This window comes from Catellatospora sp. NPDC049111 (assembly GCF_040648615.1).
In the GTDB taxonomy this organism is placed as follows: domain Bacteria; phylum Actinomycetota; class Actinomycetes; order Mycobacteriales; family Micromonosporaceae; genus Catellatospora; species Catellatospora aurea.
On the sequence record NZ_JBEZEB010000001.1, the window covers coordinates 395,610 to 453,280 of the forward strand.

At 71.1% G+C, this 57,671-nt stretch carries 47 protein-coding genes (2 of these 47 cut by a window edge); 26 read left to right on the top strand and 21 right to left on the bottom strand.

Annotated elements, in window-relative coordinates; translation table 11 throughout:
- Positions 1–299, bottom strand: the beginning of a protein-coding gene (locus tag AB0B66_RS01790; RefSeq protein ID WP_360521244.1) for a beta-galactosidase. The gene continues 1,753 nt to the left of window position 1, outside the view; only the first 299 of its 2,052 coding nucleotides appear in the window; it begins with the start codon at positions 297–299; its stop codon lies beyond the left edge, outside the window.
- A gap of 112 nt (positions 300–411) precedes the next feature.
- On the opposite strand from AB0B66_RS01790, the gene AB0B66_RS01795 reads away from it, so the two are divergent.
- From AB0B66_RS01795 to AB0B66_RS01805, 3 genes are all read left to right on the top strand, one after another.
- Entirely contained in the window at positions 412–2,772 is a 2,361-nt protein-coding gene (locus tag AB0B66_RS01795) for a TIM-barrel domain-containing protein (protein WP_360521247.1), read from the top strand.
- A 5-nt stretch (positions 2,773–2,777) separates the two neighbouring features.
- Positions 2,778–4,169, top strand: coding sequence for a xylulokinase (gene xylB / locus AB0B66_RS01800; RefSeq protein ID WP_360521250.1), 1,392 nt, complete (start codon positions 2,778–2,780; stop codon positions 4,167–4,169).
- 298 nt (positions 4,170–4,467) lie between these two features.
- On the top strand, positions 4,468–5,232 hold the full coding sequence (locus AB0B66_RS01805) for an alpha/beta hydrolase (protein WP_360521253.1): 765 nt from the start codon (positions 4,468–4,470) through the stop codon (positions 5,230–5,232).
- A 180-nt stretch (positions 5,233–5,412) separates the two neighbouring features.
- Here AB0B66_RS01805 and AB0B66_RS01810 read toward each other — a convergent pair whose 3' ends face one another.
- The 3 genes from AB0B66_RS01810 to AB0B66_RS01820 form a co-directional block, all read right to left on the bottom strand.
- Positions 5,413–6,345 carry a carbohydrate ABC transporter permease gene (locus AB0B66_RS01810; protein WP_360521256.1) on the bottom strand — a complete coding sequence of 311 codons (933 nt, stop codon included), beginning with the start codon at positions 6,343–6,345 and terminating at the stop codon, positions 5,413–5,415.
- 64 nt (positions 6,346–6,409) lie between these two features.
- Positions 6,410–7,540 carry an ABC transporter permease subunit gene (locus AB0B66_RS01815; RefSeq protein WP_360521259.1) on the bottom strand — a complete coding sequence of 377 codons (1,131 nt, stop codon included), beginning with the start codon at positions 7,538–7,540 and terminating at the stop codon, positions 6,410–6,412.
- Between the two features lie 13 nt (positions 7,541–7,553).
- Positions 7,554–9,224, bottom strand: a complete 1,671-nt coding sequence (locus tag AB0B66_RS01820; protein ID WP_360521262.1) for an extracellular solute-binding protein — start codon at positions 9,222–9,224, stop codon at positions 7,554–7,556.
- 229 nt (positions 9,225–9,453) lie between these two features.
- On the opposite strand from AB0B66_RS01820, the gene AB0B66_RS01825 reads away from it, so the two are divergent.
- From AB0B66_RS01825 to AB0B66_RS01865, 9 genes are all read left to right on the top strand, one after another.
- Positions 9,454–10,665 (top strand): ROK family transcriptional regulator, encoded by a 1,212-nt coding sequence (locus AB0B66_RS01825; protein WP_360521265.1) that lies wholly within the window; start codon positions 9,454–9,456, stop codon positions 10,663–10,665.
- A gap of 241 nt (positions 10,666–10,906) precedes the next feature.
- Positions 10,907–11,926 (top strand): sulfotransferase, encoded by a 1,020-nt coding sequence (locus tag AB0B66_RS01830; protein WP_360521268.1) that lies wholly within the window; start codon positions 10,907–10,909, stop codon positions 11,924–11,926.
- Positions 11,927–12,252: 326 nt separating this feature from the next.
- Positions 12,253–15,084 carry a glycoside hydrolase family 3 C-terminal domain-containing protein gene (locus AB0B66_RS01835; protein ID WP_360521271.1) on the top strand — a complete coding sequence of 944 codons (2,832 nt, stop codon included), beginning with the start codon at positions 12,253–12,255 and terminating at the stop codon, positions 15,082–15,084.
- A 55-nt stretch (positions 15,085–15,139) separates the two neighbouring features.
- Positions 15,140–16,186 carry a LacI family DNA-binding transcriptional regulator gene (locus AB0B66_RS01840; protein ID WP_360521274.1) on the top strand — a complete coding sequence of 349 codons (1,047 nt, stop codon included), beginning with the start codon at positions 15,140–15,142 and terminating at the stop codon, positions 16,184–16,186.
- Positions 16,187–16,561: 375 nt separating this feature from the next.
- A complete protein-coding gene (locus tag AB0B66_RS01845; protein ID WP_360521277.1) occupies positions 16,562–19,348 on the top strand; it encodes a glycoside hydrolase family 9 protein in 2,787 nt (928 codons plus the stop codon).
- Positions 19,349–19,518: 170 nt separating this feature from the next.
- Positions 19,519–19,839: a YbaB/EbfC family nucleoid-associated protein gene (locus tag AB0B66_RS01850; protein WP_360521280.1), complete on the top strand. Its 321-nt coding sequence runs from the start codon at positions 19,519–19,521 to the stop codon at positions 19,837–19,839.
- Positions 19,829–20,149: a type VII secretion target gene (locus AB0B66_RS01855; protein ID WP_360521283.1), complete on the top strand. Its 321-nt coding sequence runs from the start codon at positions 19,829–19,831 to the stop codon at positions 20,147–20,149. The genes AB0B66_RS01850 and AB0B66_RS01855 overlap by 11 nt, the downstream gene beginning before the upstream one ends.
- Positions 20,146–21,267 carry a hypothetical protein gene (locus AB0B66_RS01860; protein WP_360521286.1) on the top strand — a complete coding sequence of 374 codons (1,122 nt, stop codon included), beginning with the start codon at positions 20,146–20,148 and terminating at the stop codon, positions 21,265–21,267. Before AB0B66_RS01855 ends, AB0B66_RS01860 begins: the two co-directional genes overlap by 4 nt.
- A 14-nt stretch (positions 21,268–21,281) precedes the next feature.
- Positions 21,282–21,764 (top strand): hypothetical protein, encoded by a 483-nt coding sequence (locus AB0B66_RS01865; RefSeq protein ID WP_360521289.1) that lies wholly within the window; start codon positions 21,282–21,284, stop codon positions 21,762–21,764.
- Between the two features lie 15 nt (positions 21,765–21,779).
- Here the strand turns inward: AB0B66_RS01865 and AB0B66_RS01870 are convergent, their stop codons facing one another.
- From AB0B66_RS01870 to AB0B66_RS01915, 10 genes are all read right to left on the bottom strand, one after another.
- Complete coding sequence (locus tag AB0B66_RS01870) at positions 21,780–22,499, bottom strand: DUF2625 family protein (protein WP_360521292.1); 720 nt, start codon at positions 22,497–22,499, stop codon at positions 21,780–21,782.
- 168 nt (positions 22,500–22,667) lie between these two features.
- Positions 22,668–24,254 (bottom strand): family 16 glycoside hydrolase, encoded by a 1,587-nt coding sequence (locus AB0B66_RS01875; RefSeq protein WP_360521295.1) that lies wholly within the window; start codon positions 24,252–24,254, stop codon positions 22,668–22,670.
- A 172-nt stretch (positions 24,255–24,426) separates the two neighbouring features.
- Complete coding sequence (locus AB0B66_RS01880) at positions 24,427–26,031, bottom strand: family 16 glycoside hydrolase (protein WP_360521298.1); 1,605 nt, start codon at positions 26,029–26,031, stop codon at positions 24,427–24,429.
- A gap of 12 nt (positions 26,032–26,043) precedes the next feature.
- The gene (locus AB0B66_RS01885; RefSeq protein ID WP_360521301.1) at positions 26,044–27,690 is read right to left on the bottom strand and encodes a family 16 glycoside hydrolase; all 1,647 of its coding nucleotides are present in this window, start codon (positions 27,688–27,690) and stop codon (positions 26,044–26,046) included.
- A 157-nt stretch (positions 27,691–27,847) separates the two neighbouring features.
- A complete protein-coding gene (locus tag AB0B66_RS01890; RefSeq protein ID WP_360521304.1) occupies positions 27,848–29,203 on the bottom strand; it encodes a pectate lyase in 1,356 nt (451 codons plus the stop codon).
- Between the two features lie 178 nt (positions 29,204–29,381).
- Entirely contained in the window at positions 29,382–30,497 is a 1,116-nt protein-coding gene (locus tag AB0B66_RS01895; RefSeq protein ID WP_360521307.1) for a Gfo/Idh/MocA family oxidoreductase, read from the bottom strand.
- Between the two features lie 100 nt (positions 30,498–30,597).
- On the bottom strand, positions 30,598–31,962 hold the full coding sequence (locus AB0B66_RS01900) for a mannitol dehydrogenase family protein (RefSeq protein WP_360521310.1): 1,365 nt from the start codon (positions 31,960–31,962) through the stop codon (positions 30,598–30,600).
- A complete protein-coding gene (locus tag AB0B66_RS01905) occupies positions 31,953–33,233 on the bottom strand; it encodes an enolase C-terminal domain-like protein (protein ID WP_360521313.1) in 1,281 nt (426 codons plus the stop codon). The genes AB0B66_RS01900 and AB0B66_RS01905 overlap by 10 nt, the downstream gene beginning before the upstream one ends.
- A complete protein-coding gene (gene uxaC, locus AB0B66_RS01910; RefSeq protein ID WP_360521316.1) occupies positions 33,230–34,687 on the bottom strand; it encodes a glucuronate isomerase in 1,458 nt (485 codons plus the stop codon). The genes AB0B66_RS01905 and uxaC overlap by 4 nt, the downstream gene beginning before the upstream one ends.
- Before the next feature lie 4 nt (positions 34,688–34,691).
- On the bottom strand, positions 34,692–36,005 hold the full coding sequence (locus tag AB0B66_RS01915) for a Gfo/Idh/MocA family oxidoreductase (RefSeq protein ID WP_360521319.1): 1,314 nt from the start codon (positions 36,003–36,005) through the stop codon (positions 34,692–34,694).
- Between the two features lie 247 nt (positions 36,006–36,252).
- Here AB0B66_RS01915 and AB0B66_RS01920 point away from each other — a divergent pair, with 247 nt between their 5' ends.
- The 5 genes from AB0B66_RS01920 to AB0B66_RS01940 all read left to right on the top strand — a co-directional run bounded on the left by AB0B66_RS01920 (position 36,253) and on the right by AB0B66_RS01940 (position 41,214).
- Positions 36,253–37,299, top strand: a complete 1,047-nt coding sequence (locus tag AB0B66_RS01920) for a LacI family DNA-binding transcriptional regulator (protein WP_360521322.1) — start codon at positions 36,253–36,255, stop codon at positions 37,297–37,299.
- Positions 37,300–37,304: 5 nt separating this feature from the next.
- On the top strand, positions 37,305–38,672 hold the full coding sequence (locus tag AB0B66_RS01925) for an ABC transporter substrate-binding protein (RefSeq protein WP_360521325.1): 1,368 nt from the start codon (positions 37,305–37,307) through the stop codon (positions 38,670–38,672).
- A gap of 263 nt (positions 38,673–38,935) precedes the next feature.
- Positions 38,936–39,814 (top strand): sugar ABC transporter permease, encoded by an 879-nt coding sequence (locus AB0B66_RS01930; protein ID WP_360521759.1) that lies wholly within the window; start codon positions 38,936–38,938, stop codon positions 39,812–39,814.
- Positions 39,814–40,647: a carbohydrate ABC transporter permease gene (locus AB0B66_RS01935; protein WP_360521328.1), complete on the top strand. Its 834-nt coding sequence runs from the start codon at positions 39,814–39,816 to the stop codon at positions 40,645–40,647. The genes AB0B66_RS01930 and AB0B66_RS01935 overlap by 1 nt, the downstream gene beginning before the upstream one ends.
- A gap of 3 nt (positions 40,648–40,650) precedes the next feature.
- Positions 40,651–41,214, top strand: a complete 564-nt coding sequence (locus AB0B66_RS01940; protein ID WP_360521331.1) for a hypothetical protein — start codon at positions 40,651–40,653, stop codon at positions 41,212–41,214.
- Between the two features lie 111 nt (positions 41,215–41,325).
- Here the strand turns inward: AB0B66_RS01940 and AB0B66_RS01945 are convergent, their stop codons facing one another.
- The 3 genes from AB0B66_RS01945 to AB0B66_RS01955 all read right to left on the bottom strand — a co-directional run bounded on the left by AB0B66_RS01945 (position 41,326) and on the right by AB0B66_RS01955 (position 45,100).
- Positions 41,326–41,679: a type II toxin-antitoxin system PemK/MazF family toxin gene (locus tag AB0B66_RS01945; RefSeq protein WP_360521334.1), complete on the bottom strand. Its 354-nt coding sequence runs from the start codon at positions 41,677–41,679 to the stop codon at positions 41,326–41,328.
- Positions 41,676–41,900: a hypothetical protein gene (locus AB0B66_RS01950; RefSeq protein WP_360521337.1), complete on the bottom strand. Its 225-nt coding sequence runs from the start codon at positions 41,898–41,900 to the stop codon at positions 41,676–41,678. Before AB0B66_RS01950 ends, AB0B66_RS01945 begins: the two co-directional genes overlap by 4 nt.
- A 284-nt stretch (positions 41,901–42,184) precedes the next feature.
- Entirely contained in the window at positions 42,185–45,100 is a 2,916-nt protein-coding gene (locus tag AB0B66_RS01955) for a glycoside hydrolase family 48 protein (RefSeq protein ID WP_360521762.1), read from the bottom strand.
- Between the two features lie 357 nt (positions 45,101–45,457).
- Between AB0B66_RS01955 and AB0B66_RS01960 the strand changes: the two genes are divergently transcribed.
- From AB0B66_RS01960 to AB0B66_RS01975, 4 genes are all read left to right on the top strand, one after another.
- Entirely contained in the window at positions 45,458–46,291 is an 834-nt protein-coding gene (locus AB0B66_RS01960; protein ID WP_360521340.1) for an aldo/keto reductase, read from the top strand.
- Positions 46,292–46,364: 73 nt separating this feature from the next.
- The gene (locus AB0B66_RS01965) at positions 46,365–47,105 is read left to right on the top strand and encodes a hypothetical protein (protein WP_360521343.1); all 741 of its coding nucleotides are present in this window, start codon (positions 46,365–46,367) and stop codon (positions 47,103–47,105) included.
- Between the two features lie 16 nt (positions 47,106–47,121).
- The gene (locus tag AB0B66_RS01970) at positions 47,122–47,691 is read left to right on the top strand and encodes a hypothetical protein (protein WP_360521346.1); all 570 of its coding nucleotides are present in this window, start codon (positions 47,122–47,124) and stop codon (positions 47,689–47,691) included.
- A complete protein-coding gene (locus AB0B66_RS01975) occupies positions 47,688–48,257 on the top strand; it encodes a hypothetical protein (RefSeq protein WP_360521349.1) in 570 nt (189 codons plus the stop codon). The genes AB0B66_RS01970 and AB0B66_RS01975 overlap by 4 nt, the downstream gene beginning before the upstream one ends.
- On the opposite strand, the gene AB0B66_RS01980 is transcribed toward AB0B66_RS01975, so the two are convergent.
- The gene (locus tag AB0B66_RS01980; RefSeq protein ID WP_360521352.1) at positions 48,141–49,541 is read right to left on the bottom strand and encodes a hypothetical protein; all 1,401 of its coding nucleotides are present in this window, start codon (positions 49,539–49,541) and stop codon (positions 48,141–48,143) included. The genes AB0B66_RS01975 and AB0B66_RS01980 overlap by 117 nt on opposite strands.
- Positions 49,542–49,762: 221 nt before the next feature.
- Here AB0B66_RS01980 and AB0B66_RS01985 point away from each other — a divergent pair, with 221 nt between their 5' ends.
- Positions 49,763–50,656, top strand: coding sequence for a siderophore-interacting protein (locus tag AB0B66_RS01985; RefSeq protein ID WP_360521355.1), 894 nt, complete (start codon positions 49,763–49,765; stop codon positions 50,654–50,656).
- Between the two features lie 169 nt (positions 50,657–50,825).
- Here the strand turns inward: AB0B66_RS01985 and AB0B66_RS01990 are convergent, their stop codons facing one another.
- The 3 genes from AB0B66_RS01990 to AB0B66_RS02000 all read right to left on the bottom strand — a co-directional run bounded on the left by AB0B66_RS01990 (position 50,826) and on the right by AB0B66_RS02000 (position 54,627).
- Positions 50,826–52,259 carry a glycoside hydrolase family 76 protein gene (locus AB0B66_RS01990; RefSeq protein ID WP_360521358.1) on the bottom strand — a complete coding sequence of 478 codons (1,434 nt, stop codon included), beginning with the start codon at positions 52,257–52,259 and terminating at the stop codon, positions 50,826–50,828.
- A gap of 110 nt (positions 52,260–52,369) precedes the next feature.
- Entirely contained in the window at positions 52,370–54,187 is a 1,818-nt protein-coding gene (gene recQ / locus AB0B66_RS01995; protein WP_360521361.1) for a DNA helicase RecQ, read from the bottom strand.
- A 71-nt stretch (positions 54,188–54,258) separates the two neighbouring features.
- Positions 54,259–54,627, bottom strand: a complete 369-nt coding sequence (locus tag AB0B66_RS02000; protein WP_360521364.1) for a DUF1801 domain-containing protein — start codon at positions 54,625–54,627, stop codon at positions 54,259–54,261.
- A gap of 98 nt (positions 54,628–54,725) precedes the next feature.
- Here AB0B66_RS02000 and AB0B66_RS02005 point away from each other — a divergent pair, with 98 nt between their 5' ends.
- From AB0B66_RS02005 to AB0B66_RS02020, 4 genes are all read left to right on the top strand, one after another.
- A complete protein-coding gene (locus AB0B66_RS02005; protein WP_360521367.1) occupies positions 54,726–55,274 on the top strand; it encodes an RNA polymerase sigma factor in 549 nt (182 codons plus the stop codon).
- Positions 55,271–56,317: a hypothetical protein gene (locus AB0B66_RS02010; protein WP_360521370.1), complete on the top strand. Its 1,047-nt coding sequence runs from the start codon at positions 55,271–55,273 to the stop codon at positions 56,315–56,317. The genes AB0B66_RS02005 and AB0B66_RS02010 overlap by 4 nt, the downstream gene beginning before the upstream one ends.
- Before the next feature lie 162 nt (positions 56,318–56,479).
- On the top strand, positions 56,480–57,457 hold the full coding sequence (locus AB0B66_RS02015) for a LysR family transcriptional regulator (protein WP_360521373.1): 978 nt from the start codon (positions 56,480–56,482) through the stop codon (positions 57,455–57,457).
- Between the two features lie 52 nt (positions 57,458–57,509).
- Positions 57,510–57,671, top strand: partial view of a S1 family peptidase gene (locus AB0B66_RS02020; protein ID WP_360521376.1) — the 5' end (the start) only. It continues 1,326 nt past the right edge of the window; 162 of the gene's 1,488 nt are visible here — the first part of the coding sequence; the start codon lies at positions 57,510–57,512; the stop codon falls past the right edge of the window.

A 57,671-nucleotide genomic window follows, 5' to 3' on the forward strand; every position in this document is an offset into this window, starting at 1 on the left:
CCGTCGCGGCGTTTCGCCAGCGCGCCCGGGTGGGCCTGGGTGAACCAGGGCGGCGGGGAGGCGGTCGGGGTGGCCAGCACCGCGCCGATCCCGTGCTCGTGCAGGCCGTCGAGGACCCGGTCGAGCCAGCCGAAGTCGTACACCCCCGGGCTCGGCTCCAGGCGCGACCAGCTGAAGACGCCGACGGTGGCCGCGGTGACGCGGGCCTCGCGCATGAGGGCGAGATCGGTGTCGCGGACGTGCTCCGGCCACTGCTCGGGGTTCCAGTCGGCGCCGAAGAAGAGCGGGTTAGTTGGCACGGCGGCCAAAGTAGAGGGATCACTCACGGGCGTCAACCGTTGACGTTTGTTTGGCTACACGGAAAACTAAAAGAAGCCGTACCTGCAGCAGACGCCGCACTGGGAGCCGATCATGCCGTTCCGCCCACCGCTGGTGGCCCACGAGTACTTCTCCGCCGACCCGCCGGAACTGCCCCGGCGCGCGTACGGGGAGCACGGCCCCGAGTCCGTCGTGTGGGCCGAGCTGACCGGCAAGGACTCCACCGGTGCGACGCTGCACGCGCACACCGACGCGGGCACCACGCTGCAGCTGCACGTCGGTGCGGCCGGCGACGGCATCCTGCGGGTGCGCCTGTCCGAGGAGTCCGGCGCGCGCAGCCGCAGCGCCCGGCTGCTCCCGCTCACCCAGCCCGACCCGGGCGCGGTGGCGACCGTGGTGACCGGCGAGAACACCGTCACCGTCACGGCCGGGCCGCTGACCGCCGAGGTGACACTGAGCCCGTGGCGGCTGTCCTTCCACGACGCCGACGGCCGCCGCCTGCTGGGCGCGGACCCCGGGCTCACCGACATCTCCGGCCGCATGCGCACCCTGCCGCTGGGCTGCTCCCGGGTGGACGGCCGGATCGTGGCCTACCACGAGAGCTTCCTGATGCCCGCCGACGAGGTGCTGTCCGGCACCGGCGAGCGGTTCACCGCGCTGAACCTGCGCGGCCAGCGGCCGGTGATGTGGAACTTCGACGCCTTCGGCAGCGAGTCCGACCGGGCGTACAAGAACGTGCCGTTCTACCAGTCCAGCAAGGGCTACGGCATCGTGGTCGACTCCGGCATGCCGGTGGAGTTCGACTTCGGCGCGTCCACCGGCAGCGTCACCCAGCTGATCGTGCCCGACGACCTGATCGAGTACTACGTGCTCGCCGGGCCCACCCCGGCCGACGTGCTGGCCCGGTACAACGCGCTCACCGGCCGGCCGACCTGCCCGCCGAAGTGGGCGTTCGGCTCCTGGATCTCGTCGGGCTTCTGCCGCGACACCCAGGAGCAGGTGCTGGCCCGCGCGGCGACGATCCGCGCGCACGGCATCCCCTGCGACGTGCTGCACCTGGACACGTACTGGCAGGCCGAGGGCACCTGGTCGCACCTGCTGTGGGACCCGGCGGCGTTCCCCGACCCGGACGCCATGCTGGCCACCCTGCACAAGCAGGGCTTCCGGGTGTGCGTCTGGATGAACTCGTACCTGTCGCACCGCACCGACCGCTTCGCCGAGGCCGCCGAACGGGGCTTCCTGCTGCGCCGGGCCGACGGCGCGGTGTACGTCGCCGACTCCTGGCACGGCTCGTTTCCCGCGGGCGGCATCGTCGACTTCACCAACCCGGAGGCGACGGCCTGGTTCCAGGACCTGCTGCGGCCGTTGGCCCGGCAGGGCGTGGACGTGTTCAAGACCGACTTCGCCGAGGGCGTGCCCGCCGACGCGGTCGCCTTCAACGGCATGACCGGCACCGAGCTGCACAACGTGTACGCGTTGCTGTTCAACGACGCCGTGGCCGAGGTCACCCGCGAGGTGCACGGGCACTCGACGGTGTGGGGGCGCTCGTCGTACCTGGGCGGGCAGCGCCATGCCGCGCAGTGGGGCGGGGACACGATGTGCTCGTACGAGGCCATGGCGTCGTCGATGAACGGCGGGCTCGCGCACGGGCTGTCCGGCGTGCCGTACTGGTCGCACGACAGCGGCGGCTTCTGCGGCACCCCCGGCGACGACCTGTACCTGCGCTGGGCCCAGTTCGGGGCGCTGTCGCCGCTGGTGCGCTTCCACGGCACCACCACCCGCGAACCGTGGCGCTTCCCGGCCGTCGAGGCTGACGTGATCGAGGCGCTGCGGCTGCGCTACCGGCTGCTGCCGTACCTGTACTCGGCCGCGCTGCGCTCGGCGGAGACCGGCGAGCCGATGATGCGGGCGCTCGGCGTGGACACCCCGGCCGACGCGGCGTCGTGGCGGGCCGAGCACGTGTACCGGCTCGGAACGGAGCTGCTGGTCGCACCCATGATCAGCGCCAGCCAGCAGCGGGACGTCTACCTGCCGCCGGGCGAGTGGGTCGACTGGTGGAGCGGCGACGTGATCGTCGGCGGCGTCACATCGCGAGTCGCTCCCCCGCTGACCCAGCTGCCGCTGTGGGCACGCCGTGACGCTCTGCTACCGGTCACCGCGCCTGCCGCGCACCTGGCCGACGGGCCGTGGGCGCAGCTCACGCTGCTCAGCTTCGGCGGCGGCGACGCCGTGTCCGAGATCCGGGACGACGGTTACGTAAGCACTGTCGCGGCACGCCGGGACGGGGATACGCTCTCAGTGACCATCGCCGGGCCGGCCCGGGTCACGGCGATCGCGTTCCCCACCGTCGCCGGCGGCACCCCTCCGGCCACCGTGCTGGTCAACGGCGTGCGGGCCACGCTGGGCCCGGTGGACGGCCTGCTCACGGCGACCTGGCAGGCACCAGGAGACTGAACCCCATGGCACTCGTCGCCGGCATCGACTCCTCCACCCAATCGTGCAAGGTGGTGGTCCGCGACGCCGACACCGGCGCGCTCGTCCGCCAGGGGCGGGCGAGCCACCCCGACGGCACGTCCTGCCCGCCCGACGCCTGGTGGTCCGCCCTGCAGACGGCGATCACCGCGGCAGGCGGGCTGGAGGACGTCGCCGCCGTCTCGGTCGGCGGCCAGCAGCACGGCATGGTCTGCCTCGACGCCGACGGCCAGGTCGTCCGCGACGCGCTGCTGTGGAACGACACCCGGTCCGCGCAGGCCGCGACCGACCTGGTCGCCGAACTCGGCGGGCCGCGCGCCTGGGCCGACGCCGTCGGCAGCGTGCCGGTCGCCTCGTTCACCGTGACGAAGCTGCGCTGGCTGGCCCAGCACGAACCGGACAACGCCGCCCGGACGGCCGCCGTCTGCCTGCCGCACGACTGGCTGACCTGGCGACTGGGCGGCACCGGCGACCTGTCCGCGCTGGCCACCGACCGCAGCGACGCCTCCGGCACCGGCTACTGGTCCCCGAGCACCGGCGAGTACCGCCGCGACCTGCTCAAGCTGGCCCTCGGCCGGGACGTGCTGCTGCCCGCGGTGCTCGGTCCCGACGGCTCGCCGGGCCGGACCCCGGGCGGCGTGCTGCTCGGCCCCGGCGCGGGCGACAACGCCGCCGCCGCGCTCGGCGTGGGCGCGTCGCCGGGCGACGTGATCGTCTCCATCGGCACCTCCGGCACCGTGTTCAGCGTCGCGACGGTCCCCGCCGCCGACGACACCGGCACGGTCGCCGGCTTCGCCGACGCCACCGGCCACTACCTGCCCCTGGTCTGCACCCTCAACGCCGCCCGCGTGCTCGACGCCGCCGCGACCATGCTGGGCGTGGACCACGCGGAGCTGTCCCGGCTGGCCCTGTCCGCCCCCGCGGGCAGCGACGGCCTGGTCCTCGTCCCCTACCTGGAGGGCGAGCGCACCCCGAACAAGCCCGACGCGACCGGCTCCCTGCACGGCCTCACCCTGGGCAGCTCCACCCCCGCCCACCTGGCCCGCGCCGCCGTCGAAGGCATGCTCTGCGCACTGGCCGACGGCCTCGACGCCCTGCGCGGCCAGGGCGCGACCGTGAGCCGGGTGCTCCTGGTCGGCGGCGGCGCGAAGTCCGAGGCGGTGCGCCGCATCGCCCCCTCCGTGTTCGGCTGCCCCGTCGCCGTCCCCCCGCCCGGCGAGTACGTCGCCGACGGAGCCGCCCGCCAGGCCGCCTGGATCGCCACCGGCACGGCCCCCGCCTGGACCCTCGACGGCCTCGAACTCTTCGAAGCCGACGCGCTGCCCGCGGTCCGCGCCCGCTACGCCGAGGCCCGCGACCTCACCCTCCCCCGCCTGTAGTGCAAGGAAGGGCACCTTGACAACGCTCCGCGTTGTACAAGGTGCCCTTCTTAACATCACGCCTGTCGAAGAGCAGGCCAGGGCAGCCGGCCGGGTCACGGCAGGTACGTCGGCGGAGCCGGCCGAGGCCGGGGCGGCGGGGCTCGCCGCGGACCGGTGAAATCGCCGATGCCGCGGTGACGGGCCACGCGCAGACTGATCAAGTAGCCGCCGGCACCGTGCGCCCTGGCATCGTGTGCCCCGGTGGCATGCCGGCCGGGTGCGGCGGCTCCGAGCCCTGACCTGATCGGAGAGCCGCATGCAGACCTTCCCGTCCTTCGACGGCACCATCCTGGCGTACCACACCTGGGGCGAGCCCACCGCCGACCGGCCGGCCGTGGTGCTGCACCACGGGTTCAGCACCTCCGCGACGGCCAACTGGAAGGCCCCTGGCGTCGTCGACGCGCTGGTCGGCGCGGGCCGCCACGTGATCGCGATCGACGCCCGCGGCCACGGCTCGTCCGAGAAGCCCCACGAGCCCGCCCGGTACGGCGAGGACAAGATGGCCCGTGACCTCGCCGCCCTCTTCGACCTGCTCGGCCTGACCCAGGTGGACCTGGTCGGCTACTCCATGGGCGGGGTCGTCGCCCTGCTCACCGCCGCCGCGGACCGCCGCATCCGGCGACTGGTCACCGGCGGCATCGGCGCGGGCGCCGTCGAGCAGGGCGGCGTGGACCGGTCCGCGCTGCCCGGCCGCGCGCTGATCGACGGCCTGCTCACCGACGACCCGAGCACCATCACCGACGAGCGGGTGATGGGCTTCCGCCTGTTCGCCGACGCCTCCGGCGCGGACCGCCAGGCGCTAGCAGCCCCGGCCGAAGCGGGCCACCGCACCCCGATCGCCCTGGACCGGATCACGATCCCCGCCCTGGTCCTCGCCGGCACCGACGACTGGCTGGCCACCCGCCCCGAGGTCCTCGCCGCCGCCCTCCCCGACGCCCGCTGGAAGGTCCTCGCCGGCGACCACCTCACCGTGGTCCGCAACCCCGAATTCGCCTCCGCCATCGTCACCTTCCTCGCCTGACCCTCACCCCGCCCCTTGCTCATGACGATCTTGCGTGAGCTATTTGCAGTTCGCACGATATGCGCGTGTTATGCCCACAGCGTGCGCAAGATCGTCGTGATCTTGGGGCGGAAAGAGATCGCCGCGGCGAAGGGAGAGCCGCGGCGATCGGTCTGGGCGGGGCGAGGGTGGGGTGACTGGTCAGCCTTTGAGGGCGCCGGTGATGACGCCCTTGGTGAAGTGGCGCTGGATGAAGGGGTACACGGCGACCACCGGGATGAGGACCACCACGACCACGGCCATCTTGACGGCGAGGCTGGGTGGGGCGTTGAAGCCGAGCGCGGGCGGGGAGCCGATGCCCGCGGGGCTCTGGCCGGCGATGATGTACGCCTGCAGCACCTGCTGCACCACCCGGTCCTCGGCGTCGTTGAGGTACAGGACCGCGTTGAAGTAGATGTTCCAGTACCCGACCGCGTAGAACAGCCCGACGACCGCCACGACGGCCTTGGACAGCGGCAGCACGATGCGGGTCAGGATGGTCCACTCCCCGGCCCCGTCGATCCGGGCGCTGTCGAGCAGCTCGGCCGGGATGCCCATGAAGAACTGGCGCACCACCATCAGGTTGAACGCGTTGACCGCCGCTGGCAGGATCAGCGCCCAGTGCGAGTCCTTGAGCCCGAGGCTGGTCACCACCACGTAGGTGGGCACGAGGCCCGGCCCGATCAGGAATGTGATCAGGAAGAACAGCAGCAGCGGGCGGTGCCAGAGACTGCCGGGGCGGGACAGGCCGTACGCGGCGAGCACGGTGCAGAGCACGCTGAGCGTGGTGCCGACGACGGTGACGAACATGCTGTTCCAGACCGCCTGCGACACCTCGCCCCGGGTGAAGATCAGCACGTACGCGGAGATGTCGAAGTCGCGTGGCAGGAAGACCATGCCGCCCGCGTCGGCGATCGCCTTCTGCGACGAGAAGCTGGTCACGATCACCGACCACAGCGGGATCAGCACCGCCAGCACCACGGCGGTGAGCAGCACGCCCTTGCCGATCCGCCCCGCGATCGTGGGCGGCTCCTCCCAGGCGGGCCGCTGGGCGCGCCGGCGGCGAGCCCTCATGGCCGGAGTGACAACGCTCATGCCTCTTCCTCGCTGCGCTCGTCGACGGCAGACCCGAGCCCGCTGATTCGCTCGCTACGCTCGCTCATGAGCGGACGAACACCCCCTCCTCGCCGAAGCGGCGGGCCACCCGGTTCGCGACCAGGATCAGGATCAGGCCGATGACGGCCTTGAACAGCCCGGCCGCCGCGCCTACGCCGTAGTCCTGGGTGAGCAGGCCGAGGTGGTACACGTAGGTGTCGAGCACCTCGGCGGCCTGCCGCCCGACCGCGTCGCGCTGCAGGATGAACTGCTCGAACCCGACCGACAGCGCGTTGCCCAGCTGCAGGATGAGCAGCAGCACCACGACCGGGCGCAGGCCGGGCAGGGTGACGTGCCACAGCCGCTGCCACCGGTTGGCCCCGTCGGAGGCGGCCGCCTCGTACAGGCTCTGGTCGATCGCGGTCAGCGCGGCCAGGAAGATGATGGTGCCCCAGCCGACGTCCTTCCACAGCGACTCGGAGCTGACCAGCAGGATGAACGTGTCCGGATTGGTCATGACGTCCCACGGTTCCAGACCGTTGTCCCGCAGCACCTGCGCCAGCAGGCCGGAGCCGCCGAGCATCTGCAGGAAGAACGTGATGACGAGCACCCAGCTGAAGAAGTGCGGCAGGTAGACCACGGTCTGCACGAAGCCGCGCAGGCGCGTCGACACCACGCTGTTGAGCAGGATCGCCAGCGCGATCGGCAGCGGGAAGAAGAACACCAGCTGAAACGTGGTGATCAGCAGCGTGTTGCGCAGCGCGTCCCAGAACTGGGAATCGGCGAACAGCTCCGCGAAGTTGGTGAAACCGATCCAGGGGCTGTTGACGATCGCCTCGATGGCGGTGTCGCCGGACCACTGGTCGTAGTCCTTGAAGGCCACCACGTTGCCGAGTGTCGGCACGTAGTGGAAGACCACCAGCAGCAGTACGGCGGGCAGTGCCATCAGCAGCAGCGGCCAGTCCCGCCGCCAGCGCGCCCCGAACGAGGCCCGCCGCCGGGTGGGCGGCGCGCCGTCCGGGGGTGTGGGAAGTGGCCGGGCCGCCGAAGACCCGGCCACTGGACTGTCGAGGTTCGTCCTGCGGGGCTCGCCAGCTCGCTCCTCGGCCTTCACGGTGCCGGCGGCCTGCCCCGGCGGCCCGTCCGCAAGACGGACCGCCGGCGGCTGCCCACCGGCGTCGGTGGTGCCTTTCACAGCGACTCCCTGTTCATCGACCGGCGTCGCTCAGCGCCTTCGCCAGGTGCGCACGGCCGGCCTCGCCGCCCCCGTCGCGCCACTCCTTGAGCACCGCGTCCAGGTCGGACAGCGGACGCCGCCCGCGGGCGATGTCCTTGACCTTGTCCTCGGTCGGCTGCTTGACCTTCACGTACTCCGCCGGCATCTCCAGCTTCATGCCCAGCCACGGGTCGACCTCGAGGTGCTTGACCGCGGCGTTCTCCCAGTTGATCAGATCGGTCACGTAGTTGGGAACCCGTGCGTCGTACTTGATCGTGGGGGCGGTGCCGGCCAGGAAGCGGAACTGGTCCGCCTTCTCCTTGCCCTGCAGGTCGGTGCCGGCCGGCCAGCCGTCGGCGCCCTTGGTGAAGTGCTTGCCCTCGACGCCGTACTCGATGAGCTCGAATTCCTTGGTGCCCAGCGGCGCGGCGACGAAGTTGAGGATGCGCAGGATCTCCTCGGTCTTCTCCTTGCCCAGGCCCTTCTTGACGAAGGTGTAGAAAACCGGGTCGCCCGAGCCCCAGACCAGCGGCGCACCGCCGTCGGCGGCGAAGAACGGCACCGGCTGCATGTTGAAGCCGGTGGTGACCTTCTGCTGCTCGGCCTGCATGCCGAGCCACGCGCCCACGCCGTCCTGGATCATCGCGATCTTGCCGCCGGAGAACAGCAGCTTGGCGTCCGCGCCCTTGCTGGCCACGACCTCGGGGTGGATCAGGCCGTCCTTGTACAGCTTGGCGAGGAACTCCAGCGCGGCCTTGAACTCGTCGGTCTCGTACTTGAAGACGACCTTGCCGTTCTTGGCGCCCCAGCCGTCCTTCGAGTTCGGCACGCGGAAGATCATCTCGACCATGGCCTGGACGTCGTTGAACGCCCACACGCCCTTGCCGGGGTTGGTCATCTTCTTGCCGAAGTCGTACAGCTCGTCGGCCGTCTTCGGGATCCCGACCCCGGCCGCGTCGACGAGGTCCTTGCGGTAGAACAGCGCCCACGGGTACGGGCCGTCGGTCGGCCACGGCACCGCCATCAGGCGCTCGTTCCACACGGCGTTGCCCCAGGCGACGGTCGGCAGGCTGGCCAGCATCTGGTACGGCGTGACCTTGTCCCCGGCCAGGTGGTCGGTCAGGTCCTCGAACAGCGCCTTGGCCGCCTCCGAGAAGTTGGGGATCTTGCTGATCTCCCAGCCCGGGATGCAGAGCACATCCGGGATGTCGCGGGCGGGCAGGATCGCGTTCAGCTTGTCGGCGTACGTGTTGCCGTCCTGGATGCCCGGCGTGACCACGGCACCGAGCTCCGCGTTGATCGCGTCGAGGTAGGCGTTCTGCCCCGGACCGGCCGGCACCTGCCCCCAGTACGGCGTCATCGTGGTGATGGTGCTGCCCCGGCCGGGCTTCTCGGTGATCGCGTCGACCAGCGAGGAGGGGTACTTGGTGAAGCCGTTGGCGACCGGCGAGACGCCCTTGATGTCCGGCTGCACCAGTTCCAGCGGCTGGTACTTGGGCAGGACGGCCTGCAGCTTGTCCAGCTGCTGCGTCGTGCCCTCGTCCGCCGCCTTCTCACCGCAGGCGGCGAGTGTGCCGCTGCCCGCGACGGCGATCGCGCCCAGGCCGAGCAGGCTCAGGAACGATCGGCGGTTCGCCGCCGCGCCCGCGAGGGGGTTGTCCACGGCGTGCTCCCTTCGTCATTTGTCAAGCTCAGGATCAGGGAAAGGGGTGTCGGTGGAGCGGTTACGCGGTACAGTTAGTTCGGCTTTCGACTAAACAAACTAGCCGAAGGTCAGAGCGACCACAAGGGAGCGTTCCCACGCCGACGTCGACGGCGATGCTGACCGACGGCTCCATACGGCATGATGGGGCGACCAGTGCAGCCACACCGGAGGGCAGACGGTGATCACGATGCAGCGCGGCCCTCAACCGGCGGACTTCGCCGATGTCAGGGCCACGAACCTGGCCGTCGTGCTGCGCTACGTGCGCAACCACGCGCCATGCTCCCGCGCGGAGATCGCCGCCACCACCGGCCTCAACAAGGCCACGGTGTCCAGCCTCGTCGCCGACCTGATCGAACGCCGGCTGCTGCGCGAGACCGGGCTCACCGAGCACCGGATCGGCCGCCCGGCGACCATGCTGGTGCTCGACGGCTCGCCGTACGCGGCGATCGGCATCGAGGTCAACGCCGACTACCTCACCGCGGTCGCCATCGACCTGGCCGGGCAGCAGGTGCTGTCCTGGCGGCGTTCGTTCGCCGGGCTCGCGTCGAGCCCCGCGCAGGCCGCCACCGCGATCGCGGCACTCGGCCGGCGCGCGGTCAACCGCGTCCTCAAGGAGGACCGCCGGGTGCTCGGCCTGACCGTCGGCGTGCCCGGCCTGGTCTCCCCCGACGGCGTCGTCATCATGGCCCCCAACCTGGGCTGGCAGGACGTCAACCTGCGCGACATCGTCAACCGCGCCCTCGGCGAACCCGACTTCCCGGTCGCCGTCGACAACGACGCCAACCTCGCGGTGCTGGCCGAGTCGCGCTACGGCGCGTTCGCCGGCTCGCAGAACCTGATCTACCTGACCGGCGAGGTCGGCATCGGCGCGGGCATCATCAGCGACGGCAACCCGCTGCGCGGCCACCGCGGCTTCCCCGGCGAGATCGGCCACATCACCATCGACCCGCAGGGCCCGCCGTGCGCGTGCGGCCGCCGCGGCTGCCTGGAGGCGATCGCGGGCATCAGTGCGATCATCGCGCGGGTGCTGCCCGACCTGGCCGGCGACGGCGACCTCACCGACCTGCAACCCGAGGTCGACGAGGTGGTACGCCGAGCGCGCGCCAACGACCCCGCCGCGCTGCGAGCCCTCGACGAGGTGGGCAGGGCCCTCGGCCAGGGCGTCTCCATCCTGGCCAACCTGCTCGACCCGGAGGTCGTCGTGCTCGGCGGCTACTTCGTCCCCCTCGCCCCGTGGCTGCTGCCCCCGGTCGAGGCCGAACTGAAGGCCCGCCGCATCGGCCCCGAGCAGGGCGGCGCCCAGGTCGTCGCCTCGATCCTCGATCACGGCGCGGCCGCCACCGGCGGCGCCGCCACCGTCCTCGACCACGTCGACGCCGGCCGCCTCCCCCGCCTCTGACCACGCCCCCGCCCCCGGCCCCCAGGCCGCCACCGGGCCGCCGGGCCGCCGGGCCGCCCGCCCACCTGCCGCAACTCTTAAAGACTTGCGGCGTCCGGTCAGCCCTGAGGCCGCAAGTCTTTAAGAGTTGCGGCAGGGGTGGGGGCGGGAGGTGGGCGCGGGGGCGGCGCATCGTCGGTTGTTCGCGGGTCGTTAATAAGGGTGTAATCCGGACAAGCCACCCTTATGGACGGAGCCACCTGTGGGCAGTGATCGGCCGGTGTTCGTCGTGGGGTGCCCGCGGTCGGGCACCACGATGCTGCAGCTCATGCTGCACGCGCACCCGCGGATCGCGATCCCGCCGGAGACGCGCTTCCTGCTCGGCGCGTACACCGACCGGGCGAGCTTCGGCGACCTGCGCGAACCCGCCAACCGGCGCGGCCTTGCCGAGTGGATCACCGGAACCCGGACCGCCTTCGGTGACCTGGGCCTCGACCCGGATGCCGTGGTCGAGGAGATCGTGACCGGCCCCCCGACGCTCGGCTCCGCACTCGGCACCGTGTTCCGTGCCTACGCCCGCCGCTTCGACAAGCCCCGCTGGGGCGACAAGCGCCCGGCGTACCTGAACAACCTGGTCCCGCTGCTGCGCCTGTTCCCCGACGCGCAGATCGTCAACATCGTGCGCGACGGCCGCGACTGCGTCGCCTCGCTCGGCGAGACGCCCTGGCAGCAGGGCAAGGACGTGTGCCACGCGATCTCCGACTGGGCGCGGGCGATGGACTCCTCCGCCTACGCCCGCCGGATCCTGGACGAGGACTCCTATCACGAGGTGCGTTACGAGCACCTGGTCGCCGATCCCGAGCCGGAGCTACGGGCGATCTGCCGGTTCCTCGGCGAGGAGTACGACCCGGCGATGGCCGAGCCGGCGCGGTTGGCCGACGTCGCCGTGCCCAGCCGCAAGAGCTGGCACCGTCTCACCCACGAGCCGGTGACCACGGAGCGGGTGGGCAGCTGGCGGGAGCGGTTGGAGCCCTGGCAGATCACCCTGTGCGAGGCGAAGCTCGGCAGCCGGCTGCGGGAGCGGGACTACCCGCTGTCCGGGGCAGGTTCGCCCTGGTGGCGCGGCCCCGGCCGGGTGCACCACCTGCACTACGCCCACGTGGACGGGCCGCGCCGCACCGTCGCGGCGCGCCGCGGGCTGTCCCGCCTGCGCGACCGCCTGCGCCCCGCCGAGGAACTGGCGTACCGCCCACCCTCGCCGCGCGAACTACTGCCGGGCTGACACCACGGGGGCGGATCCACGAAAGTTTCGCCGAGCGGCGGGCATCGGCGCTGGTGAGCCGATCGCACCTCGATGCCCGCCGACCAGCCATGGGAACGCTCCCTTGACGACGACCGGTGGAACACGGTAAATCTCTGGCGTACTCCGTTGCGAAATCAGGCAGAAACACATGCCATGCGGAGTCTTTTCAGACGATCGTCGAAGCGCTTCGACTGTGGATGAGAATCCGGAACACGCGCGACCCGCTGTCGAAGCGCTTCGACAGCGCCGCACCGCCCCTCCACGACGCATCTTCCGACCGTCCGCCCAGACGAAGGAACCCGGCGATGAACTTCCGCGACCCCTCCGCACCGCTGTCCGACCGCGTCGCCGACCTGCTCGGCCGGCTCACGCTCCCCGAGAAGATCGCGCTGCTGCACCAGCACCAGCCACCCGTGCCCCGGCTGTCGGTGGGCGGGTTCCGCACCGGCACCGAAGCGCTGCACGGCCTCGCCTGGCTCGGCGAGGCGACGGTGTTCCCGCAGGCGGTGGGCCTCGGCGCGAGCTGGGACCCGGACCTGGTGCGCCGGGTCGGCGCCGCGGTCGGCGACGAGGTCCGGGCCAGCCACCACAAGGACCCGTCCGGGGCCGGGCTCAACGTGTGGGCGCCGGTGGTCAACCCGCTGCGCGACCCGCGCTGGGGCCGCAACGAGGAGGGCTACAGCGAGGACGCCTGGCTGACCGGGCTGATGGGCGCGGCGTACGCGCAGGGCCTGCGCGGTGACCATCCCGTCTACCTGAAGACCGCGCCGACGCTGAAGCACTTCCTCGGCTACAACAACGAGAACGACCGCTGTGTCAGCTCCAGCAACCTCGGCCCCCGCGTGCTGCACGAGTACGAACTGCCCGCGTACCGCCCCGCGATCGAAAGCGGCGCGGCGGTGGCCGTGATGGCGTCGTACAACCTGGTCAACGGCCGTCCGGCGCACGTCAGCCCGCACCTGGACGACGACCTGCGGTCCTGGACCGGCGACGAGGTGCTGGTGGTGTCGGACGCGTACGCGCCGAGCAACCTGGCCGACCCGGCCCAGCAGGCCTACTTCCCCGACCACGCGAGCAGCCACGCCGCCTCGCTGAAGGCCGGGGTGGACAGCTTCACCGACGCCGACACGAACTCGCACGTCACCATCGGGCGGCTCACCGAGGCCCTGGACCGCGGCCTGATCACCGAGGCCGACGTGGACACCGCGGTGCGGCGGGTGCTGACGATCCGGATGCGGCTGGGCGAGTTCGACCCGGCCGAGGCGAACCCGTTCACCGGCCTCGACCCGGACACCGTGAACTGCCCCGCGCACCAGGCGCTGGCCCGCGAGGCCGCGACCCGCAGCATCGTGCTGCTCAAGCAGGAGTGCCGGCTGCTGCCGTTCGATCCGGAGCAGGTGCGCCGGGTCGCGGTGATCGGGCCGCTCGGCGACCAGCTGATGGCCGACTGGTACAGCGGCACGCTGCCTTACCAGGTCACCGCGGTCGACGGCCTGGCCGCCCGGCTCGGCTCGGACCAGGTGAGCTTCGACGAGGGCGTGGACCGGGTGGCGCTGCGCCTGGTGGGCGGCGGCTATCTGGCGGTCGCCGATCCGCAGGAGGCCAAGCCGTTGCGGCGGGCGTTCGCCGACCCGCACGGGTTCGACGTGTTCGACTGGGGCAGCCACCCGGGCCCGGCCGGGCACCACGGCACCAGCGTGCTGGCCCTGCGCTCGGCCGCCAACGGGCGGCACCTGACCGTACGGGACAACCTGCTGGTCGCCGACGCGCCCGGCCCGCACGGCTGGGACGTGCACGAGACGTTCCGGCTGGTCGAGCGGGCCGACGGCACGCTGTCCCTGCACCACGAGCTGAGCCGCAGCTACCTCGCCGTCGGCGAGGACGGGGTGGCCGCGGTCGGCGCGAGTTTCGAGCAGGCGTCCCGGCTCCAGCTGGAGTTGCGCCACAGCGGGGCCGAGCAGGCCGCCGCCGTGGCCGCCGAGGCGGACGCCGTGGTCGTGGTGCTGGGCAACCACCCGCTGGTCAACGGGCGCGAGACCGAGGACCGGGAGAACCTGGCCCTGCCGCCCGCGCAGGAGGCGCTGCTGCGCGCCGTGTACGCCGCCAACCCGCGCACCGCGCTCGTACTGACCAGCAGCTACCCGTACGCGGTGAGCTGGGCCGACGTGCACCTGCCCGCGGTGCTGTGGAGCAGCCACGGCGGCCAGGAGTTCGGCCACGCGCTCGCCGACGTGCTGTTCGGCGACGCCGAGCCCGCCGGGCGGCTGCCGCAGACCTGGTACCGCAGCCACTGCGAGCTGCCTGACCTCTACGACTACGACATCATCACCAGCGACGCGACGTACCTGTACTACCGCGGCACCCCGCTGTACCCGTTCGGACACGGCCTGAGCTGGGGTGAGTTCGAGTACGGCGCGGTCGGCCTGGACGCCGACGCGATCGACGCCGACGGCACGGTCACCGTCACCGTCGAGGTGGCCAACGTCGGACAGCGGCCTGGCGAGGAGGTGGTGCAGCTCTACACGCACCAGCAGCGCTCGCGGGTCAAGCAGCCGCTGCGGCGGCTGCGCGGGTTCCGCCGCGTCCGGCTCGCACCCGGCGAGCGCACCGTGGTCAGCATCGCGCTGGCCGCCGCCGACCTGTCGTTCTGGGACGTGACCACGGGACGGCCGGTGGTGGAGGCGGCCCGGCACAAGGTGATGGTGGGCCGCTCGGCGACCGACATCCGCGGCTGCGCCACGCTGACGGTACGCGGCGAGCGGATCGGCCCCCGCCGGCCCGGCCTGCTCCGCGCGATCGACCACGACGAGGCCTGCGGGGTGGTGCTGGTCGACGCGGCCCTCGACCGCGGCGACGCGGTGCGCGCCACGGACGCGGGCGCCTGGCTGTCCTTCGGCGCGACCGATCTGACCGGCTGCGAGCGGGTGACCTTCGCCGTCGCGGGTGGCGCGGGCCGGGTAGCGCTGGTGGCCGACGATCCGCTCGACGGCGAGGTGCTGGCCGAGGCGGTCGGCGCGGGGGCGGGCCGATACGCGTACGAGAAGATCAGCTGCGCGCTTGGCACATCCGGCCGGACGGACCTATACCTGGTGTACGACGCACCGGGCATCATCGTCAGCGAACTCGCCTTCTCATGAGCGGTAGGGGTGGCGGGAAGTGGGCATGAACGGGAGCAGCGGGGAGGTGCCGCCGATGAGGAGCCGTCCACGGCGGTCGTCCCAGCGCGACAGCGTGGTGACCATCGCCGACGTGGCCCGGCATGCCGGTGTGTCCACGAGCACGGTGTCGTACGTGCTCAGCGGCAAGCGAGCCATCTCCGCCACGACCAGCGCCCGGGTGCACGCCAGCATCCGCGCGCTGGGCTTCCACCCGCACGCGGGCGCGCGTTCGCTGGCCAGCAACCGGTCCAGTGTGATCGCGCTGGTGCTGCCACTGCGGCAGGGCATGCACCTGCCGGTGCTGATGCAGTTCGCCACCGCCGTGGTGACCAGCGCCCGCCGGCACCACCACGACGTGCTGCTGGTCACCGCCGACGAGGGCCCGGCCGGGCTGCGCCGGGTCGCCGCGGGCGCGATGGTGGACGGCCTGGTGCTGATGGACGTGGAGATGCACGACCCGCGGGTGCCGACCCTGCGCAAGCTGGAACGGCCCAGCGTGCTGATCGGGCTGCCCGCCGACTCGGCCGGGCTGACCTGCGTCGACCTGGACTTCCACCGGGCCGGGGCGGTGTGCGTGGAGCACCTGGCGGCGCTGGGCCACCGGGAGATCGCGCTGCTCGGCGCACCGCGCGTGGTGTACGACCGCGACACCGGCTTCGCCCACCGCACCCGCGACGGCTTCGTGGAGGCCGCGAAGCGGCTGCGGCTGACCGCGTACGCGCAGCCGTTCGAGGAGCACCCGCAGGCGGTGCAGGAGTCCCTCACCCAACTGCTCGCCCATCATCCGCGCCTGACCGGCCTGGTGGTGCACAACGAGGCCGCGGTGGCGCACGTGCTGAGCTCGCTGCGCGCGCTGGGCCGCCGGGTGCCCGAGGACGTGTCCGTGGTGGCGATCTGCCCCGACGAGCTGGCCGAGCGGTCGTCCCCGGCGCTCAGCTCGGTGCAGATCCCGGCCGAGGACGTCGGGCGGCAGGCCGTGGAGCTGCTGATGCGCAAACTCGACGACCGCGCGGTGCCGCCGGCCACGCTGCTGCCGCCGATCCTCACCCCGCGCGCCAGCACCGCCCCCGCCGCCGCCTGACGCCGCCCGCTCGCGGCGTCCACAAAGCACCTGGTCAGGACATGACCATCGGCGGGCGACGGTGCGGCCGAAATCGGGGCTTCACAAGAAGGCAACCGCGCGGTTAAATCGTGCTTGACAGAGGTGGGAGCGCTTCCATCGATGTCGACCAAAACGTACAGGAAAACCCTGACTAACCCACCGCACCGCGATCTGCGATAGCGGTGGGGCGGATGCGCCCACATCCGCCCCACCTGTGCCCTACCGCAGCGACTCGCGTCGCGCGGCTCCACGGACAGGAGAATCCTAGTGCCTACCCACAGTGACGGCATCCGCCCTCCGGGCCGGTGGCGTCGGTTGTTCGCCGGAGCCTGCGGCGTGCTCATCGTCAGTTCCATGGCAACGGGCCTGGCCGCAGCGCCCGCGCAGGCCGCCGCTCCGTACAACTACGGCGAAGCGCTGCAGAAGTCCCTGTTCTTCTACGAGGCGCAGGCCGCCGGACCCAAGCCGTCGTGGAACCGTGTCACCTGGCGCGGCAACTCCGCCATGAACGACGGCTCCGACGTCGGCCTGAACCTGACCGGCGGCTGGTTCGACGCGGGCGACCACGTCAAGTTCGGCTTCCCGATGGCCGCCACGGCCACCATGCTGGCCTGGGGCGCGGTCGAGTACCGCGCCGCCTATTCGGCGTCCGGGCAGCTCACCCCGCTCCTGAACAACCTGCGCTTCGTCAACGACTACTTCATCAAGGCGCACCCGTCGGCCAACGTGCTCTACGGACAGGTCGGCAACGGCGGGGCGGACCACCAGTGGTGGGGTCCGGCCGAGGTGATGAAGATGGCGCGGCCCGCGTACAAGATCGATTCTAGTTGCGGCGGCACGGACCTGGCGGCGGAGACGGCGGCCGCGATGGCCGCGGCCTCGATGGTCTTCCGGCCCACCGACCCGACCTACGCGAACACGCTGGTCAGCCACGCGCGCCAGCTGTACACCTTCGCCGACACGGTGCGCAGGAAGTACAGCGAGTGCATCACCGACGCGAGCAGCTACTACAACTCGTGGAGCGGCTTCAACGACGAGCTGGTCTGGGGCGCGCTCTGGCTGCACCGGGCCACCGGCGAGGCGGCCTACCTGAGCAAGGCCGAGTCCTACTACGCCAACCTGGGCACCGAGCCGCAGTCGAGCACCCACTCCTACAAGTGGACGCACGACTGGGACGACAAGACCTACGGCTCGTACGTGCTGCTGGCCAAGCTCACCGGCAAGCAGCAGTACGTCGACGACGCCAACCGGTGGCTGGACTACTGGACCGTCGGCGTCAACGGCCAGCGCATCACGTACTCCCCCGGCGGGCAGGCTTGGCTGCAGCAGTGGGGTTCGCTGCGCTACTCGGCGAACACCGCCTGGGTGGCGTTCGTTTACTCGGACTGGATCAGCGACGCCACCCGCAAGGCGCGCTACCACGACTTCGCGGTCCGGCAGATCAACTACATCCTCGGCGACAACCCGAACAACCGCAGCTACGTCAACGGTTTCGGGAACAACCCGCCGATCAACCCGCACCACCGCACCGCGCACGGCTCGTGGACCGACAGCCTGACCAGCCCCGCCAACAACCGGCACGTGCTGTACGGCGCACTGGTCGGCGGGCCCGGCTCGGCCAACGACGCGTACACCGACGACCGCGGCAACTTCCAGATGAACGAGGTCGCCACCGACTACAACGGCGGCTTCACCTCGGCGCTGGTCCGCATGTACAGCGAGTTCGGCGGCACGCCGCTGGCGAGCTTCCCGCCCACGGAGACCCCCGACGACGCCGAGATGTACGTCGAGTCCGGGCTGAACACCACCGGGACCACGTTCACCGAGGTCAAGGCGCTGGTCTACAACAAGTCGGCGTGGCCCGCACGGGCGTTGAGCAACGGCTCGTTCCGGTACTACTTCACCCTGGACGGGTCGACGACACCGAGCCAGATCAGCACGTCGGTGGCGTACAGCCAGTGCTCGCCGCCGACCGGGCCGACCCAGCACAGCGGCAACGTGTACTACGTGACGATCTCGTGCGCTGGGCAGAACATCATCCCAGCCGGGCAGTCCGACTGGCGGCGCGAGATCCAGTTCCGGATCACCAGCTCCGGCACCTGGGATGTCACCAACGACTGGTCCTACCAGGCGACCCTGGCCCGCAACAGCAAGATCACGCTGTACGACGGGACCACCAAGGTCTGGGGCGACGCGCCCGGCGGCGGCACCCCGGACACCGTCGCGCCCAGCACCCCGGGCACCCCGGCGGCGTCCTCGGTCACGGCCACCTCTGCCACGCTGAGCTGGACCGCGTCCACCGACACCGGCGGCAGCGGGCTCGCGGGCTACCGCGTCTACCGCGAGGCGGGCGCGACCGACGTGCTGGCCGGCTCACCGACCACCAACTCGTTCGCGCTGACCGGCCTGACGGCCTCGACCTCTTACACCTACTACGCCGTCGCCGTCGACGGCGCGGGCAACACCTCCACCGCCTCCTCGCCGGTCACGTTCAGCACCACCGCCCCGCCGAACGACACCACCGCGCCGACGCAGCCGGGCACGCCGACAGCCACGTCGATCACACAGACCGGCGCGACGCTGGTCTGGACCGTCTCCACCGACAGCGGCGGCAGCGGCCTGGCCGGTTACCGCGTCTACCGCGAAGCGGGCACCACCGACGTGCTCGCCGGGTCGCCGACCACGAACTCTTTCGCCCTCACCGGGCTCACCGCGTCGACCTCGTACACCTACTACGTCGTCGCCGTGGACGGCGCGGGCAACACCTCGACCGCGTCCTCGCCCGTCACGTTCACCACGTCGGGCACCGGCGGCGGGGCGAGCTGCGACGTGGCATACCTGATCGAGAGCCAGTGGCCCGGCGGATTCTCCGTGAAGGTCACCATCAAGAACACCGGCACGACGGCGATCAACGGCTGGACGCTGACCTACCCGTTCCCCGCGTCGGGGCAGGCCGTCAGCAGCGGCCACAGCGCGAACTGGTCCCAGTCCGGCCTCAACGTCACCGCCACCAACCTCTCCTGGAACGCCAACCTGGCCCCGAACGCCTCCGCCACGATCGGCTACAACGGCGTCTGGACCACCGCCAACCCCGAACCGACCGCCTTCAAGGTCAACGGCGCGACCTGCACTGTCAGCTGAGTTACCAGGGGCGCTTTCCACAACGCGATGTGTTGTGGAAAGCGCCCCTTCCGTCCTGATCGGACTACTGACGTCGCAGGGCCGTGCCTAGGCTGACGAGACGAAGGCACCGGCGGCGGAGGGGGAGGTTCGGGTGATGGTCGACGATCGCGTCGGGTGCGAGGTTCGCGATGTTCGGTGATCCGGAGCAGGCGAGTCAACGCATCGACGACTGGCAGGCGGCCGTCGAGGCCAGCGCGGCCCGCGCCCGGGAGCTGGCGCAGCGGCAGGGTGAGCTGGCCGTCACCGTCGCGGTCGCCGAGGGCTCGGTGACCGCGACCGTGGACCACACGGGTCGGCTGACGACGCTGAAGCTCGACGACCGCGTGCGCGCCTGGTCGCTGGAGAAGCTGTCGCGGACCGTGATCGAGGCCAACGACGCCGCCCGGTGGGCGCTGCGGGCCGAGCTGAGCCGGCTCATCGACGAGTCGGGGCTGCGTGATGCGCCCTGACGACGGCGGCCCGCCGCTGCGGGCGCTACCCGATCAGATTCGCGACCACGGCCGCACCATCGACCACCTGGTGGGGCGCGTGGCCGAGACCCGCGCGGCGGCCGCCCGCGTCGGCTACGACGGCGGCTCCTACGGGCTGCTCAACGGATGGCTGCCGCGCCTGCTCGACGACCTGGTCGACCGTGCCGTCGAGTGCGTCGACCAGACCTCCCGCACCATGGACACCATCGCCGACGGGCTGCGCGCGGTCGCCGACACCTACGCCGCGGGCGACGCCGCCGCCGACACCGCCGTGCGGGGCGTGCGATGAACGAGCCCGGTGACACGCTGGTCGCCGACCGGGTCGACACCACGACCTGGTTCTCCGGAGTCGGCATCGCCGAGTCGCTGGACATGCTCGTCGACGGCATCGAGAACGGCTCCTGGATCGACGGCACCCTCGGTGGCGCGACCCTGGTCGCCGAAGGCGCCGCCTGGGCGTTCGACCCGTTCGGCATGCTGGTCACCGCCGGGTTCGGCTGGGTCGTGGAGCACGTCGAACCGCTGTCCTGGTGCCTGGACCAGCTCGCGGGCGATCCCGACCAGTTGCGGGCGAACGCCCAGACCTGGCGCAACATCGCCGCCGAGCATCAGCGGATCGCCGACGGATACGGCCGTGGCACGGTCGCCGACATCCCTGACTGGACCGGGCAGGCCGCGGCGGCGTACGGCACGCACGCCCAGCGCAGCATGGAGATGCTGTTCGCACTTTCCAAAATCGGCGAGTGCATGGCCGTCCTCGTCGAGGCGTCCGGTGCGCTGGTCGAGGCGGTGCGCACCATCGTGCGGGACCTGATCGGCGAGTGCGTCGCCACGCTGCTGGCCCGGCTGCCGATCTGGACCGCCGAGGAGGTGTTCACCTTCGGCCTGGCCACACCGGTGGTCGTCGCCCAGGTCAGCACCGTGGTCGCCCGCTGGGCGGCGAAGATCGCCCGGATCATGAAGGCGCTGGTCCGCAGCCTCGGCAACCTCATCCCGGTGATCAAGCAGGTCGACACCGGCATGGGCACCTTCATCGTGTTCGCCAAGCGCCAGCAACCCGAGCTGCCCGGCCGGGGCGTGACGCCGACCGGCGACCTCGGCGGCCTCACCCGCCCGCCCGACCCGGCGAGCCAGGCCGGCGATGTGGGCCTCATCGCCGACAAGATCGCCGAGCATGCAGGTCAGCGCAGCATCCCCGGCGTCGAAGACACCGACCTGGCCGGTCACCTGGAGGACGTCATGCGGGCGAACCCGGGCCACCGGGTGCGGGACACACCCGGCCGCGTCCCCCGCTACGTCTGGTGGGACGCCGACACGGGCACGATCATCATCAGAGAGGGCGACCGGGGCACGTTCATGCAGCCCGACAACGGTTACGCCTACTACCTGCAGCAGCTCAACGAGTGAAGGGGCACCGGCATATGGCAGTGAACTGGGCCGACGACGCCCCTGCGACGGAAGCCGCCTGGCCGCGGCTGACTCCCGCGGAGCGTGCCTCGATCGATCAGCTGGACGCCGAACGCCTGGAGTGCGAACGTGCCGGCATGGCACCCCGGTTCGCCGAGGCCCTGATCGAGCCGAAGTACTCGGTCCGCAACCGGTTCCGGCTATGGGAGCACCTGATCCGGCGGCTGGAACAGGACCGCCTCGACGACGGCTACCTGATCGACCTCTACTTCAACGATCTGACCAGCCGTGACACCCTCGGAACGCTGCTGGACACACGTCCGGAGTTGGCGGCCGGCGAGTTGGGCTCGCTGCTGGCGGCGCTCGACCGCAGGTTCGAGGCGGCGACGGTTTTCGACAATGGCGCGGAGCGGCGGCGGTGGACCGCCCGTTTCGAGTCCGGACAGCTCAGCCCGCGCTGGTCCCGCCGCCCGCGCCGCCTGCCCTGGGAGCACTGAGCATGATGGGCGTGCTCACGTCCGGTTCACCCGCATCACGAACCGCGAGCCGTTGGGCAGATCCGCGATGCTCCTTGCCATCGACCGGTGCACGGACATCAGCTCGCTGATCGAGATCGGCCGACGGCTGGTGGCCGCCAGGTCCCGCCGGGCCTCGGCCGTGAACAGGAACGGGTACACGCTCAGACCCTGGTCCAGCCGTAGCGCACGAGCCTCCTCCTGCCAGCCGGGCCAGCGTACGTCGACATAGAAGCCGTCGAGCCGCCCGGACGCCAGCCAGGACAGCCACGTGCCGTACGGCATCCCGAGCGGCTGCCACTCCAGCGACTCCGGCGCGAAGTAGCACACCTCGCCGGGCTCCCCGGGCCGGCCCTCGGGCGGCACCGGGCCGTTGACCTCGTAGCGGCCACCGAGCACGTCATGCCCGACGGCGAAGCACACCGGAGCGTCCCGGGGCCCGCCGTCGAGGCCGTTGGCGTCGGCCAGGCTCGGCAGGCCCTCGGCCGGGTTCCCGCCGCCGTACAGCCGCAGCCAGCCGTGGTCGAGCACCAGGCCACCAGCGTGCAGCGCCATCGCGCCGAGGCGGGAGCGGGTGGTCACCTGCATCAGGCCCAGGGTCTCCCGGCCGTGCTCCGTGGGCAGGACACGCACGTCGACCGCGCCCGCAGTCAGCTCCGCGAGCAGTTTCGGCCAGGCGTCCTCGGCGGTGTTGATCAACTCGTCGACAGGTCGCATGGGCGGCATGGTGCCATGCCTGCCGCCGTCGCCGCATCCCGTCGGTGGCCCGGCCCGGCACCGCGCACATCCACCGCCGCACGATCGCACGCCAGGTCAGGGCACGGACGGCGTTAAGAAGGGCACCTTCTACAACGCGGAGCGTTAAGAAGGTGCCCTTCCTTGCCTTTACAGGTGGCCGACGCCGGCGTTGGCGGCGACCTTGGCGGGGACGGTGGTGGCGGGGTCGAGGGTGTAGCCGTAGAAGGTGCCGGGCTCGGTCACGGTGCCGTTGGCTTCGCAGGGGCCCGAGTTGGCGAACGCGTTGGCGCGCTGGACCAGGCGGCCCGGGGCGCTGTCGGCGTAACCGTTCGTCGAGTAGCACGGGAACGCCGTGTTCTCGAAGTAGTTGCCCTCCACGACCACGCCCGCGTTCTCCGTGGACGCGACGCCGTACAGGCCGACGTTGCGGTAGTGGTTGTTGTACACGTGCACCGGCTCGCCGAAGCGGACCCGCGGGTGCCGCTGGTTGGACCCGTCGAACAGGTTGTGGTGGTAGGTCACCTTCAGGTGCCCGATGTCGTCGGGGAACGTGTCGGAGTGCCCGAGCAGCATGGACTTGTCGGTGCCGTGGAAGACGTTCCAGGACACGGTGACGAAGTTCGACTGCCGCTTCACGTCCACCGAGCCGTCGTAGCCGGGCCAGAACTCGTTGTGGTCGATCCACACGTGGTGCGAGGCGTTGTGCACGCTGACCGAGTCGTCGGACGCGTCGCGGAAGGTGATGTTGCGGATGATCACGTTGTTGCCGGGCCGGGTGGTCGAGCCCATCTGCAGCCCGCCGCCGGTGATCTCCGCAGTCGAGCCGACGCCGATGATGCTCTTGTTCGCGACCACGGTGATCATGCCGCTGACCGTGATCCGGCCGGAGACCATGATGATGTACGGCTCCGCCCGTCCCGCGTAGTCGGCCAGTTGCGCCGCGCTGGTGACGGTGACGGTCTGCCCGCCCGCGCCGCCGTACGTGCCGTTCTGCCCGAGGGAGTTCACGGACGCGTAGCCGTCGGCCTGGCCGGGCGGGGTCGGTGGCAGCGGGCTCGGCGACGGCGAGGCCGGGGCCGACGGTGACGCGGGGGCCGAGGGCGACGGGTCGGGGCCGCTGCCCGTGACGACCTGGACGTCGTCGAAGGCGGCGCTGGCATACGAGCCGAGCAGCCCGATCCGCCCGGTGGCGAACGTGCCGTCGGTGGCGGTCACCAGCTGGCTGCCGTTGACGGAGCCGCGCAGCGTGCTCCCGGTGACCTGCAGCGCGAGGGTGTGCCACGCGCCTGGGGTGACCGTGGCGGCCGCCTGAGCGAGCACCGTCACGCCGCCGCCGCTGGTGCGGCGCAACTCGGCCCGGCCCGCGCCGACGAGCACGAGCGAGTAGAAGCTGGAGGTGCTCGACGCGCGGGCGGCGACGCCCGCCGCGCGGGTGCTGTTGCCGAAGGCGATCGGCTTGACCCGGGCCGAGACCGTGTAGTCGGTCCAGGTCGCGGTGCCGGACAGGGACTTCGCGTCGGCGCTGGTGCTGCTCTGGCGGTAGGCGCGCGAGCCGTCGGTGACCACCGACCAGCTGCCGCCCGAGCTGCTCCAGCCGGACGAGTTGCCGTCCTCGAAGTCGTCGCCGAACAGCGTGGCCGCGGACGCGGCGGTGGTGAGGCCGACCGCCAGGGCGAGGGCGGCGGCGATGGTGCCGGCGAGGAGCGCGGTGCGCCGGCGGTGCGGGATCGTCATCTTCTCCTCCGGATCGGGTGCGGATGCGGGCGGAACGCGAGCCGGAACGCGGCCGCCGGGGCGACCGGCCCGTGCGCGCACCGTGTCCGCGGCGGAGCACGTCAAGGGCGGTGCGGAGATGGGAAGGGCACCTTCTACAACGCGGAGCGTTGTGAAGGTGCCCTTCCTTTCATCAGATGCGGCCGGTGCCGGCGCCGGAGGTCACGATCGACTTGATCGAGGACGCCGTTTGGAGGGTGTAGGAGTAGGGGATGCTGTTGACGGAGCCGCCGCCGCTGGCGGGGCTGCCGGAGCCGACGAAGTAGTTGTTGCGCTGGACGATCGCGCCCACGGGAGAGTCGGCGTAACCGACGGCGGTCGGCTCGTCGACGTTCTCGAAGTAGTTGCCCTCGACGAGCACACCGGCACCGCAGGTGGAGGCGACGCCGTACTCGTTGCCGTTGTAGTAGTTGTTGTAGACGTGCACCGGGTTGCCGAAGCGCACGCGCGGGTGGCGGGTGCCGGAGCCGTCGAACCAGTTGTGGTGGTACGTGACGCGCAGGTGGCCGATGTCCTGGCTGCCGTTGTCGTCACTGTGGCCGAGCAGCATGCTCTTGTCGTGGTTGAAGATGCGGTTCCACGACACGGTGATGTAGTCCGAGCCTCGCTTGATGTCGATCGCGCCGTCGTAGCCGTTGCTCAGGCTGTTGTGGTCGATCCACACGTGGTGCGAGCTGGTCTCCACGTTGATCGCGTCGTCGTCCCAGTCCCGGAAGTTGATGTTCCGGATGATGACGTTGGAGACGTTGCTCAGGGTCAGGCCGCCGCCGACCAGGGTGGCGCCGGAGCCGACACCCAGGATCGTCTTGTTCGAGGCGACCTTGTTCATGCCGCTGATGTTGAACGTGCCGGAGAACGTGATGGTCTTCGTCCCGGACGAGTTGATCTCGCTGAGGAACTGGGACGCGCTGGTCACGTTGACCGTGCTGCCGCCCGATCCACCGCTGGTGGAGCCGTTCACCGTCGCCCAGCCGACCAGGCCGCCAGCCGGCGGCTGCGGGCTGCTCGGCGGTTGCGGGGACGGTGAGCTGGGCGGGGACGCCGACGACGACGGCTGCGGGCCGCCGGTGGTCGGGGCCGGGCCGGCCGAGTCGCTGACCACGACGTCGTCGAAGCGGGCCGTGGCGTACGACGTCACCAGCACGATCCGCCCCGCGCCGAACTGGCTGTTGCTGCCCGAGGCGACCTGCGTGCCGTTGACCCAGCCGGTCAGCGTGGACCCGCTGGCCGTGAGCTGCAGGGTGTACCAGGTGCCGGTGCTCACGGTCAGGTTCACGCCGCCGATGACGGTGACGCTGCTGCCGTTGACCGCCTGCAGCTCAGCTCGCCCGGAGTTGAGCAGGGCCAGCTGGTAGCGGGTCGACGAGCCGGTGGAGCGCGCGCCGAGCGCCGCGTAGCGGCCGGAGCCGGAGAAGCCGGTCGGCTTCACCCGGGCGGTGACGGTGTAGTTGGTCCACGAGGTGCTGCCGGCGAACTGGCGGGCCAGCTCACTGTCGACCTTGGCCTGCTGGAACGTGCCGGTGCCGTCGGTCACCACGGACCATTCGCCGCCGGACTTGGACCAGCCGGTGGCCGAGCCGCTGTTGAAGTTGTCGGAGAACAGCGTGGCGGCCATGGCGACGCCGCCGGTGAGGTTCAGCAGCATCGTCATCACGACGGCGAGTGCTGCGGTGGCGGCGGCGGTCACCAGACCGGCTCGCCTGGCGCGGTGCGCGCCCGGGCTGTGCGCGTGTCGCATGGAAGATCCTCCTCAGATCTTTCCGACGCCGGCGCCGGCCATCACGATGGCCTTGACGTCGGCGGGGTTGTCCAGCACGTAGCCGTAGTAGGCGCTGGGCTCCTCGACGGTGCCGGAGCAGTCGGGGGCGCCGGGCTCGTTGCCGGTGTAGACGTTGTTGCGAGCCACGCAGCGACCGCCCGGACCTGCGTAGCTGTTCGTGACGGGCTCCTCGACGCTTTCGAAGTAGTTGCCCTCGACCACGCAGCCCGCGTCGGTCTGGCAGGCCACGCCGACGTCGGTGTTGTGGAAGTAGTAGTTGTTGTAGATGTGCACCGGCTCGCCGTAGCGCACCCGCGGGTTGCGCTGCGGGGTCTCGTCGAACCAGTTGTGGTGGTAGCTGACCTTCAGCCGGCCGGTGTCCTGCAGATCGTCGGCGTCGTCGCGCCCCAGCAGCATGTTCTTGCTGTGGTCGTGGGTGTGGTTCCACGAGATGGTCACGTACGACGAACCGCGCTTGACGTCGATCAGACCGTCGTATCCCTGGGCGAGGTCGTTGTGGTCGAGCCAGATGTGGTGCGAGAACATCTGGACGTTGATCGAGTCGTCGCTGGCGTTGCGGAACAGCATGTTGCGGATGATCACGTTCTGCACCGCGTTCGCGGGCGGGGACGTGATCGCGTCGTCGATCGGCAGGCCGATGTTGAAGCCGCCGCCGGAGATCCCGGAGGTCGACCCGACGCCGATGATCGACTTGTGCGAGGTGACGTTGTACATGCCCGCCGGGACCGTGATCAGGCCCTTGACGCAGATGTTGAGCGGGCCGGTCTGCCCGATCGCGGCGATCAGCTCGGCGGCCGTGTCGACCTCGATGGTCGCGCCGCCCGCGCCGCCGGTGGTGCCGTTGCGGCCCCAGGCGTTCACGGCCGCGAAGCCGACCGGGCTGCCGCCGGTGTTGCAGGTGCCGGGCGGCGGCGGGGAGCTGCTCGGCGAGGGTGACGGCGGTTGTCCTGAACCGGACGGGCTGGGGTTGCTCGGACCGGCCGTGTCGGTGACGGTCACGTCGTCGAACGAGGCGCTGGCGTACGACGCCATCAGGCCGATCTTGCCGGAGGAGAACGAGCTGTCGGTGGCCGTGGCCACCTGCGTGCCGTTGACGAACGCGGTCAGCGACGAGCCGAACGCGTCCAGCCGCAGCGTGTACCAGGTGCCGGGCGACACCGCGACGGTCGCGGTGGCCAGCGTGGTGATCCCGCCGCCGGAGACGCGGCGCAGCTGCGCCGTGCCGGAGCCGGTCAGCACCAGCGAGTAGTAGTTGGACAGGCTCTGCAGGCGGGCGGCCACGCCGACCGAGCGGGTGCTGTTGCCGAAGGCGGTCGGCTTGACCCGGGCCGAGACCGACTGGGCGGTCCAGGTCGAGCCGGCCTGCGCCTTGGCGTCGGCACCGGTGCTGGTCTGCCGGTACGCCTGGCTGCCGTCGGCAACCACCGACCAGCTGCCACCGGACTTCGACCAGCCGGTCGAGTTGCCGTCCTCGAAGTCGTCCGAGAACAGCGTGGCCGCGTACGCGGTGCCGCCGAACCAGGTCGTCCCCAGGGCCAGGACGAGGGCGGTCAGCCCCGCGCCGAGTGCCGCGGCCACTCCGCGACGCCGTGGAGCCGCGCGTGTGAGCAAGGACATGAGCGGTACCTCCTTGGAGGAACCGCACCCGGTGGTCCGGCACGGGTGTGCCGGAGGGCGCCACCAGGGTGCGGGAGCTCTGTGCGCCGTCGGTTGAGCGGGACCGCCGGCTAACGGGGCCCGGCGGCCGGGCAGGGTCCGGCCGCCGGGCGCCGGGTCAGCGGGCGCCGAGCTTTCCGGCGCCGGAGAGCAGCGTGGCCAGCGGCACCGCCCAGCCGGGCAGCGGCTGGTACGCGCGCAGCGTCGGCGTCCAGCCGGCGTCCGCGCCGAAGTCCGGGTCGTTGACCGCGTTGTACGCCGCGAGCAGGTTCAGCGGCCCCGGGCGGCCGCTGCCGACCCGGCCGTAGCTGCCGCGCTCGGTGACGACGGTGCCCTTCCAGTCCTTCAGCACCCGGTCGGCGGTGATGCCGTCGGTCAGCGTGAAGTGGTTGTTCTCCAGGTACACCGCGGACTGGATGCCCAGGCCGACGCTGTAGTCGTAGAACTCGGCGATGCGGAACGTGTTGTTGTACACGTCGACCTGGCCGAAGCGGACGCGCGGCGCGCGCTGGCCGACCCCGTCGAACACGTTGTGCCGCAGGGTGACCCGCAGCTTGCCGACGTCCGGGCCGACGGTGTCCGAGGAGCCGATGAGCATCGTCTTGTCGTGGTCGGTGAACACGTTCGCCGACACGGTGACCAGGTCGGAGGTGTGCGTGATGTCGCACGCGCCGTCGTGCACCTGCCACGGCCGGCCGAAGTACACCGGTTGGTTCGAGTCCGGGTTGTCGCCGTCGCTGAAGGTGTTGTGGTCGATCCACACGTTCGTCGAGCGGCGCACCGAGACCAGGTCGTACTCGGAGTTCCAGTTGCCCTCGGCGCCGTCGGTGGGCCGCCAGCGCGGGAAGCAGTCGGCCGCGTCCTCGAAGTTCAGATTGCGGACGATCACGTTGTTGCCGCCGTCGATCATCAGCGTGAGGTGGCGCAGGGTGGCGTTTCCGAGACCGAGGATCGTGGTGTTCGGGCCGACCCGCAGCTCGGTGCGGGCCCGCTGGTTGGCCACCGAGCGCACCCGGGCCTGCTCGATCGGCCCGCTCGGGTCGGTGGCGCGGCCCCAGACCGCCGGGTCGTACGCGGCGAGGTAGCTCTCCAGCGTGTAACCCGGGTCGGCGAGGTCCGCGCAGGTCAGCGTGGCGCCGTCGGCGGTCTTCAGACCGTCGATGACACCCTCCACGAAGACGATCTTCGGGTCCGCGCCGGTCAGCGCCGCGGCCAGCTCGTCGCGGTTGCGCACCGTGAACACGTGCGCGTCGTCGGCGGCCGAGCCGCCCGTGGTGCCGGCGCCGGAGGCCGCCCAGCCGTCGTTGGCCGCGAGCGGCTGGCGGGCGAGCTGCTGCGCCCACCAGCCGGGGCCGCTGGGGTCACCGGTCGCCGCCGCGGGCGACGCGCCCGTCAGCAGCAACAGGACGCCGAGGGCGGATCCGGCGACGACCCGCCGGACCCGGCGACCGACCACATTGTCTTGCCTTCGCATCGCGCTCTCCATTATGTGTCCGACGTGTTACTTATCAGGCAACATAAGAAGAGACGACAGTGAAGTCAATGGATGGTGAATGCAGCTTTGTTGCAGCCTTTAAAGCACAGTTTTCCCTGTTCCAGCTACCGTCATAGCTGGATGCAGCGACTATTCAGATCGACCTTGCCACGTCTTTTCAATCGTTTGCAGTCCCGCCCGGAACAGTTGCATGCCACGGCGCGGAAAGCTCGTTCATCAGGGCCCCTTCGGCCGCGCAGCGGCGCAGCACGTCGTTCACCCCGACCAGCGTGCGGTGCCCGTCCTCGACGGCCAGCGCCTCCGGCGCGACCTGGTAGGACGGTTCCGCCGCGCGCAGCTGCTCGATGACCGTGGTGAACGAAGCCGTCCGGGCCAGCCCGGACAGCAGCGGTGTGCCCGACGCACGGAACGCCAACAGGTTCTCCAGCAGCGTCGACCGGCCTTCCACCAGCTCCGCCACCGGCTCGCCGGGCAGGCGCAGCCGGTCCTCGCGAAAGGTCAGCTCGGCGGTGCCGCGGTCGCCGTACACGGTGAGTTCGCCGTCGACGAAGTCCTCCCCCGCCAGCGTCACCGCGACCAGCACCCGCACCCCGCCCGTCAGCGTGACGCGCAGCGTGGCGGTGTCCTCGACCTCGATCGGGCGCACCTTCAGCCAGTCCACCTCGACCCGGATCACCGGCAGGTCCAGCACCGCCAGCGCCTGCATGACCGCGTGCGCGAACGGGTTGGCCAGCGCGCCGTCCAGCGACGGCCGGCCGTCCACGGTGCGCCGCCCGGACCAGGGCGAACGTGCCCAGTAGGCGTCGTCGCGCCGCCAGCAGCCGAGCACCGAGATCTGCCGTACCGTGCCCAGCTGGCCCGCCGCGACCGCCTCGCGCAGCCGGACCAGCGCCGGAGAGGCCAGCGACTGGAAGCCGACCTGCACCACTCGCCCGGTCGTGTCCTGCTCGGCCAGCAGCGCGTCGTGCTCAGCCCTGTCGAGCACGGGCGGCTTCTCCAGCAGCACGTCCGCGCCGGCGCGCAGCGCGTCGCGGGTCAGCGCCAGGTGGGTGTGCGGCGGCGTGCACACGATGACCACCTCGGGCTTGGTCTCGGCGAGCAGCGCCAGATGGTCGGTGTAGACCGGCACGCCCTCCGGCGGGTCCACCACCGGCCGCGTGTCGGCGAGCGCCACCAGCCGGACCAGCCCCCGCCGCTCCTGCTCGGCAAGCTGCTCCCGATGATGCAGCCCATGCCCATTAGCCCCCACCAACGCCACCGACGTGACCGTCATGCCACCCTCCTCAGCGACGATCTTGCGTGGGTGTCCCCCACGACACGGGCCTTTCGGGCGGCACGGGGGCCATTCGCGCAAGATCGTCGCGGCGAGGGCATCAGCGCACCGCCGTCCGGACCAGGTCGGCGGCACCGTGGGTGGCAAGGGCTTTGCGCCATGCTTCGATCATCCGGCGGTGCGCCGGGTCGGGCACTTCGAGCACGCCGCCGGGGCCGAACAGGGCCTCGGTGCTCAGATCGGCGCGGACCTCGGCGGCCCGCGGGTCGTCCAGCGGCAGCGCCCGGCCCGCGTCGTCGGCGCCCTCGGCGAACCGGGCCCAGGCCGCCAGGATCAGCGTGGCCAGGGTCGGCTCGGCGACCGTGTTCAGCACCGACAGCGCTCGCTGGGGCAGCTTCTGCGTGCCGTCCATCGCCACCTGCAGGCAGCGGTGCCCGAGCCGGGCGTTGGCGAACCGCTCCAGCGCCGCGTCGCCGTACCCCGCGACGGTGACCCCGTCCGGCGGCGTCATCGATGCCGCGACCTCGGTGGCGATGTAACGGCGCAGCAGGTCGGTCATGCCGGGCAGGGCGATGGCGTCGGCGATGCTCTCGCAGCCCGCCAGCGCGCCCAGGTAGGCCAGCGCGCTGTGCACGCCGTTGAGGGCGCGCAGTTTGAGGTGCTCCCACGGGGTGACGTCGTCGGTGAGCACCGCGCCCCCCGCCGCCCAGTCGGGGTGCGCTCCGGCGAAGGAGTCCTCGATCACCCACTGACGGAACGGCTCCCCGGCGACCGCGGCCAGGTCGCGGGCCCCGAGGCAGCGTTCCGCGGCCGCCAGGGTGGCGGCGGTGGTGGCGGGCACGATCCGGTCCACCATGCTCGACGGGCAGCGCACCGAGCTGTCGAACCACTCGCGCTGCGCGTCGGGGATCATCCCCGCCAGCAGTTTGCCGAGCACGACGCCGTTCGACGGCAGGTTGTCGCAGCTGAGCACGGTAATCGGGCCGCTGTCCGCGCGGGCGCGGGCGACCAGTCCGTCGATCAGCAGGCGCGGCACCGCCGCGTCGGGGGCGTACGCCTTCTCGGTCACGGTCAGCGTCACCACCCTGATCGCCGGGTCGGCCAGCAGCGCCACCACGGCCGCCGGATCGCTCGCGGCGTGCACCGTGTCGTTGAGCGCGCCCAGCACCCGGGTGCGCTCGGCCGACGCGTCGAGCGTCACCACGCTGTAGAGGTGGTCCTGCGCCCGCAGCGCCTCCAGCACGTCCCGCGAGCGCGGCGCGACCGCCACGATGCCCCAGTCGCCGCCGCGCGCGGCCATCGCCGCCTCGATGTAGACGGCCTGGTGGGCCCGGAAGAACGCGCCCAGGCCCAGGTGCAGCACGCCGGCCTTCGCCTCGCCGGGCCGCACGGCCGGACGGCTCTCCGCGGGCAGCCGCGACAGCGTCGCCCGGCCGAGCCGGGTCGCGGGGACCGTCATCGCCATGTCGGGCCGTCCGGGAACGAGAACTCGGCGATCGACTCCGGCTTGAAGGTGACCGAGTAGCCGGGCTTGCTCGGCAGCCGGTAACGGCCGTCGACCACGGTGATCGGGTCCTCGAAGTGCTCGTGCAGGTGCGCGACGTACTCCACCATGCGGCCGTCGAGGGAGCGGCCCAGCCGCAGGTAGTCGAAGACCGACAGGTGCTGCACGTACTCGCACAGCCCGACTCCGCCCGCGTGCGGGCATACCGGCACGCCGAACTTCGCGGCCATCAGCAGGATCGACAGCACCTCGTTGACGCCGCCGACGCGGCACGCGTCGATCTGGCACACCTGGATCGCGTCGGCCTGCATGAGCTGTTTGAAGATGACCCGGTTCGCGGCGACCTCGCCGGTCGCGACCCGGATGGGCCGCACCGAGCGGGCCACGGCCGCGTGGCCGAGCACGTCGTCGGCGTGCGTGGGCTCCTCGATCCAGTACGGGTTCACCTCGGCCAGCACCGCCATGTTGGCGATCGCCTCGTCCACGTCCCAGACCTGGTTCGCGTCCATCATCAGCAGCGCGTCCGGGCCGATCTCCTCGCGGATCAGCCGGGCGCGGCGCAGGTCGTCCTCGATCGGCCCGCCGACCTTCATCTTCATCGCCCGCCAGCCCTGGGCGTACGCCGCCTTCGTCAGCTCGCGCACCTGTTCGTCGGGGTAGCCCAGCCAGCCCACCGACGTGGTGTACGACGGGAAGCCGTCGCGCTCCAGCACGGCCAGCCGCTCGGCGTACCCGTCGTCCACGCGCAGCAGCTCCAGCGCCTCCTCACGGGTGATCGCGTCGGTGATGTGGTGGAAGTCGACGCTGTTCACCAGCTCCTCGGCCGGCATCTCGGCCAGCAGCCGCCACATCGGCTTGCCCTCGGCCTTGGCGCGCAGATCCCACACCGCGTTGACCAGCGCGCCGGTCGCCATGTGGATGACGCCCTTCTCCGGGCCCAGCCAGCGCAGCTGCACGTCGGCGCTCAGCGAGCGCCAGAACGCCACCGGGTCGGCGAAGATCTCCTCCAGCGTGCGCCCGACGACGTGGTGCGATAGGGCCTCGATCGCCGCGCAGGCGATCTCGTTGCCGCGCCCGTTGGTGAAGGTGAAGCCCGCGCCGAACAGGCCGGACTCGGTGTGCAGCTCGACGTACGCGGCGCTGTAGTCCCCGCGGTTGATCGCGTCCGAGCCGTCGCCCTTCGCGGCGGTCGGGAAGCGTACGTCGTGCACCTTGGCGTCGATGATTTTCATGACTGTCCTACTCGGAAGATCTTCTTGGGCAGGTGGTATGCCAGGTCGGCGATGGTCTCGGCGGCCTCGTCGAGGCCCAGGCGGTGCTCGGCGACCAGGCGGGCGAGGAAGCCCGCGTCCACGCGCCGGGCCACGTCGTGGCGCACCGGGATGGAGCAGTACGCGCGGGTGTCGTCGACGAACCCGGCCGTGTTGTAGAAGCCCGCGGTCTCGGTGACCGCCTCCCGCCAGCGGCGCAGCGCCTCGGGCGCGTCGAGGAACCACCACGGCGCGCCGACGAACATCGCCGGGTAGCCGCCGGCCAGCGGGGCCAGCTCGCGGGTGAAGGTGTACTCGTCCAGGGTGTAGACGACGACCCGGAACCGCGGGTCGTGCCCGAACTCGTCCAGCAGCGGCCGCAGCGCGTTGGTGTACTCGGTGGCCACCGGGATGTCGCCGCCGACGTCGCGCCCGTGCGTGCGGAACAGCGCCGCGTTGTGGTTGCGGGACGAGCCCGGGTGCAGCTGCATGACCAGCCCGTCGTCCACCGACATTCGGGCGAACTCGATCAGCATGTGCGCCCGGAACGCCTCCGCCTCGGCCGGCGTGGCGGGCGGGCCGGGGATGATCGGCGTGCCGTCGGGCGTCGCCGCCAGCCCGTCGTGCAGTGCGCGCTCGAACAGCAACTTGGCCTCGTCGGCGGTCAGGCCGCCGGTGGCCGCCGTCGGGTGCCCGTGGTCGGAGCAGGTCGCGCCTGCGGCGATGAAGTCCAGCCGCCGCTGCGCCAGCGCGGCCAGGAAACCCTCGTAGGTCGTGGTGTCCAGGCCGGTGATCTCGCCGAGCTTGGCCACCCGTGCGGCCCAGCCGGGCCAGTCCATGTCGACCAGGTCGTCCGGGCGGTACGTGGTGATCACCCGCCCGCTGGGGCCGCCCCAGCCGTCCGCGGCCAGCTTGGCGTGGCGGGACAGGTCGTCCAGCGGCGACTCGGTGGTGGCCAGCACCTCCAGGTTGAACTTGCCGAACAGCGCCCGGGGCCGGTATTCCGGCTGCTCCAGGCGCGCGGCCAGTTCGTCGTACACCCGGTCGGCGGTCTGCGGCCCGAACGGGGTCTCGATGTCGAACACCGTCTTGAACGTCTGCTCCAGCCACAGCCGCGACGGCGTACCCCGGAACAGGTGCCAGTGCTGCGCGAAGGTGCGCCAGACGACCCGCGGGTCGGTCTCGGTCGGGCCGCCGTCGACGCGTGGCACGCCCAGCCGGTCGGGTGTCACACCCTGGCTGAGCAGCATGCGCGTCACGTAGTGGTCGGGCACGATGATGAGCCGGGCCGGGTCCGGGAACGGCGCGTCCTCGGCCAGGATGCCGGGGTCGACGTGGCCGTGCGGGCTGATCAGCGGCAGGTTCCGCGCATGCGTGTAGAGCTCCCGGGCGATCGCCCGGGTGCGCGCCTCCGCCGGGAACAGCAGGTCGTCCACGTGGTCACTCCCATTCCGAGATGTCGAGCAGTTCCGCCACGTCCACGCAGCGCCCGGAGGCGATCGACGCGTTCGCGGCCAGGCCGGTCAGCAGCGAGCGCGCGCCGTCGAGCGCCGTCGCCGACCGGTGCAGCGGGTCGGCGTCGCCGCCGAAGAGCACCCCGGTCATGCGCACGTCCGCGCCGCCGTGGCCCTGCCGGTCGTACGCCGCCACCGGCACCTCTACCGGCGGCTCCCAGTAGCGGCGCAGCCGCAGCGAAACGCTGCCGGACTCGGCGGCCGCCTCGACGCCGTGCAGCGCGGCCGAGTGGCCCTTGACCGCGCCGGCCACCCCAGGCGCGACGTGGTCGGACTCGACGATGTCCAGCTCCAGGCGGCCCCGGCTGCCGTTGAAGGCGATCCGGTAACCCTCCCAGGGCGAGTACGCGGTGAGGTGGTACGACATGGTCGCGCCGCTGGCGTAGCGGACCAGGACCGCCATGTCGTCCTCGATGTCGGTGCCGGGGGCGAACACGTTCACGTCGCGGTGATACCCGTCGTGGGACTCGGCATCGAGGTAGAGCTCGGCCAGGTTCGGGTTGTCGGCCAGGTGCAGCGCGAACGGGTCGCCCTGGGCGGCCGGCGCGCCGTGGGCGCGGGTGTAGTCGCGGGCGTAGCCGTGGCGGGCGCCGTTCTCGCCGTACAGGAACAGCCGGCCCTCTGCGGTGACCCGCACCGGGGTGCTGTTCAGCCACCAGTTGACCAGGTCGAAGTGGTGGGTGGCCTTGTGCACCAGCAGGCCGCCGGAGTTGGCCCGGTCGCGGTGCCAGCGGCGGAAGTAGTCCGCGCCGTGGCGCACGTCAAGCAGCCACTCGAAGTGCACCGAGCCGATCTCACCGATCGCACCCTCGGCCAATAGCGTCTTGACCTGCTCGTGCACCGGGTGGAAGCGGTAGTTGAAGGCGACCCCGACCTTGCCGTCGTTGCGCTGCACCGCCTCCAGGATGCGCCGGCACTTCGGCACGTCCACGGTCATCGGCTTCTCGGTCACCACCGCGCACCCGGCGTCGAGCGCCGCGACGATGTACTCGTCGTGCGTGGCGTCGACGCTGCACACGACCAGGGTGTCGACGCGCTCCTTGGCCAGCATCGCCGGCACGTCGCCGGCGTCGTAGGCCACGGCGGGCGGAGCGCCCGCCGCCTGCAGGCGGCGCTGCTGGGCGGCGATCCGGGCGGGGTTGACGTCGGCGAGTGCGACGAGTTCGCCATGCCTGGTCAGGGCCTGGGCGAACATCTGCGCTCGAGCCCCGGTCCCCACGATCGCGTACCGCGTGGTCATCCGGCCTCCTGGGCCTCATGCGACTACAAACGTTTGCAGCAGAACTAACCATCGCGGTCCTATCGCGTCAATGGCTGGCCCAGAATCCGCCTTGATTGTCCCGAATTTTCCGGATGGCGACACCACCAAGGTCCACTGTCGAAACCAGATCGACATCTTCGACCGTTGACACGGTCGCAACCGTTTGCATTAATGGGTCACCACCGTGATAGCCAACACAGGATTGCGTGTACACAAAGGAGTGCAGGTGCCGGCCACTATCCGCGATGTCGCCAAGGCCAGTGGCGTGCACGTCTCCACCGTGTCCCGCGCGTTCAGCGCACCGCAGTTGGTGAACGCCGAGACCCGGGCACACGTGCTCGCCGCGGCGGAAGAGCTGGGCTACCGGCCCAACCGCGCCGCCCGCGCGCTGATCACCGGGCGCACGCACAACATCGGGCTGATCGTGGCGGACATCGCCAACCCGTTCTTCCCGCCGCTCATCAAGGCGGCGGAAAGCCACGCCCGCGGCCGCGACTACCACGTCTTCGTCGCCGACACCAATGAGGACGCCGGTGTCGAGGAGGAGCTGGTGCTCGCCCTGGCCAAGCAGGTGGACGGGGTGCTGCTGTGCAGCCCCCGCATGAGCAACACGCAGATCGAGCAGCTGTCCCGCGAGGTCCCGCTGGTCGTGGTCAACAGGCCGGTCCCCGGCCTGCCCGCGGTCGTGATGGACGTCGCGCAGGGCGCCCGGCTCGCGGTCGAGCACCTGGTGAGCCTCGGCCACCGTGAGATCGCCCTGCTGGGCGGCCCGCGCGGGTCCTGGACCAACCGCGAGATCCGCCGCGCGGCCACGCTGGCCGCCCGCATCGCGGGAGCCGAGCTGGTGGTCCTCGGACCCAACGCGCCCACCGAGGAGAGCGGATCGGCCCAGGCCGAGGCCGTGCTGCGGGCCGGCGTCAGCGCCGTGCTCGCCTACAACGACCTCATGGCCGTCGGCCTGATCGACGCACTCGACCACCGCGGGGTCAAGGTGCCGGATCAGATCAGCGTCGTCGGGATAGACGACACCGCGCTGAGCCGCCGCACCCGCCCCATGTTGACGACGGTGGCCACCCCCACGGCGGCCGCCGGACGGGCAGCCGTCGACATGCTGCTCCAGCATGGCGACGACCGCCGCACCACCGCACTGGTAACGCTCCAGACCGAGTTGGTCATCCGCGACTCGTCAGGCCCGGGCCCGCATCGCACTGCGGGCCCGGGCAGGCGGCAGCAACCGCCCGTTGACGGTGTCGCTTCCGAGAGCAGGGAGTGAAAGCTATGCACCCAGCGACACCTGCGCCGGCCGACGAGCCGACGCAGCACAACGGTAGCCTGCCGGCGGGCGGTTGGAATCGCCGCCATCTGCTGCGCATGCTCGCCGGAACGGCCATCGCCGTTCCCGTCGGCGGCCTGCTGGCCGCCTGCGGCGGCGAGGAGGAGCCGGCGGCGCTCGACCCGAACGCCAAGTACACCGTCTCCTTCTTCTGGTGGGGCGGCGAGGCCCGCGCCAAGCTGACCGAGGAGGCGCTGAAGCTCTACACGAGCAAGCACCCCAACGTCACGATCACGCCCACCTGGCAGGCGTTCACCGGCTACTACGACAAGCTGGCCACGATCTCCGCCGGCGGCAACGCGCCCGACATCTTCCAGATCGACGACAACGGCCTGGCCGAGTACGCCGGCCGCAACGTCACCCTGGACCTGTCCAAGTACACGGCGAACAAGAAGATCGACGTCTCCAAGCACCCCGAGAGCCTCACCAAGTACGGGCAGCTCGGCGGCAAGCAGGTGGCCATCGCCACCGGCGAGAACACCCCGGCGATCATCTACGACAAGACGAAGCTGACCGAGCTGGGCATCGAGGTCCCGCAGATCGGCTGGACGTACGACCAGATCATCACCTGGGGCGCCGGCGTCACCACCAAGGCGGGCGGCAAGTACTGGGGCCTGATGGACCCGAGCTCGGACTACAAGGCGCTGTGGCTGTGGCTGCGCGCCCAGGGCAAGGAGTTCTACGACGGCCCCAAGATCGCCTTCAGCGAGGCGGACCTGGTCGCGTGGTTCCAGCTGTGGGTGGACGCCCGGACCAAGGGCGCGACCCCGCCCGCCGACATCTGCCACGAGGCCGTCACCGGCAGCGTCGCGACGCAGCTCGTGGTCACCAAGAAGGCCGCCGTGTCCTTCATGTGGTCCAACCAGCTCTCCGAGATGCAGAAGGCCACGAAGAACGACCTGGGCATGACCGCATACCCGGGCGACCCGAAGGGCCAGTGGGCCCGCGCGTCGACGTACTGGGCGGCCTCGCGCACCACCAAGGCGCCCGACGTGGTGGCCGACATCATCAACTTCCTGGTCAACGACGTGGAGGCCGGCAAGATCCTGGGCGTGGACCGGGGCCTGCCGAACAACCTCGACGTGCGCAAGGCCGTCTCCGACGCGCTGACCGACCAGAAGATGAAGGACACCGTCACCTTCGAGAACGAGATCACGCCGAAGTTCGGCCCGGCCCCCGCGCCGCCGCCGAAGGGCCACAGCGGCCTGCGCAACACGCTGCGCGACATCGCCGAGACGGTGTCGTACGGCAAGGCCACGCCCGAGGCCGCGGCCAAGCAGTTCTTCACCGAGGCAGCCGCCGCTCTGGCGTGACCTGACGCTGGTGGGACTCCCCCGGCGGCCCGCGGTACAGGCGGGCCGCCGGACCACCGCCAGCGGACACGGGCCCGGCCCGGCCGATCGGCGGCCCGGGCCGGGCCCGTTCCATTTCGCCGTTCATCGTTCTCGTTCCTGGAAGGGGACCGCGCGTGGCACTCACCACGGCCTCCCGACCGGCCCTCCCGGTCCCGGCGTCAGCGCCGCCGCCGGCGCGCGGCCGGCGCAAGAAGAACTACGCCGCCCGCCGCTCCGAGGGCCTGGCGGGCTACGTCTTCCTCTCTCCGTGGCTGATCGGCCTGATGGCGATCACCGCGTTCCCGATGCTGCTCTCGCTCTACCTCAGCTTCACCAACTACGACGTGCTGTCGAGCTGGGAGTTCGTGGAGTGGGTCGGCCTCGACAACTACAAGAAGATCTTCACCCTCGACCCGACCTTCTGGCAGTCGGTGCGGGTCACCCTCACCTTCGGCCTGATCGCGATCCCGCTGAAGCTGATCGCCTCACTGGGCGTGGCCCTGCTGCTCAACCGGGAACGCCGCGGCGTCGGCCTGTTCCGCAGCATGTTCTACCTGCCGTCGCTGCTCGGCGGCTCGGTCGCGCTGGCCCTGGTCTGGGTCGCCATGTTCAACGGCGAGGGCGCGTTCAACGCCGGTCTGAGCATCTTCGGCATCGAGGGCGAGAACTGGATCAACAACCCGGACTGGGCGCTGGCCACCCTGATGGTGCTCACCATCTGGCAGTTCGGCGCACCGATGGTCATCTTCCTGGCCGGCCTCAAGCAGGTCCCCACCGAGCTCTACGAGGCCGCGCAGGTCGACGGGGCCAGCAAGGTCAAGCAGTTCTTCCACATCACGCTGCCGATGCTGTCGCCGGTCATCTTCTTCAACCTACTGCTGGAGACGATCAACGGCTTCCAGGGCTTCACCTCGGCCTTCGTCATCAGCAACGGCACCGGCGGCCCGCTGGGCGCGACCAAGCTCTACACCCTGCACATCTACGACAAGGCCTTCACCGACTTCGAGATGGGCTACGCCTCCGCGCTGGCCTGGATCTTCCTGGCGGCGATCGGCCTGATCACGATCGTCTTCTTCAGCACCGGCAAGTTCTGGGTGCACTACTCGGACGGAGAGAACTGATGGCCCGCGTACGTGGCTGGGTGCGGGTGCTGGCCCTGCTCGGCGTGCTGGCGATCGTGCTCTACCCGCTGATCTGGGTGCTGGGCTCGTCGCTGAAGTCGCCCACCGAGGTGACCAGCAACCTCTCCGTCTGGCCCGAGGAACTGACCTGGTCGAACTACTCCGACGGCTGGAGCTACATCCCCGGCGTCAGCTTCGCCCGCTTCTTCGGCAACAGCCTGGTGATCTCGCTGGCCACGGTGGTCGCGAACGCGGCCTCCTGCCTGGTCACCGCGTACGCGTTCGCGCGGCTGCGGTTCTGGGGCCGCAAAGGCTACTTCGCGCTCATGATCGCGACGCTGCTGCTGCCCGGCCACGTCCTGATCGTGCCGCAGTACGTGCTGTTCAGCGAGTTCGGCTGGATCGACACCCCGCTGCCGCTGATCCTGCCGAAGCTGCTGGCCACGGAGGCGTTCTTCATCTTCCTCATGGTCCAGTTCATGCGGGGCATCCCCCGCGAACTCGACGACGCCGCCAAGATCGACGGTTGCGACCCGTACCGCACGTTCTGGCACGTCATCCTCCCGCTGTCGCGACCGGCCCTGATCACGACGGCGATCTTCTCCTTCATCTGGACCTGGAACGACTTCTTCACCCAGCTGGTCTACCTGCCCAGCGTGCCCAGCTACACCGTGCCGGTGGCGCTGCGGCTGTTCATCGACTCCAGTGGCCAGACCTCCATCGGCCCGATGCTGGCCATGTCGGTACTCTCCCTGCTTCCGGTGTTCCTGTTCTTCCTGGGCTTCCAGCGCTTCCTGGTCCAGGGCATCAACACCAGCGGACTGAAGGGCTGAGACATGACGGCGACGACCACCACGGACTGGCGCGACACCCTGCGTGACGCGGCCGACCTCGCCCTGGTCGGCATCGTGGTGACCGTCGCGGCGGTGCCGGTCGTGACGACCGGCGCCGCCGCCGCCGTCGGCGCGCAAGCCGTGCACCAGCGCTTCACCGACGGCCACTGGCCCGGCCCGCGCGACCTGCTCCGCTCCTTCGGCCGGCGGCTGCTGCCCGGCGCGCTGGCCACGATCGTCCTGCTGGCCGCGCTGCTGCTGCTCACCCTCAACATCTTCTGGCTGAACCAGGGCCTGGTCCCCGGCGGCGGGGTACTGCTGGGGGTCACGGCCGTCGCGGCGGTGGCGGTCCTCGGCCTGGCCGCGCTCGCGATCCCCTTCCTCGGCCGCGGCTACACCTACCGCCGCGCCCTGCGTACCGCGCTCTCCCGCCCGGCCCTGATCGTGACCTGCGCGGGCGTCATCGGCATCGCCTTCCTGATCGGCTCCATCCTCCCGATCACCGCCCCCCTCCTGGTGGGCTACCTCCTCCTGGCCCTGCACACCATCGCCCGCCGCGTCCCGTGATCCACGCCCGATCTGGGCTCTGCAGTTTCGGGAAACTGCACGAATCTCGACTGGCGAAACTGCAGTTTCCCCGAAACTGCAGCGGCAACACAAAGAGGTACGCGAGGTCGGTCAGCCTGTGGCGATGAGCTGTGCCAGTGCGAACGCGATGGCTTCGCATTCAGGCTTGGTGAGTGTGGCCTGATGCCGACGCACAAGCCGGTCAGTGGACAACGCCTTGACTTGATCACACATAGCGAATCCCCGCCGGCCCGCGAGATTGATCTCGGGCTGCCAAACGAGCTGGCGGTCAGTGGTCGTACAGGGAACCATGAGTGCCAGACCGTTGGGCAGCGAGCACGCCAATGTCGAGCCGACGACGACGGCAGGTCTCTCCCCCGCCTGCTCATGCCCCACCTGCGGGTTGAACTGCACCCACCACACCTGCCATGGAGCAACCTTGAGGCGACGCTGGGGAGGAGTCACTCAGCGACCGCCACATCCAGTTCCGCCCACTCACGTGCCTCGCTGCGATAGCCAGCCAGTGCCTCAGGGTCCGCCTCCAGCCGTGCCGCGTCCTGGGCCGCCCGATGCTGCCAGATCAACACCCGAAGCGTCTCGTCGAGGCTCGCCCCGTTGAACTCCTCGGCGGCGATACGCGCCAGCGCATCACGATTCTCTGTCGACACACGCATACTTGTCTGCATACATTGAGTATACGCCGTGGCGCATAAGCGCGATAGTTACGCGAGCAGCACCCGCCACGAAATCCTCATCCCACTCCGCCCATCGCCGGTGCGGCTACTTAGTCAAGATAGTCTGCAGAGTCGATCAGTCATATGTGCGATCACCGTCGGACAACCAATCCGTAACGGCCCCGAATGGTAGGCGCACTTAAGATCCTGGGCCACGACGAGTGACTCTGCAGTCACACGACCGCCGATAGGCGGGGCACCATGCGCAGGCACCCCGCCTATCGGCCTGACCGGGGTCAGCCGTTCGGGAAGAGCATGGCGAAGTCGGCGAAGGCCATCGCGACGTCGCTCTGCGCCCAGAACCGGTGGTAGTTGAAGCTCGGCGCGGGTCCGCCGTCCAGGTGCGCCTGGACCTTGGCCCAGTCCGGGTCCTGCTTGTACCAGGACCGGATGTCGATGAACGACTTGCCGGCCGTGATGATGTCGCCGTTGGGCATGTCGCCGGTCCAACCGGACGGGACGTAGATGCCCTGGCCGGTGGTGGCGTTGTAGACGTCGTCGAACCGCGAGTAGTCGCCGCGGGTCTCGGTCGTCGAGACGCCCTTGCTCTCGGCCTTGGCGTACAGCGCGTCGATGAGGCCCTTGCCAGTGGTCTTCGCCGCGGCGTTGCCGGACTTGGCGGCGTAGAACAGCAGCGCGCGGGCCAGCGACGCGGCGACGCCGACGTCCTGGCCGGTGCTGGTCACCGTGACGTGCAGGTTGGTGTTGGCGGCCGGGCTGGACGGGTTCCAGGTCGTCGGCGCGCCGGACCAGCCGAGCTCGGACGGGACGGCGAAGGTCGTGCCGCTGACCGTGGTGTTGGCGACGGCCCACGGCACCCACTTGTCGAGCAGCGCCTTGGCCTTGGTGTTGCCGGTGGCGTAGTACAGCTCGGCGATGCGGCCCATCGACCAGACCTGCATGCCGAACCACTGGTTCGACGGCGGGTCGTGGTAGACCGGCTTCTCGTCGTAGAACATGCCGTAGAAGGTGGGCGTGTTCGCGGGCGGCGTGGCGTACGAGCCGGCCCAGCTGTTGGTCGCGCCGCCGGCGATGCCGCCCTCGGAGGACTGCAGCCACTGGTAGAACTCCAGCTGGCGGTTGAAGCTGTTGGTCCAGTCCGCGTTCGCGGTCGGCGACTGCGGCTTCAACTCGTTGACGTTGGCCAGCGCGTACGCCGCCATCGGGTTCTGGTAGCCGAAGTGGTTGAAGCTGGAGCCGATGCGCCACGACCAGGCCGACGTGAGACCGCCGCCCCAGGCGTAGTACCAGGACATCAGGTAGTGCATGGAGTCACGGCCGGTGCCGGCGGCGCAGGTGGTCGCGCCGACGCAGTTGCCGATCTTCTTGAAGTACTTGTCGAACATGGCGTAGCGCAGGTAGTCGCCCATCTTCGCCGCCTTGGTCAGCGTCGACGCGATCTGCGACTGCTTGCCCTGCTCGGTGGCCCAGGTCAGCGCCCAGTAAGCCGCCTCGATGGCGCGGGCGTCGGCGTCGGGGGCGTTGGTGTACTTCCACTGCGCCGCGGGCGCGCTGGACTCCTTGACGAACAGGTCCAGGTAGCCGTTGGGGCCGCCGTGGTTGAGGTTGTCGCAGCTCGGCTGCGGGATGGTCTCCCACACCGACTCCTGCGGGCCCCGCTGGAAGGTGTTGATGTACGCCGGGCGCGTGGTGCCGTTGCCGCAGCGGCCGAAGCCGTACTTGTTGTCGACGTCGAGCAGCCAGTGCATGCCGTAGATGCTGCCGTTGCCGTAGGTGCTGGTCAGCTCGCTGCGCAGCGGGTCGACCCCGACGGGCACGCTGGGCTGCAGCTGCGACGGGTAGTTGGCCGGGGTGAGGTGCTCGGCCGCGTACTGCGGGGTGCCGGCCACGCCCGCGTTGGGCTGGTCGGTCGCCGACGGGATGATGTACTGCTCCATCACCGTCCAGGCCTGGTTGAACTTGGTCCAGTCCTGGGTGAACCGGCCGTAGTAGGCCTCCAGCCACAGCCAGTAGGAGAACGCCTCGCTGGTGGTCTCGTGGCCGTAGTCGGGCGCCTCGACGATCAGCGTCTCGATGGAGTGGTACGGCACGCCCTCGGGCGAGAAGTACCCGTTGGCCGTGTTCTTGATCTTGTTGTACTGCTCGATGAAGCGCTGCGTGTAGACGTTGACCTCGTCGTCGGCCTCGGTCGCGGTGACCACGCCGGGGTCGTACCCGGTGGCGCTGGCGGTGATGGTCGCCGAACCGGAGGCGTTGTCCGCGTCCTGCGCCGCCGCCAGGGTGACCGTCTGCTCGGTGCCCCAGTTGCTGGTGCTGAACGTCAGCGTCGCGCCGGTGGAGACCGAGACGTCGGTGTCACCGGCGGTGCGGGCGACGGCCACGGTCAGGTTCGCCGACGGCGCGGCCGACAGCTTCACCTTGAACGTGTTCGTGCCGCCCTCGGGCACGCTCACCGCGGCCGTGCTCGCCGCGTTGACCAGCACCTTCGGTGCGACGGAGGCGTCGACCACGACGGTGGTGTTGGCCGTGGCGGTCGCGCCGCCGTTGTCGGTCGCCTTGGCCTGGAACACGTACGTGCCGACCGGCAGCGCCGAGACGTCCCAGGTGTACGGCGCCGCGGTGTCCGAGCCGAGCAGCAGCCCGTCGCGGTAGAACTCCACCTTCGACACGGTGCCGGGCGAGGTGTCCGCCGCGTTCGCCGCGATGGTGAACGAGGCCGGCGCGGTGTAGTGGGTGTTGTTGGCCGGCGCGGTGATGCTCACCGTCGGCGCCGGGTTGGCCCCGGTGCACGCCGTCCCGTTGATGGTGAACGACGTCGGCGACGAGTACGTGCCGCTCCAGCGGCCGTTGAAGCCGATGCCGGTGGAAGCGTTCGTCGGCACGTTGCCGTTGTAGTTCAGGTTGGTCGCGGTGACGTTCTGGCCGGACACGGCGTAGTTCGCCGACCAGCCGGGCAGGGTGACGGTCTGCCCGGAGGGCAGCGTGAAGCCGAGCGTCCAGCTCGTCCACGGGTCACCGAGGTTCTTCAGGGTCAGGTTGGCGGTGAAGCCGCCGGAGCCGGGGGCTTCGGTCCACGGGTTGGCGGTGTAGACGACCTCGCAGGCGACTGCGGCCTGGGCCGGGCTCGCCGCCACCACCAGACCGCCGAGGGCGACGACCGCCGCCGTGGCGACGGCGCCTGAACGCCGCAGGACTCTGTGGCGGGAACGCCGCAGTGTGTGCAACAAGATGAGCTCCTCGCGAAGACGCCGGGACCAGGTCCCGGCGGGAAACCGTTCGAGCCGTCAGCGATGACGGCGGTGCCGCAACGGCGCGTCCATGCCCTGACGTGCCGTGTCGCGCGAACGTGGCTCCCGGTCGCGAATTTCGATCAGTCTCGCATGGGAGCGCTTCCATCGCAAGGGGTCACTGCCCGCCTCGCCAAGATCGTCCGACGTGCCGGGCAACCGGGCGAAAGCGGGCTCAAGATACGCACGTTTGCCAGGCAAGTCGGCGGATCAAGGCGGACCGCGCCGAACGCGGGCCGCCGCACTGGAAGAATGATCGGTATGACCGTTCCTGACGTGACCCTCAACAACGGCGTCCTGATGCCGCAGCTCGGCTTCGGCGTGTGGCAGGTCGATGACGACGCGGCCGAGCACGCCGTGACCACGGCGCTGCAGGCGGGCTACCGGAGCATCGACACCGCCATGATCTACGGCAACGAGCAGGGCGTCGGCCGTGCGCTGAGCGCCGCCGGAGTGCCCCGCGAGCAGCTGTTCGTCACCACGAAGTTGTGGAACACCGACCACGAGTACGACAAGGCCCTGCGCGCCTTCGACGCGAGCCTGGACCGGCTCGGCCTCGACTACCTCGACCTGTACCTGATGCACTGGCCGGTGCCGTCGCAGGACCGCTACACCGAGGCCTGGCGCGCAATGGAGAAGCTGTACGCCGACAAGCGGGTGCGTGCCATCGGCGTGTCCAACTTCACCGTGCAGACGATGAGCCGCCTGCTCGACGAGTTCGACGTGGTGCCCGCCGTCAACCAGATCGAGCTGCACCCGCACTTCCCGCAGGAGGAGCTGCGCAAGCTGCACGCGGTGCACGACATCGCGACCGAGGCGTGGAGCCCGCTGGGCCAGGGCAAGGGCCTGCTCGACGACCCGGTCCTGGCGCGGATCGCGGCCAAGCACGGCCGGACCCCGGCACAGGTGGTGCTGCGCTGGCACCTGCAACTGGGCAACGTGGTCATCCCCAAGTCGGTGACCCCGTCGCGCATCGCCGAGAACATCGACGTCTTCGACTTCGCCCTCGACGACGAGGACATGGCGGCGATCGCCGGCCTGGACAACGGCGGCCGCATCGGCCCCGACCCGGCCGTCTTCGCCTGGATGGGCTGACCGGCATCCACAACGGACGGACGCCTCGCGGCTCGGTTATGCCGCAAGGCGTCCGTCTCGTATGCTCGCCGACGTGTCTGTCACGGGGCGGGGCGGTCTCAGCCGCAGGTTGACCAGAGGACTCGTGGACCAGGCGGCACCCGGGCTGCGCTGGGCCGTGGCGGTGGTGCTGCTGGGGGTGTCCGGGCTGTTCGGCGGCCTCGACACGGTGGCCGATCCGCAGGCGGAAACCGTCGCGGCGGGCACGCCCGTGCCGGGCGGGCCGTGGGAGGTCACCATCCACGAGGCGGGCATCCGCCGGGAGCTGGGCAAGCTGCGGCTGAAGAACGAGGGCGACCGCTGGCTGTACGTGATCGCCACGGTCCGGATCACCGCCGAGGAGAGCACGATGCTGCCCTCCGACCTGCTGGTGCTGGACGGCGTGACCGGGCTTGTCGCGCCGACCCCGGAGGAGTCCGCGCTGGAGCGTGACGGCAGCCGCCTGCGCCTGCTGCAGCCGGACATGCCCGAGCGGATCTGGTTCGTCTGGGAGCAGTCGGGCAGCGCGCCCGTGCCCACGTCGCTGACCATCTCGGTGGAGCAGCGCACCTGGCGCGTGGACTCCCTCGGCGGCGAGTGGCACTGGATGGACGTGGACGCCAAGGGCGACGACAATCCGGCCGGCCGCGTCACCGTACCCGTCAAGGCCGATACGACGCCTCCGTCGGCCAGTCCGTCGCCCAGCGCCGAACCCTCGGCGTCCAGCCGGCCCCGGCCGTCCGCGAGTCCGAAGCCGTCCACCAGCCGCTCTCCGAGCGCCGGGCCGACGCCGTGAGCCGAGGAGACGACGCGTGAAACTGCTGCGCTGGTTGGGGTCCGCCGTGTTCGTGCTGGCCGCGCTCGCCGCGGCGCAGGCCGTGCAGACCGCCGAACCCACCCTCAACGACGCCCGGCGGCCCTTCCCGGTGGCCGGACAGGTCGGCGAGGACGTGCACGCCCGCACCTTCACCGCCCGGGTGCAGCAGGTGCGCTGCGCGGCAGCCCTGAAGATCGGCGAGCACGTGCTGGACACCCAGGGCGTCTGGATCGTCGCCAAGCTGCGGGTGGGCGCCCGGTCCGAGCCGACCAGCATCGCGTACGCCGCAGCGCGGGACGCCGCCGACCGGGTCTTCCAGACCACTGACCGCGTCTCGCTGGACCTGGTCACGGGCGGGCTCACCATGCAGCCGGGGCTGCCGTACGAGGGAGAGATCGCCATCGAGGTCCCCACTGCGGCAGCGGGGGGCCTCACCCTGCTGCTCGCCGACAACAGCATCGACCAGCGACTGGACTCCATGACCGAGATTCCGCTGCCGATCTCCGACGGGTCGGCGTGCTCGCCCGAGCCCACCACCCTGCTCGCCGCGCGGGCCGTGTCGTGAGGGGCCCGGACTCGCTGGGCCGCAGCTGGTGGCGGCGCAACGTCTGGGGCCTGGTCGCCGTGCTGCCGACGCTGGCGCTTATGCTCGCCGCGGCGGGCTACTCCGATCTGGAGTTCTGGCAGCGCGGCAGGCCGCAGGTGGTGCGGCCCGCCGCGGACGGCGTCGCCGAGTTCGCGGGGCTGCGGATGCGGGTGGCCGAACTGGCCCCGGCCACGGACTTGAAGCGCGGCGGCGACCGCCCCTTCGTCGTGCCGGACAACATGACGGCTTGGCGGGTGGTGCTCGACGTCGAGGGCCCCACCGACCTCGGACCGGACGAGGTGATCTACTGCGACATCAGCATCGAGGACACCGCCGGCAACCGCTACGGCGACCAGCCGCGGGAGCTGTCCTCGGCGCGTACGCCGCTGGGCAACTGCAATCCGGAGAACAGCCCCGTGCCCGCCGGGTCAGGCCGATACCAGACCGTCGCCCATTTCGTCACGCCGCGCGGGGTGGAGATCGCCGCGGTGCGGGTCTTCTTCGGCGGCGTCGACCAGACCCGGTACGTGCGGTTCGACCGCTGACTGCACCCGCAGCACGCGGTCGACGGTAGCGGCGATCAGGCACAGCAGCAGCACCATGCTGACCGCGTCGTTCAGCACGCTGAGCGGGCCGGACAGCGGCCGCCAGACCTCGTTGACGTCCTGCGCGCCGATCAGGGCCCGCTCCAGCTCCCACAGCCAGGTCGGCAGCGTCTGCACGGCGACGAACAGCACGCAGAACATCAGCATCGGCACCTTGCCCGCATGCGCGAGCAGCCGGAAGCTCTGCGCCAGCGGCGCGATGGTCTCGCGCACGTTGGCGGTGCTCGCGGCACTGAGCTTGCGGATCGGCGCGGGCAGCTTCGCCCACCGGCGGGCCGCCCGCACCGCCCGCGCGGCGGCCTTCCGGTTCAGTGGCGGCGTGCCCAGGCTCTGCCCGTACACCACCGCGCCGACGATGAGCCAGGCCAGCGGCACGACGAGCACGACGTCGAGGGACAGGAACAGTGCCGAGAACCACGTCCCGACCGCGCGCACCGGCTCCTCCAGCGGGCCGAGCTGCGCGACGGCCTGATGCCAACCGTTCAGCGCCGCCTGGTAGGCCCGCCGGTGCTCGACGTAGGGCAGCACCTTGTCGCTGACTCCCGACACGAACACCGCGACCAGGGTCAGCGACAGCACCTCCAGGTAGGCCCGCACGAAGCCGATCCAGCTCCACATCCGGTCCGCACGCAGGCCGAGCAGGAAACGCAGCACCAGCGCGACGACCGACACCACGATCAGCGTCGTGTTCAGCGTGAACGGCAGGCGCTCGGCGAGCGTCAGCGCGGACGGATCGGTGATCGCCTCGGCTTTGCTGTGCTCGTCCTGGAACACCTCCAGCAGGTACGTGCTGCGGTCGTCGGCGAAGTAGTCGTAGGACGCGTACACCACGATGAACGGCAGCAGCACACTCGCCACGTGCGCCAGGGTGCGAAAGCGCTGCCCCGGCTCACCGTCCGGCGTGCCGGTCGGCAGCGAGCGTGACAGCACCCGCAGCATCAGCACCAGCGCGGTCATCACCGCGACCGGGACCAGGGCGAAGACCAGGAAGCCGAAGACGCCGTCGAGCTTGCTGGCCTGCACAGCCACCAGGGTCACCCCGCGCCGGGCCGCGAACCCGGCGAACACCAGCGCGAACAGCACCGGCCAGTGCCGCAGTAGCAGCACCCCGACGGTGCCGAGCACCGCCGCGAGGTGGCGCAGCGACCAGACGATGCCGTGCCGGGGTGCGGGTGTCTCGACCACGGGCGACACCGGCGCGAGCGGGGAGGGGGTGACCGTCACGGGAGCACGGTACCGTCCACGCCGGATGGTCAGCCGTCCGCCCGCTGCGCGATGAGCAGTCCGACCCTTTGCCTGGGCGGAGCAGCGGGCCATTTGACAACCACAGGGAAGGCTAACCTAACCTAGGTTCGTGTACGGCGGCTGCCGGCTCAGGCGGATGCCACGGGCGGGTGGACGTGCCCGGCATCCCTCCGTCCTCCGGACCTCTGGAGCTCCCGCGCATGACCGAACCGATGGTCTGGCGGCTGTTCACCGTGCAGGTGCAGTCCGTCGCCGAACTCAGCCCCACCTTCAAGCGGTTCACCTTCGCAGGGCCGGACCTCGCCGACTTCGCCGACTGCGGGTACGACCTGCGCCTCAAGCTGGTGCTGCCAGCACCGACGGGCGGGTTCGCCGACCTGGACCACGGCCCGGACTGGTACGCCACCTGGCGCGCCACACCCGACGAGCGGCGCAACCCGCTGCGCACCTACACGGCCCGGTACGTGCGCCCGCAGCGGTGCGAGGTCGACGTGGACGTGGCGCTGCACGGCGACGCCGGTCCCGCCTCGCGCTGGGCCCGCACGGCCCGGCCCGGTGACAAGATCGTCCTGATGGGACCTAACGCCGGGCACCCCGGCCCGCACGGCGGTGTCGAGTTCGTGCCGCCCGCGCCCGGCGTGCCGGTGCTGCTGGCCGGGGACGAGACCGCGGTCCCCGCCATCGCGGCGATCCTGGAGCGGCTGCCCGCGGACACGTTCGGCGCGGCGCTGCTGGAGGTGCCGTACGCCGCCGACGTGCTGGCGCTGACCGCCCCCGCCGGGGTAACCGTGCGCTGGCTGGCCCGCGACGGGGCCGCCCACGGCAGCCTGCTCGTGCCCGCGGTGCAGGAGGCCGCGGCGCGCCTGGTGCCGGTGCCCGGCGCGGCCGAGGCCGTCGAGGACGTCGACGTGGACCACGACATCCTGTGGGAGGTCCCCGAGACCGCGGCCAGTGGGCGGCTGTACGCCTGGCTCGCCGGTGAGGCCTCGGCGATCCGCACCCTGCGCCGCCACCTGGTCAGCGAACGCGGCCTGGACCGCAAGTCGGTCGCGTTCATGGGCTACTGGCGCCAGGGCCGCACCGAGGAGGGCTGACCCGCCCGACTCGGGGTCCGGGGTCCGGGGTCCGGGGTCCGCGACCAAGATCGCTGTTTGCGGCCAGAATCTGCGGTCTAGCTGCAGGTTCTGACCGCAAACAGCGATCTTCCTTCCGACGCCGCCCGGGAACGGCCGGCCAAGGCCGGCCGGGTGGCCGCGGTGCGGGTTACGGGGCGGCGTTCATCAGGTCCAGGGCGCTCTGCTGGCGGGCGGCGTCGAGTTTGTCGACGGGCCCGGCCCAGCGCAGGCCGTACAGGTCGAGCGGGGTGCGGTCGGCGGCGTACGCGGCGTCGGCCTGGCGGCGCAGGTAGGCCGTGTAGGGGCGGTCGGGCAAGGCGTTGTTCAGGGCGGCGAGGCCGCGCACGTACGCCCCCTTGAACGAAGGGCCGTCCGCGCCGCAGTCCCCGCCCTCGCACGGGTCGCGCAGGATGCCGTTGACGTGCAGCAGCCCGGTCGTGGTGGATGCGTCGGCGAGCCGCCGCGCGGTCGTCAGCAGGCTCGCGTCCCCGGTGGCCCGATGCAGTTCCACCAGCCCGCCCAGGGGCACGCCCTGGTTGTACGACCACACCGGCTGGCCGTTGTTCCGGCAGGTCGACAGGTTGACCCCGTCGTTGATCAGCGACGAGGCGTTGATCATCCCGGTGCCCTGGAACCAGGTCCACGTCGCCCGCGCCCGGTTCAGGTACACCGCGTCACCCGCGATCCGATTGTGCAGCGCGGCGTTGACGTGCAGGTAGAGGCCGTTCGCGATGGCGTTCTTCGCGGTCCGCGCGGTGCTCCACCACACCCCGCCGCCGCAGACCCCGTCCCAGTACGCCGCCATGTGGTCGGCGGCCACCCGGGCCGTGCTCAGGTAGCGGGACTCGCCGGTGAGGTCGTACGCGGCGATCCAGGCCAGCGCCCACCAGCCGGTGTCGTCGATGTACTCGTTGCGGAAACTCCCCTGATATGCGCCCAGGTTGAGGTCGTAGGTGCGCCCGATGGCGTACCGGTAGCTGCCCATGCCGGTGACCCGGACGTTGTCGATGAGCGCGGTCAGCGCGTTGGCCGTGTTCCACCAGCCGGTGGTGTCGAACCGCCCGGTGGCCAGGTTGTAGGAGGTCATCAGCCCGGTGGCGGCGGCGGTTCGCCGGTTGCCGGCGTTCCAGGTGGTGCGCGCCCAGGTGGTGCAGGCGATCTCGGGGCGGTCGCCGGCCTTGCCGCAGGCGCGCAGCGCACCGACGCCGAGCCCGGCCCAGTCGTCCACGTTGAACATCGCGGTGCGCCAGCCGCGCTGTCCCGCCGGCACGGCCACGTCGCCGAGCAGGCCCGTCCAGGTGCGGCCGCCGTTGAAGGAGCGGTCGAGCCAGACCCGGTCGCCCGCGTTGCCGTTGGCGATGCTCGCCCAGCCCATGGCGTCGGCGTCGTCGAAGTGCAGCACGATCTGCCGACCCCAGACCCCTGCGCTGACCGGGGTCCGGTCGCCCGGGGACAGGGCCGGATCGCGCCCGTCGCAGTAGCGGTTGCAGATCGGGGCCGCCGCGGCGGCGCTCGCCATCGGCCCGGCGATCAGGCCCGCGACGGCGAGCCCGGCGGCCAGGAGACGTACCGGCAGTCGCATGTGAACCTCCTGCTCAGGGATGGACCGGGATGCAGGAGAGCGCTCTCACTGAGCACTCATGTAACAGGAGGTTTACATTTTCGTCAACGTCGATGGAATGCCAACCTCGGTCAGGCCGCGGCCAGCGTCTCCAGCACCCCGTCGCCGTACTTGGCCAGCTTGTTCTCGCCGACCCCGCTGATCCCGCGCAGCTTGCCCAGCGAGTCCGGAGCCTGAGCGGCGATCTCGCGCAGGGTCGCGTCGTGGAAGATGACGTATGCCGGGACGCCCTGCTCCTTGGCGGTCGCCGCGCGCCAGGCCCGCAGCGCCTCGAACCGTGGCACCGCGTCGGCGGGCAGCTCCGCCACGGCCGCCGCGGCCGCGGACTTGCGCGACGAACCCGACGAGCGGGCGGCGCGCTCCGGCTCGCGGCGCATCATCACCTCACGGCGGCGGCCCAGCACGTCGGCACTGGCGTCGGTCAGCGCCAGGGTGCCGTGCTCGCCCTGGACCGCCAGCAGCCCCTGGGCCAGCAGCTGGCGCACCACGCCGCGCCACTCGGACTCCTGCAGCTCGGTGCCGATGCCGAACACGGTCAGCTCGTCGTGGCGGTGCTGCGCCACCTTGTCGGTCTTGCGGCCGAGCAGGATGTCGATCGACTGCCCCGCGCCGAAGCGCTGGTTGCGCTCGCGCTGCAGCCGCAGCACCGTCGACAGCAGCTTCTGCGCGGGCACCGTGCCGTCCCACGACTCCGGCGGGACCAGGCACGTGTCGCAGTTGCCGCACGGCTCGCCCTGTTGGCCGAAGTAGGCCAGCAGCTGCGTGCGGCGGCACTGCACCGTCTCGCACAGTGCCAGCATCGCGTCCAGGTGCGCGGCCAGCCCGCGCCGGTAGGCGGCGTCCCCGGCCGAGCTGTCGATCATCTTGCGCTGCTGCACCACGTCCTGCAGGCCGTAGGCCAGCCAGGCCGTGGACGGGAGCCCGTCGCGCCCGGCGCGGCCGGTCTCCTGGTAGTAGCCCTCGACCGACTTCGGCAGGTCGAGATGGGCGACGAAGCGCACGTCCGGCTTGTCGATGCCCATGCCGAACGCGATGGTGGCCACCATGACCAGCCCGTCCTCGCGCAGGAAGCGGGACTGGTTGGCGGCACGCGTGGCCGCGTCGAGCCCCGCGTGGTAGGGCAGCGCGTCGATGCCCTGCTGCACCAGGAACTCCGCGGTCTTCTCCACCGACGCCCGGGACAGGCAGTAGACGATGCCCGCGTCCCCGGCGTGCTCGGTGCGCAGCAGCTCCAGCAACTGCTTCTTCGGGTCGTTCTTCGGCACGATGCGGTACTGGATGTTGGGCCGGTCGAAGCTGGAGACGAACAGGCGTGCCTGCGTCAACTGCAGGCGCTGCGCGATCTCGGTGCGGGTGGCGGTGGTCGCGGTCGCGGTCAGCGCGATGCGCGGCACGTCCGGCCAGCGCTCGTGCAGCACGGACAGGGCCAGGTAGTCGGGCCGGAAGTCGTGGCCCCACTGCGACACGCAGTGCGCCTCGTCGATCGCGAACAGCGAGATCTTGCCCCGCTCCAGCAGGCGCAGCGCCGAGCCCGAGCTCAGCCCTTCGGGCGCGAGGTAGAGCAGGTCCAGCTCACCCGCGACGAACTGCGCCTCGACCACGCGCCGTTCGTCGAGGTCGAGCGTCGAGTTGAGGAAACCCGCCTTCACGCCCAGCGCGGTGAGCGCGTCGACCTGGTCCTGCATGAGCGCGATCAGCGGTGAGACCACCACGCCGACGCCGGGTCGGACCAGGGCCGGGATCTGGTAGCACAGCGACTTGCCACCACCGGTCGGCATGAGCACCAGGGCGTCGCCGCCGCCGATCACATGCTCGATGATCTCCTGCTGCTCGCCGCGGAACGAGTCGTAGCCGAAGATCCTGCTCAACACCTGCGAAGCATCCTGCACCCGTCGATCCTATGGACCGGCCCCGACGGCACGCATGCCGGTGCGACGACGGCAACACGACCAGGGGCGCGTCACTCACCCGCCGGACGCGCCCGCTGCGCCACCAGCGCGCTCGTCACGCGGGTGATCACGTCGTACGGGATCGGCTCGCGCAGCGGAAAGCGCAGGGTGCCCTTGGCCGCCCGGTACGGCGCGACGACCTCCTCGAACGAGGCGTCCCCGTCCGGCACCGGGTATACCGAGACGTGGTGCTTCCAGCCGGCGAAGTAGACGAGATACCGCCCGTCCAGGGTGATGGTGGGGATCCCGTAGCTGATGCCCTGACCCGCCTGCGCCGGTGCGGCGGCCAGGATGGTCCGCCTGACCTCCCGCAGCACGTCCTGCACCTCCTCGGGGAACGAGTCGATGTAGTCGTCGATCGTGGTGAACCGGGCCGCCATTCATTCATCATCGCGCCTCCGGGCTGACCCGGCAGCCCGGCGCGGGCTGCGGGGAACAGAACAGCGGCCTGCGGGCAGTCATGAGTATGTTGCACACCATGGCCGAGCCGCGCGCGAGCCGCTCCGACGTGGCTGGCCTCTTCGACGAGCACGGGGCTGAGCTGCTGCGCTACTGCGCCGGCCGGGTCGGTCCGACCGTCGCCGAGGACGTCGTGGCCGACACCTTCCTCATCGCGCACCAGCGACGGCACCGGCTCGGGGACGGGCCGGCCAGGGCCTGGCTCTACGGCATCGCCACCAATCTGCTGCGGCGGCACCGGCGCAGCGAGACCCGGGGACTGCGGGCCCTGGCCCGCACCGGCCGCGAACCGGACGTGTCCGACATCGCCGAGCGGGCCGCCGCACGGGCCGACGCGTCGGCGCAGACCCGGCGGCTGGCCGCGGTGCTGGCCGCGCTGCCCGCCCGCCAGCGCGACGTGCTGCTGCTGCACGCCGTGGCGGAACTCGGCTACGAGGAGATCGCCGCCACGCTCGGCATACCGCTGGGCTCGGTGCAGTCGGCGCTGCACCGCGCGCGGGTCAAGCTCCGCGCCGCCCTCGCCACCGAACCCGACGCAGACCGAAACGCTCCCGGAGGCTCCCGATGACCGACGACGCCGACCTGCGCAGCGTGCGCGAATTCCACCAGGACCGCCCCGGGCCCGCCCCCGCCGCGCTCGACCGGGTGCGGCGGCGCGTCCAGACCGCGACCGCGCCGAACGCGCCCCGGCGCCTCCTCCCCCACTGGGCCCCTCCTGCCGCAACCGCGGCGGTGGTCGCCGCCGTGGTCGTCGGCGTGACACTGCTGGGCACGGTAGGCGGCGGCACCTGGCAGCCGAGTGACCCCGCGAGTTCCGCGCCCACCGCGACGGAGGACAGATCGGAGCTGTGGCTGAAGTACGGCGCACGGGTGCCGGTCGCCGCGGTCTTCGCCGAGCTGGACCAGGTTGCGGCCGGCGCCGCCCCGGCCGCGCCGCGGGCCGGCCAGCTGCTGTGCTCGTACACCGACGTGCTCACCCGCTCCGGCCCGTCACCCGTGCCGGGCAGCGACCCGGCGTGGTCCGGGGTGCTGGCGCGCTGCTTCGAGCCCGAAGGCCTGATCGAGATACCCGCGCCGGTTGTCGGCGAGGTCAAGGGGCAGTCCCCCGAGGAGCAGCTCGCCGCAGCGCGGGACGGTTTCGCCGCCGCCGGGCCCGGCTGGGGGTATCCGACCGCGGCCTGGCTCGCCACCCTGCCCACGGACCCCGATCTGCTGCTCGCCGACTTCCGGGCGGCTTCACGGGGCCCCGCCGAGGTCGACGACCTCACCCGCTGGCAGCAGTACGGACGTTTCCTGACCCGGGTCGATCCGCTGCTGCCGGCCGCCCAGCGCGCCGCCTTCCACCGGCTGCTGGGCGGGCTCGACGGCCTCACCGCGGTGGAAGCCTTCACCTGGTCGGGCAAGCGGCTCCTGGCGGTGCGCCTGACCAGCGGCACGGTCTGCGACGAGCTGCTGTTCAATCCGGGCACGGGTCGCCTGGCCGGGCACGTCGAACTGACCGGCGGCTCGGCGACCGGCGGCGAACCGGTGCCGGTCCGGCAGGAGCTGTTGGGGTACGCGTTCCAGCCCGCGGCGAGCTGGGGCAGCCCGTCCGCCACCGCACGCCGGTAGCGAGGTGGACTCGGCCCGGCGACGCGGCGCGAGGGCACCGACACGCGCGGTTCCGCCCGGTAACGAAAGGGACAACCGCTTGTCCACCAAGTGACAGCCATCTATCACCTGTCTAGACTGCGTGGATCTCTCTCCGGTTGCACCCTCCACACTGGAGCGGCCATGAATCTAGAGATCCGCCATCTCCGCGTGGTCTGTGCGATCGCGGACACCGGCAGCGTGACCAAGGCGGCCTCGCTGCTCGGGCTCGCCCAGCCCGCGGTCACCGCGCAGTTGCAGCGCATCGAGCGGTCACTGGGCGGCCCGCTGTTCGAACGCGGCCGCCGCGGAGCCACGCCCACCGCGCTGGGCGAGCTGGTGCTGGCCCGGGCGCGGGTGGTGCTGCCCGCGATGAAGGGTCTACAGGACGACGCGGCGCAGCTCACCGGCGTCCGGGCCCGGCCGAACCAGTGGCGGATCGGCGCGGTCAACGGCCCGATCCTCGGCGGCCTGATGTCCCGGCTGGCCGCGGAGAAGGACGGCACGGAGGTGCTCACCCACCCGTCGCACTGGGCCGATCAGCTCTGCGAGCTGGCCGTCGCCGGCAAGCTCGACTTCTGCATCGTCGGCGTCTGCGGCGACACCGTGCCGGGCAGCCCGGACGACGGGCTGACCTGGCGGGAGATCGCGATCGACGCCGTCTTCGTGATGCTGCCGGAGAGCCACCCGCTGGCCGACCGGTGGGAGATCGACCTGGCCGAGCTGGCCGACGCGCAGTGGGCCAGCATGCCGGGCGACGGCTGCTTCGGCGACTGCTTCGCGGCCGCGTGCGCGCGGGCCGGGTTCACCCCGCGCACCATGTACGAGATGGACATCGGCAACGCCGTCGACGCGGTGCTGTCGGGGCATGCGGTGGGGCTGTGCAAGGCGACCTTCCGCCGGGTGGACGGCATCGCCACGGTGCCCATCGCGGGCGGCCCGCTGCGCTGGCGGCACCTGCTGGGCTGGCACCCGCGCAGCCAGGCCGCGGGTTACGCCGACGCGATGCTCGCCCACGCCGCGGCGGCGTACGCGGAGTCGGCCGCCCGCAACCCGCACTACCTGGAATGGGGCAAGGCCAACCCGCAGTTCGGCCCGCGGGTTTCCATCGCATCGCGGTAGGACGTAAGCAATATCTACCGTCACCTATATATATGCGTCTAGTTTTCGCTGCATGAACCGCAGACTCCTCTTCGCTTCGGCGGCGGCGACCCTCACCCTGGGCATCACCGTCGCACTGACGTATCCGGCCGCGGCGGGACAAAGCCCCGACGCCGCGTCCGACGCCGCCACCGCGGCGGGCATCTCGCCCCAGGTCTTCCAGGCCCTCGCCCGT

What these genes read in the sequence shown, in the direction of transcription:
- AB0B66_RS01795 (WP_360521247.1), top strand. Translation starts at nt 412, where the DNA reads ATGCCGTTCCGCCCACCGCTGGTGGCCCACGAGTACTTCTCCGCCGAC.
- xylB (WP_360521250.1), top strand. Translation starts at nt 2,778, where the DNA reads ATGGCACTCGTCGCCGGCATCGACTCCTCCACCCAATCGTGCAAGGTG.
- AB0B66_RS01805 (WP_360521253.1), top strand. Translation starts at nt 4,468, where the DNA reads ATGCAGACCTTCCCGTCCTTCGACGGCACCATCCTGGCGTACCACACC.
- AB0B66_RS01810 (WP_360521256.1), bottom strand. Translation starts at nt 6,345, where the DNA reads ATGAGCGTTGTCACTCCGGCCATGAGGGCTCGCCGCCGGCGCGCCCAG.
- AB0B66_RS01825 (WP_360521265.1), top strand. Translation starts at nt 9,454, where the DNA reads ATGCAGCGCGGCCCTCAACCGGCGGACTTCGCCGATGTCAGGGCCACG.
- AB0B66_RS01835 (WP_360521271.1), top strand. Translation starts at nt 12,253, where the DNA reads ATGAACTTCCGCGACCCCTCCGCACCGCTGTCCGACCGCGTCGCCGAC.
- AB0B66_RS01840 (WP_360521274.1), top strand. Translation starts at nt 15,140, where the DNA reads ATGAGGAGCCGTCCACGGCGGTCGTCCCAGCGCGACAGCGTGGTGACC.
- AB0B66_RS01845 (WP_360521277.1), top strand. Translation starts at nt 16,562, where the DNA reads ATGGCAACGGGCCTGGCCGCAGCGCCCGCGCAGGCCGCCGCTCCGTAC.
- AB0B66_RS01850 (WP_360521280.1), top strand. Translation starts at nt 19,519, where the DNA reads ATGTTCGGTGATCCGGAGCAGGCGAGTCAACGCATCGACGACTGGCAG.
- AB0B66_RS01855 (WP_360521283.1), top strand. Translation starts at nt 19,829, where the DNA reads ATGCGCCCTGACGACGGCGGCCCGCCGCTGCGGGCGCTACCCGATCAG.
- AB0B66_RS01860 (WP_360521286.1), top strand. Translation starts at nt 20,146, where the DNA reads ATGAACGAGCCCGGTGACACGCTGGTCGCCGACCGGGTCGACACCACG.
- AB0B66_RS01865 (WP_360521289.1), top strand. Translation starts at nt 21,282, where the DNA reads ATGGCAGTGAACTGGGCCGACGACGCCCCTGCGACGGAAGCCGCCTGG.
- AB0B66_RS01870 (WP_360521292.1), bottom strand. Translation starts at nt 22,499, where the DNA reads ATGCGACCTGTCGACGAGTTGATCAACACCGCCGAGGACGCCTGGCCG.
- AB0B66_RS01875 (WP_360521295.1), bottom strand. Translation starts at nt 24,254, where the DNA reads ATGACGATCCCGCACCGCCGGCGCACCGCGCTCCTCGCCGGCACCATC.
- AB0B66_RS01880 (WP_360521298.1), bottom strand. Translation starts at nt 26,031, where the DNA reads ATGCGACACGCGCACAGCCCGGGCGCGCACCGCGCCAGGCGAGCCGGT.
- AB0B66_RS01885 (WP_360521301.1), bottom strand. Translation starts at nt 27,690, where the DNA reads ATGTCCTTGCTCACACGCGCGGCTCCACGGCGTCGCGGAGTGGCCGCG.
- AB0B66_RS01890 (WP_360521304.1), bottom strand. Translation starts at nt 29,203, where the DNA reads ATGCGAAGGCAAGACAATGTGGTCGGTCGCCGGGTCCGGCGGGTCGTC.
- AB0B66_RS01895 (WP_360521307.1), bottom strand. Translation starts at nt 30,497, where the DNA reads ATGACGGTCACGTCGGTGGCGTTGGTGGGGGCTAATGGGCATGGGCTG.
- AB0B66_RS01900 (WP_360521310.1), bottom strand. Translation starts at nt 31,962, where the DNA reads ATGGCGATGACGGTCCCCGCGACCCGGCTCGGCCGGGCGACGCTGTCG.
- AB0B66_RS01905 (WP_360521313.1), bottom strand. Translation starts at nt 33,233, where the DNA reads ATGAAAATCATCGACGCCAAGGTGCACGACGTACGCTTCCCGACCGCC.
- AB0B66_RS01915 (WP_360521319.1), bottom strand. Translation starts at nt 36,005, where the DNA reads ATGACCACGCGGTACGCGATCGTGGGGACCGGGGCTCGAGCGCAGATG.
- AB0B66_RS01925 (WP_360521325.1), top strand. Translation starts at nt 37,305, where the DNA reads ATGCACCCAGCGACACCTGCGCCGGCCGACGAGCCGACGCAGCACAAC.
- AB0B66_RS01935 (WP_360521328.1), top strand. Translation starts at nt 39,814, where the DNA reads ATGGCCCGCGTACGTGGCTGGGTGCGGGTGCTGGCCCTGCTCGGCGTG.
- AB0B66_RS01940 (WP_360521331.1), top strand. Translation starts at nt 40,651, where the DNA reads ATGACGGCGACGACCACCACGGACTGGCGCGACACCCTGCGTGACGCG.
- AB0B66_RS01950 (WP_360521337.1), bottom strand. Translation starts at nt 41,900, where the DNA reads ATGCAGACAAGTATGCGTGTGTCGACAGAGAATCGTGATGCGCTGGCG.
- AB0B66_RS01960 (WP_360521340.1), top strand. Translation starts at nt 45,458, where the DNA reads ATGACCGTTCCTGACGTGACCCTCAACAACGGCGTCCTGATGCCGCAG.
- AB0B66_RS01985 (WP_360521355.1), top strand. Translation starts at nt 49,763, where the DNA reads ATGACCGAACCGATGGTCTGGCGGCTGTTCACCGTGCAGGTGCAGTCC.
- AB0B66_RS01990 (WP_360521358.1), bottom strand. Translation starts at nt 52,259, where the DNA reads ATGCGACTGCCGGTACGTCTCCTGGCCGCCGGGCTCGCCGTCGCGGGC.
- AB0B66_RS02000 (WP_360521364.1), bottom strand. Translation starts at nt 54,627, where the DNA reads ATGGCGGCCCGGTTCACCACGATCGACGACTACATCGACTCGTTCCCC.
- AB0B66_RS02005 (WP_360521367.1), top strand. Translation starts at nt 54,726, where the DNA reads ATGGCCGAGCCGCGCGCGAGCCGCTCCGACGTGGCTGGCCTCTTCGAC.
- AB0B66_RS02010 (WP_360521370.1), top strand. Translation starts at nt 55,271, where the DNA reads ATGACCGACGACGCCGACCTGCGCAGCGTGCGCGAATTCCACCAGGAC.
- AB0B66_RS02015 (WP_360521373.1), top strand. Translation starts at nt 56,480, where the DNA reads ATGAATCTAGAGATCCGCCATCTCCGCGTGGTCTGTGCGATCGCGGAC.